Here is a 57,671-nt window from a genome sequence, read left to right as displayed (position 1 = left end):
GAGACCCCGCTCTCGGGGACGGTGACGGACAGGATCTCCACCGCGTCGTTGGCGGCGAACATCACGTCCACGGTCATCAGCTTCGCCCCGGTCTCGGCATCGAGGGCGACCTCACCGGTACGGCGGTCCTTGACCTTGATCTGCGGCTGCTTCGCGACCATCACGGTCGCGGCGGAGGTGTCGACGGGGATCTGACGCACTACGGATCACTCCTCTATAGATGCTGAACTCCGTCACTCATGTACATGAGTGACATGAAGAAGAGTGCCCGACTCCTGTACATGAGTCAACCCGCCTCGACGAAGAAGTCGGGGCGGGCTGAGGAGAGTTGAGCGGGAGTCAGTCCGTAGCGGGGATGCGGTAGCTGAAAACGAACTGGTCAGCGGCCATGAGGGTGTCGCAGACCTCCACCACGCGGCCTTCGGTCGTCAGCGCCTCACGGACGAGATGCACGACGGGGGCACCGGGACTGAGCGCCAGCTCGCTCGCTTCGGCCTTGGTGGCCGACCGGGCCTGCAAGGTCTCGACGAACTCAGCGAACTCATGCCCGTGGTCTTCGAGTCGGGCGTAGATGCCGCCACCGCCGGGGTTCTCGGCGAAGAGCTCGGGGATGTCCTTCACCACGTCCCACGGCAGGTACGAGCTGGCCGTCTCGACCGGAGTGCCGTTACGGAAGTAGAGCCGCCGGCGGGCGAGGACCTGAGTGCCGGGCTCGACCCCGAGCCGCTCGGCCACCTCCTCGGGGACCTCCATGGGCCCGATGTACAGAACGCTGACCTTGGCCGTAGCCCCCGACTGCGCGGACTCCGCCAGATACGCAGCCTTGCCGCCCTGCCGGTGAGAGCGACGGAAGCGGTCGGAGGATCGGTGCCGCACCGGTGGCCGGTCCTTCACGATCGAGCCCTTGCCGTGGCGGGTCTCCACCAGACCGCTCGCACGGACCTCCACCATCGCCTTGCGGATCGTGCCGCCCGAGACGCCGTAGCGCTCGACCAGCTCCGATTCACTCGGCACCATCTCGCCGGGCTTGAGGACCCCAGCCCTGATCTGCTGGAGGACGTCGTCGGCGATCTGCACGTATCGAGGTACGGCTCTGCCCCCTCCTACCGCGGTTCCCATCGTTCTTCCCATCCTCCTATGCTCCTGTATATGAGTAACAGCGCTCCGGAAGCCCAGTCAACGCCACTGCATTCCGTGTCCGTGGCCGGAGTGGTGGTCCGCGAGGACGGCAAGCTGCTAACGATCCGGCGAGCCGACAACGGGGCCTGGGAACTCCCGGGCGGGGTGCTCGAACTCGAAGAGACCCCGGAGGCCGGCGTACGGCGCGAGGTCTGGGAAGAGACGGGCATCCACGTCGAGGTGGACGAGCTCACCGGGGTCTACAAGAACACGACGCGAGGCATCGTGGCTCTGGTCTTCCGGTGCAAGCCGGTCGGCGGCGAGGAGCGCACCTCCAACGAGTCGACGGCAGTCACCTGGCTCACGCCCGACGAGGTGGCCGAGTCCATGTCCGAGGTCTACGCGGTCCGATTCTTGGATGCCCTGGATGGGGCGGGACCTCACGTGCGGAGCCATGACGGCAAGCGACTGACGCCGATGCGATAGAACTTTCCCTACTTCATCAAGCGACTGACGCCGATGCGATAGAACTTTCCCTACTTCATCAAGGCTCGCTCCGCTCGCTACCCGGCCCCGCGGTAGGGACAGTTCAGGAGCACACCACACGTTGGCGCAGGAGCGCTGACGTTCCCGGCCTCCTGGAACTGCAAGCAGTCAGATCACAGATCAGAGGTGCCGCGCACAGCGCGGCGGCGCCGGCCGTCGCCGCCGCACGGCTCCCTCCTCGTCTCCGCCGCCGGGGCCGCGCGGCGTCGACGCCCGCGCCCACAAGGGGCGAAAGACCAGGCCGGGGGTGGGGCGGTCGGCTCCACGGCTTTACCCACCTCCCCGGTTCGGGTCCCGCGTCGAGCAAGACCAGGGGGCCACTCGTTCAAATTCCGGGCAGCTCACAAGCCTGCCCGAGTTGCCAGCCAGCGTATGGCCCCCTGATCATGCTCGACCCCAAACCGGGCAGGCCGCCGGCCAAACCCGCTCCACCGACCTCAGCACCGTATTCGGCTAGGCCTTCTGCCTAGTAGAGCCACACGAATTTAGGGACCCACCTGGACGCCAGCCCATAGTCCAGCAACACCGATAAGCGCAGCGCCGACGATCGCACCGACCAGCCCCGCGATCACCTGTTTACGCGTCTCAGCGCTCAGCCTGCGGGCCGTCCTTTGCCTATGCGGAACCACACGGACAGTACCCGTTTGATAGGCAAGCACAGTGTTTAGAACCCAAGTCGAAGCTGACGCCATCACGGCGATAGTGAGGGAAAATGGCCATCGACTGTGATCTATCACTACTAAAACGATGGCGGCTATAATGCCAGCTCCGAATAGCAGCACTTCACGAAAGTTATCGAAGAAGCAAAAGCCGCCTCGCCAATAGCGCCGGTTATTCACATAATCGCGAATGCTCAGCGCCACGGCCTGACCCTCAGCGTCCGACGATTGCGCCGTAACATCTGCCATGCGGTACCAGAGATCAACGGATATGAGGGGCTTCTTCAAGGCGAGACGGACTCGACGGAGTTCCTCTGATGACGCGTCTTCGAGGTCTTCAGGGAGTTCCGCAACAACCGATTCGCCGGCCGTTTCTACGTTAGCGGAGATTGATACCGGGAAAATCTGACCATCTCCGGTTTTCTTCGCTCGATCCTCAGCGGCGGTCTGGAGGGCCGCATAGATCGCCTCGATATGGTCCAAATATAGCCTGGCAGGCCCGAGGCGGTAGCGTATCAGCCCAGGATCCTGCGGTGGAATTTTGATCGTTCTCCGAAGTGCCGTTTCGCTGCTTCTCTCATAAGCTCAGGATCACGTCAGTCTCGATGCATTTCTAGCGCGATGCCTCCTCATGTGGCATCTTGAATGCAGCAACCGGGTGAATAATGAGCGCTGCGGTAGTGAAAAGCCTCCCGGCCCGGGAGAATTCGGCTGGCTTGGTGCTGATGTGCCCTTCCCCGGAGCGACGTCCGCGGCCGAAGTGACGTACAGCACCGAAGTACCGCAACCTCGGCAACCGGCCCAGTCCGGTAGTGATCCTCTGGCGAAGTGCAACAGCCGATATGACGGTTGCCGACCCACCCGCATAGAGCTATGGATCAGAAGGTCACACAGCGAGGGCCGGGCCGGCGACCCGCGATGTCGGTCCGACCCGTTGCGCGTGCCGATAGCCTCCGAGGGTGACTGCATCATTGCTCTGCCCGCGTTGTGACCAGGACTGGATCCGGCGGTACCGCTTCAAAGACGACGGCACGCCCTTTTCCCTGTGCGCGGAATGCGATTCCTTCTGGTGGCCTGGCGAGGCGAAGGAGGTTCGCACCGCGCGCTACCTCGACGATGTCGTAGCGGAGCGACTCGGCGACGAGAACCCATGGGCCACTCGCATCTGGGCCGATGTCATCGAGCCTGTTCCACAGGGCGGATGACATCCACGGCTGTCATCAACGGCAGCGAACAGCAGAGGCGTTGAACGGTCGAGCACGGCAACGCTGCCCAGAGCTAGACCCCTCATCGTCTCCACCCGGATCGAACTCCTAAAGCAGGTGTCGCGGGATCGGCGCGTCACCCTTCGCCGTACCGAGCGAACACCTCCTGTTGCTCGTCTCGCCAGCTCCAGTGACCCGGCCGGGAGAAGGGGAGGCTTCGAGCAAGACTGGAGAACTGGTCAGACGGCTCTCGGCTTGCCTTGTTCACCACGATCGCCGAGAGCATCGGGGCGCGTCCATCCTCGTTGCCGTAGAGGCAGACATCCTTGAGGAGGTAGGTCATAACCCCGCGGTGAGGTGGGATGGAGGCGAAGCCTTGCGTCACCAGCTCGGCGCTTAGCTCTCCATACGTGATGGCCTCGCCCTGCTGGGCCCGCTTTCGAAGGATCTCTACAGCCGCCTCGACCGCTGCCGGGTACTCTGGATCTTTGATCCTCGCTGCCCCTCCCACATCGCTTCTACGATGCCTAGCCTGAGCATCGTAGCGACTACGTGCCCGCCCGGACTCAACGACCAGCGTCCTAGACCACAATGACCTTGCAGCCGAGAGTTCGGAACGAAGACGTCATTGCTTTGCTCAATGTCTCGCCATCTCGGTTCCGCCGTCGAGGCTTGCTCTGACGGACGTCATCGAGCAGCGTGGCCGAGGCCAGCGGCGGCACAGCGAGACACGCACGCGCCTGATCGGTCAACGCACCCGCCGTCGTGGCTGACTGTCGTCGACTGAGGCTCAGACTTCCAAGACAGAGCTTCCGCCCAGGGTGCTTCGGGACGAACGGGCCGTGCCATTTGCGTGCCAGATCCTGCGGGGAACTACGGGGAATAACGGGGACTGGCCCGGGGGTGACCAAGGCTCCATCACCGTCCCGCCGCAGGTCAGTGCAGCATCTGCCGCCAGAGAACCCAAGCTTTCCAAGTTGATGGAACCGGGGGTGGTGCCGGCGGAAGGTAGTTGACCGACCTTCACGCTCATTGGTTGTCGATCCGTGGCCTCCCCGCTTCTTGGGTATGACAGTCAACATGGACTGGATTACTCCCGTGGGCACCATCGGTGGCGCAATCGTAGGTGTCAGCTCTGCCTTGCTTGCCGAACGCTTGCGGTGGCGCCGGGAACGTGATCAGCACTGGATCCAGCAGCGTCGGGCTGTCTACCAGGAGTTTGTGGTGGCTAGCAGTCGTGCTCACAGCCAGATGAGGGCCTCTGCCCTTAGGGCCGGCCTCTCCGAAAGAGAGCGCTTCAGCGAGATTCACCAGGCCATCGATAGTTCCCAACTGTGGCAACAGCGGCAGGCGTTGTCCCTTACTGCCCCACGCCACATAGTTGCGCTAGCTGCCGAGGTGACACAGGCGTTGGAGGCCATCAGAGACCTACTGATCGAGGATCCCTGCATCACTGGAGATCGTTTTCTTCACTTACGCGCCATGTACTGGCTGAAGAACGCAGACCTACGTGAGGCGATGCGATCAGACCTATGCATGAGCGGGCTTCCGGATCCTGAAGTTGGGCACTACCGAGGACCGAACCCGGTTTCGTAGGCGTTGCGCATCATGATGCCGCTGGCCAAGGAAGCATCCACGTAACTGCCTTGTCTACGACAGTAACGACGACCGCACCGCGCTAACCGCTCTGATCGGGAGACGGCTAACTGAGGCGATCAGCCAGAGCGGTCGACAGCTACGGCTGATCACGAACCCTACACGCGGGCGGCAGTGTTGCGGTACAGCAGCGAAGTACAGTAACCGCGGCGGCCTCAAGCGACTGACAAAGCCCCTGGAATGCCAGTTGATCAGGCCGAACGACCTCAGCGACTTTCCCGCCGGTAGTTCGCAACGAGGAGTCACCGTGCACCAGGCTTCAATGTGTCGGACTGCTGTCGAAACCTGTCTTCACCTACTCATCGCGCCGCGCGCTTGGCGACCAGCCGCCTGATGCCAGAGAAGGGGGACGTCGTGGCTGGGGCGGTCGGTTCCACGGCTTTAGCCAATTTGGCACGAGCTTCCCCCAACGTCGTGCTTTGCCGGGCAGGTCCACAGACTGCCCGACGCGCCGGAAGCTTATGGGGCCATGGTCCCTCGCGCCAAAGCAGGCTCCAGCCCAAAGCCGCTCCGCCGACCTCCGCTGTTCAGTCAGCGCTCCCAATCCTTCACGATGGGATCAAAAAGGACATCGCGCCACGGTCGTGCCCACTCTTGCAAATACATTACGTCGCTAGAGGACGGGGGCGGATGCGCATTTTCCAGCCTTACACGCGAAGGCATAACGGCCGCGTCACCGATGAGCAACGCTTCGCCTGACGACAGCATAGGAAGGGACTCAGTGAGAGGCCCCAGGGAATCAGGAATGAGTCGCTTGACGTAATTCTGATCCTCTGGATTCGTGAGACGCATCGCAAGGAAGTTATTGCACTGGGAGAAAATCGTCTCTGAAATCTCTGCCGGTCGCTGACTAACGATGGCCGCAGTGATTCCGTACTTTCGCCCCTCTTTCGCAATACGCTCGATGGCGTTACGTGAGGAACTGTACTTAGCTAGGCCACTCTTAGGAACGTACTTGTGAGCCTCTTCATAGACGACAAGAAGCGGCGTCTCACTTCGCCCTTCCAGGCTCCCCTTTTTGAAGTAGTAGGCATAGTCAAATAGTAACCGGGAGACCAGGGAAACCGTCAGGCTTAGAACCTCGAACGGCACGCCACTGAGGTCAATGACTGTGACGTTTGCGTGGGCACCCGTTACATATCCAGTGAACTGTCGAAGGACTTGTTCCAACCGAACCGATTTCGATCTCTCGCCAAGGAGGAAGTCGAGTCGTCGATCGTTGCGACGATTCTCTAGCCTGGTGATGAAGTTGTCCAGCTTGCCGAACAAGGGTCCCGCCTTGTCCGATTTCTTACTGGGAGTCGAAGTGTCGATTCTTTCTTCGTTCTTAGCCTTGATCGCAGCAAGGACATCATCGATATCGAAGAAAAGAGGGGAGTCGTAATGGATCAGTTCGCGCTGATCGTCAGGGCCGGTGAAATTGGATCGCTTCCCGTCCGTGATGCTCTTTTTCATAATGGCGATCTGATTGTGTGATTGCTCTTCGTTGCTCTCGATAAATAGGTCCTGGAGCTCTTCCGAACTGAGTAGCCAGTACGGAAGCGTTAAGGATTCGACACCTAAGTGGTTAGCCTTCGGGAACGCCGTTCGATACTCCGAGTGCAGATCGAACACGATCACATGGGTGTTGTTAAGCGTGTAGTCTTCCGTCTCGCCAATATCGCGGACCTCCGTCGCCTTCTGGATGATCCGAGCCATGGCGTGCGACTTTCCTGAACCGGTCGATCCAACTACAGCGATATGGCGACTGAAGAACTTATTCCCATCTACGGGGACATCGACCTCCTCATCTTGCGCTAGCTGCGCAAAATGGAATCGGTGTTGCGGGTCGACGGTGTTGTAGATCTTCTGCACTTCGTCCTTGAAGGCTACCGAAACCGTCTTAGGCGGGATGGCGATACCCCCACCGCCGCGTTCGAAATGTCCCTCGCGGTCGATGATGCCCAACGGAACAGCTTCGATCATGTAGACGCGCTCTAGGTCTCCCTGCTTCGAGGGGCGTAACTCGATCGAGTAATTCTCGATAATCGCAATGATCGCACTCTCGGTGTTGTCATATACCTTGAGGTATGAGCCCACCTCGACAGGTTCACCATCGGCCAATTCGGAGATTTTGTGAACGGCGATCCTGACACGGTTCGGATATACAGCAACTACCTCAGCGCTAGACATTCCACCGCACCTTTCTTCAGAGAACTTGTAGCAGGTCTTCGTAAGAGCGGACGAAAACGTGAGAGGCGGTAGAAGCATTGTGCGGAGTAGTCACGCTTTCGGCTATGTAGAAGTCGTGGAACTCTTTTACGCGCACACTGTCCATCAAGTTCGCGAGGTGATCCCAATCAAGCACCTTGAGTTTGAGATCATTTGCCGGTGGACTGATGAGTTCTTCCATTCGGAAGATGCCGCCATGGTATCCAGTACCGTCGTTGAAACGCGCGCCGGCATCCCACAAGGCTTTCTTGATTTCTAGCGTGTCATAGTCGCCTCTAAATGTGATGTACGGCGGTGGATCTGCCAGCCTGGAACAGTACTTTTTCCGCAGGCGAAGGGCAACTTCGGCCAAAGTATCTACATCCGTGGCAGCGTCGCATTCAAAAGAGAAAATCCGCTCCGCGGCAACATTGACCGTTCTCAGAGTGTAGCGCTTCCTTACAGCCTTCAGGTATTTATCATATCCGCACTGTTCAGCGTAAGCAGATTCAAAGATTGCTGTTCGCGCAGACGAGATAGCCTGGCGCAGTGACCGAAATGCTACTCTGCGGCTCCCAATCGGGTTTGAGAGGATGACATCCTTCAGGTATCCATGGAGGATCGCATGGTAATGAGTAGCCTCTACTTCATCCCGGGCGTTTAGTCGCTCTCTGATCAGCATAAGAACCTGCTGAAATTGCTCCTGATAATTTCCGCAGAAGCTGATCTTGCAGGCGCTCAAGAATTTGCTACACATCGAGCGTTCGAATTCTTCTGGAAAATCCGTCAGGATCCTATCGAGTTCTTCTTGTGTCAGCTCCCTCTCAAGTCCTGGCAGTTGATCTGTGAAGTGGCAGTGCAGAATGAACTGCAAACTGCTGTCGCGATGGAACTGGCGGAACATCAGGTGTACGGCTGAGGTGATTGCTGAGACTGAGAACTTCTCGGATCGATGCTTGACTTGGATGTGATAATTCTCGACAGTGAGGTCTTGCTTGCCTTCAAGCTCCGCCATCGCGCCGGGGTTATCGAATATGCGCAGAAGGGAGGCATCGAACTGATAGGCGAAGCCCTTAATGGCGTGATACCCGCCATCTCTCTCTTTCTTCATGGCGGGGTGATTCACAGATCCGGCTCCATCGGTGGTGCGGTACGAGGGTCACCTTTGAGGTCGAAAGTGCCCAAGTAGCAGATGTGAACTGATAGTAGGTGTTGTTGCGCCGGTTCGGAGGCGGTTCCACAGATGTGAGCGCAGGCACCTCGTCATGGGCGCGGCCAACACCAACGGCTGCGGCACCGGCCAGGCCAGCGAATCCGTCTCGGCTGCAGGGGACTTCGGCGGACCACCAGGCCACTCACCCGAGGTTCGGGCTGTCGCTGGGCCGTCCGAGGTCGGAGTTGAGACTCTTCCAACCCGTATGGCCGGATCACGCTCTTGTGTGCACTTCGCATGCATGTCACACAGTTGAGAGCTGGATGACCGGGGGACGGGAGACGCTGGATGTCTGCACCAGGTGACTATGGGGCCGTGCCTTCGGTCTGGGCTGTCGAGCGGTTTGGGCACCAGGCCGGCAAGCTTGCTGCTGCGGTTCCGGTGCAGTTGGCTCGTGCTCACGCGCAGGCTCACGCCACGCATCTCACAGCCGGGTTGAAGAAGCGGAGTCCTTACGGCTCCACCCTCGCGGAAGCGGTGCGGGAGAAGCTGGCGGATACGGCAAGGGAGCTAGGCGAGCCCGTGCGAGACCTCCGCGGGTTCGAGTATGCCGTGATCAACGATCACGCACTCTTTCCTTTCAGGTACGCAGACAGGCCGAGGCCTCTTGATCTTGCTCGGTTGCCCTCCAATGCTTCGCCTACGCGCCGTCGGCTGTTTCGGGCGCATGGGCCGCAGCCTCCTGAGGGGCTTTTCGATCTCGATGACGACCTGACCACAGAGGAGTACCTGGAGCTGCACGAGGCGTTCGAGGAACTGGGAGTCTCTACGAAGCTTGTCGGTGTGTTCTTTACGGCTGACGTAGATAGCGGCATCCACGTCATCCACTGGGGAGAGGCACACCTCGAACCCGATCGCACATTCGCGTGGCGCTACAGCGAGCAGCTCCCGGTCACTCTCCAACTGCTTGAGTGACCGGCGGAGCCAGGCAGCCAAGTACCTTGGGGTGTTGCTCTAAGCAGACAGTCCTGCTGCTGCCAGCGGGCCGGGGCGAACGGCAGGGGAGCCCAATCCTCAATCTGGGGCTCCCCCGGCGTTGGATGTGTCGCTCTAGCCGAAGGCCGCCGCCGGCAGCTGCGGGCCCTCGTCGCCTCCTTCGCAGGCGGGAGAATCCGTTAACGGCAGGCGGTGACCGCGGCTGATAGCTACGCGACGCACGTCACGCAGGGCTTCAGTCATGTCCATCGCCAGGAGCCGGATCTCGTTCGGCCCCGTCTCCCCGTCACCGAGCACTTCGAGGGCGTGCTCCAGGAGTTCACCTGCCATTTCCAGTTGCACCGCTTCGGTGTTGTCAGCCAGGAGGGACAGGTAGCCGCCGCTGCCCTCGGTACTCAAATAGCAGGGGTTGCCCTCGGGGCCTGACCACGGGAGGAGCCGCAGCTCGTTGTGGGTCGTCATCCTCCGCTTGTCCTCTCGTCGGTCATGTGGTGGGTGGTGAAGAATGCGTCGGCGCGGTCGCCGGGAAGCACCAGGAGCGCCGCCTCGACCACGCGTCCCGTGCTGTCGGCCGCCACGCGTGTGATCGCGAGCACTGACAGGGCCGAGCTGATCCGAAGGGTCGCCGCTTCCTCTCGTGTCGGAGGACGAGCACTGACTCGTTCCCGGACTTCAGCCAGTGGCGGGCGGAGCTCTGCCAGCTTCGCCTCAACGCCCTTGCAGCAGTGCGATTCGGCGGGAACGTCGGTCGGCGACAGGTCGCGCGGTACGTAGATGCGAGCGAGGCTGTGCAGTGACTTTCCCTCGTGGGTGAGGCAGAGGAATTCGGTTAGCGGGCTGCTGGCTGACACGCCCAGCAGGCAGGTCAGTTGTCCGTGCGCCTGGAGGTTGGTGGTGCGGACGCTGACGCGTAACGCCGACTCGGCCGAGCACTCCGTCCTGAGCGTGTGACCACCGCCGACGTACGTGATTCTGCGGAGGGGGTAGCAGACGAAGTTGCCCTTGCCGTGAATCTTCTCGACGAGCCCTTCGCCCTGCAGGATCGAGAGGGCGCTCCGCAGCGTCGCCGTGCTGACCGCGTAGCGGGAAGCGAGCTGCGCCTCGGAAGGGAGACATGCGCCGGCCTTGATCCGGCCGGTCGAGATCTTGTTCCGAATGTCATCCGCGATGACATAACGGCGAGAAGGCACGGCTGCATCACCACCTTCTCAGCGTGCGTAGGGCTACGAGCCGAGACCGGGAGTGCATGGTGAGCAGTTCGCCCGACTCGAAGCACAGACGCTTCGCTCCGCCGGGAAGCTGGAGCAGGTCGGTGACACGACACGAGAGACCGCCGATCTGGATGACGTCACCGCGCTGCACGCTGGCAGAGGTGATCTCGACAGGGGCGGCCGGTGCACCGCTCGGCGCCCAGCCCCTCACTGCGATCCGTCCATTCGGTCACCACGGGCGGCCACTGTGTGGCAGGAGCAACTGCACGCCTCGTAGACCACGGGGATGCCGATCGGCGCGGTAGCGGGGGAAGACTGCGCGCACTCACAGTGCGCACCGATCCGGCAGGAACTCGATCGGTAGGGAACGGCCTTCGTATGGGTCACGCGATGCTGCTGACGAGGAGGCATCAAAGAACCTCCGCCATCGCGGACCAGTTGTGCGTAAAGCGATCGCGAGGCGCGGCGGCTGGCCCGATGGGCACCGGGGAATGGTGGCGCCGAATCATCAGAACGCACTGCTCCTCGGTGTGCGAGACGGTATGGCGGATACGGTTGAACACGCTGATCAGCTCCTATCGCTGACGGCCAGGCCCCCGGACATCGCCCGTCGCGGGGGCCGCTGTGCGTACGGCGGCCCATAAGGTGCGGCCGTTCAAGCTGTTGGCGAGGAGCCCGAATCGATCGGCCTCCGCCACTGCTTCCAAGACCTCCCGCCACGACTCGGCGGAGAGCGATTCCGGTACCTCCGCTTCGATCGACGTGAGTTGGGCGTGGTGCTCCACGCGCGGGGTGAGCCCGACGGCGGACAACCGGGCTGCGATGTCTTCGGCGCTTGGTTCCGAAGCAGGCACAGGGCAGCCTCCGTCGTTCGGCGATCACGTGGAGTAAAGCTAGTTAACTAGATTAGAGCTAGTGGACTAGATTTTCCATATGCCTGAGCAGCCGCCGTATCTCCGCATCGCTGACGAGCTCCGGCGACGGATCGCCGAGCAAGAGTGGACGCCGGGAGACCGGCTCCCCTCGCGCGCCCAGATCGCCGAAGAATGCGGCGTCGGCGAGAACGTGGTTCGTCGCGCTCAAGAGCTACTGATTTCTCAGGGAGCGCTGGAAGGTCGTGCCGGATCCGGTACGTACGTTGCCGCCCCTCGTCAGCGTGTACGCGTGGTCCGCTCCTCGGCGCGCGAGCAGCCTGACGGTTCCCCGTTCCGCGCGGACATGAAGGCCGTGGGCAAGTTGGGGGATTGGGAAAGTCGGACCGAGGCGAAGGTGCCGGCGCCGGCCGAGATCTCGTCGCGCCTCGGTATCGCCGAGGGTGATCTGTGCGTCCGCACCGTGTACGAGTTCCTCGCCGACGGTAAGCCTGTGCAGCTGTCGACGAGCTGGGAGCCGTACGACCTCACCGCCGGCACCGTCGTCGTCCTCCCCGAGGGAGGGCCGCACGCGGGTGCAGGCGTGGTGAACCGCATGGCCGAGATCGGCATCACGGTCAGCCACACTGTGGAGCAGCCGGAGCCGCGGCAAGCGAATGCCGAGGAGGCATCGCTCCTCGGCATCCAGAAGGGCGGCTTCGTCACTCACATTCGACGGACGTACTACAGCGACCAAGGGCGGCCCGTGGAGACGGCGGACATTGTCGTACCCGCCGCGCTCTGCGAGATCGTCTACGAGATCCCAGTCAGTCGTTAGCGGTGCCGGGCCCGACGCTCGCAGCCCGATACGGCCGCACGACTAGCGCACCAGAAGCGCACCAGTTGCAGCGGAGAACCGCGGTCAACGGCGGTTCGATCCAAGGGTTCGCGGCAGCGCCCCGGCGGGCCGTTTCACCTGGTCAGCGCCCATACGCGAGGTAGACCGCCCGTGATTCCCAAGCTCAGAGCGCGGGTTCGATTCCCGTCACCCGCTCCATAGTTGAGGCCCAGGTCGGCGACCTGGGCCTTGTTTGTTGTCTAGACCTCTCACGACCTGCCGTGCCCTCCGCGTGCCCTATCTCGCGAATGCGCCCAGCCTAGAAGGCACGCAGCGCACCACCTCGGTCGACACCCGGGTCCGACGGTGGGACGCATGGCCTGTGATCTGGGCCACTTGCCAACTCCCCGGCGCGCCCATTGATCCAGGAAAGGCCAAGGCTCTCGCCATTGCGCAAAGGAGCGCCGCTGATATCAGGAAACGCCCCTTAGAAAGCGGGACCAGTAGCTAGCGTTTGACCTCATGACTGATGCCGCACCCGCAGGGGCGGAGCTTCTGACGTGCCTGAACCGTCTGGAGTTGCGTTTCGACTCCGCCGCAGCTCTTGTCGCATCGGACGCCCACGACGATCCGGCAACGCTGGAATGGGGCTGCCGTGCCGTCCTGCCCCTGTGGGAGCCGGACGACGAGGAGGCAGTGGCCGACAATGCCCGCCTCCTCGGCCCGGGTATATCGCTAGCCCAGACCTCGCAGGACCAGCGTCAGGAGTTGACGATCCTCTCCATGTCCGGGCTCACGCTGGACCTGTGGCGCATCGGCCACATCTACGCGTCGCTGGACTCGCGCGACGCCGACTACGAGCACTTCGCCCCCCTCTTCGACAAGTCCGGCGAACTCGGCCTCCATGGCGACCTGGAGGACTGCCTGGTGAGCGGCACTCACGTCGTCATCATCGACCGGGCACGGATCGCGCCGGCCTGGCGTGGCCTGGGCGGCGTCGGCCGACTGTTGATCGGCCGCATGCTCCGCTGGGTGGCCAGCCAGGCGGCGCTCGTGGCGACACATCCATACCCGATCGACATCCCCGTCGACGAACGGGACGACAGGACACGGGAGGCACGGGAGAAGGCGGTCACCCAACGCACCTGGCAGTCCTTGGGGTTCGAGCCCTTCCGCGAGGACCTGTGGGTTATGCAGCCGCATTTGAGTGCCCACGACGATGCCGTCGAGCGCTTGGAGACGGCCTTCGGCCGGTACCTCTGAGCCTTCAACACCCACCCGGCCGCCAAACGAGAGGACCACCGGTACCACGATGCGCGAGTTCACCAACCACAGAGCGCAGCACACGCTCGGCATTCTGCGCGCTTTCCACCTGGAGACCTTGAACTTCTCCGGAACGCATCCTGAGGCGACGCTGGCTGACTTCGAGCACCACTTGCGTCAGCGGGTCGACGCCTTGGAGGCGGAACTTGAGGCGGGTGAGAAGGAAGCCCAGGCCGCCGTCGTCACCAAACGCCTGTCTGGCCCCCTCGCCGATCCCGAGCGCCAGCGAGCGTTCCGTCAGCTACAAAACTCGGAGCCATCGGCAACAGGGCCCGAGAGGGAAGCCTGGTGGAAGCAGCGCAGGGCGGTGCTCGACGAGATCAAGGCACAGGGACTGGCGGAAGCCCTTGACTGGGAGTGCCGCAACTGTGGCGCCCCGGTTGGGGTCGCTTGCCGTACGGGCGGCGGCAGGCCCAAGAAGCAGCCTCACTTCCTCCGGGCCACCGACGCCGAAGCGCCTTACAACCACGCGTACGGTCTGCGCTGAAAGCCAGGTCTGAGGCCGGGACGACAAACGGCGTCCCGGCCTTCCGACTTCCCAGGGCGTACGAGCGAAAGCCCTGCAGCAGAGTGCCCGCCCACGGGCTGACCCGCGTCCCTCGGCAAATGGAAGTGGCAGACGAGCTGGCAGCCGCTGGGGGAGCAACGCACGCCCCTTCCCTCAGCGACTCGTCAGACATGCCCGCCCCCGAAGCCCGCGGACACGGACTCGGCACCCAGGCCACCCGCCTGACCCTCGACTACGCCTTCCGCATCACCAACCTGCGCGTGGTCTGGCTCAAGGTCCTCGTCCCGAACACAGCCGGCATCCGGGCCTACGAGAAGGCGGGCTTCCGCCCAGTCGGCCACCTTCGCGAAGCTGCCACGCCACTGAACTTGATCAGTCGATGTCGGCTGATTGCCTGACAGGTGAGGGATGGGTCCGGTAGATGTGTGCGCGTGACTGACTTCACGCCCGAGGACGGCGAGCCCACCTCCTTCGCCGAGAGGACGAAGGCCCTGTACAGGAAGCACAGGGGGAAGATCCTCGCCGTCGGCGGCGCTGTCGGCAGCGTGGCTCTGACCGCCGTTGTCGTGATCGCCAGGAACTCCATGGAACCGAGCGTCCCGGAGGACACCGAGGATCAGGAGCAGACCTCCGTCACTGAAACCACGGGCGAGCCTCGGCAGTCACCCACGCCCCACCTACGGAAGCTCGCCGAGGGTCAGAACGCCAGCGAGGAAAAGCAGGCGCAGTACAAGGCGGAGACAGGGGCCGACCTCGCACCCGGTACTACTTGGGTCCACCCCCCGGAGGACGAGGACCCCGGCGAAGCCGCAGCCTGAGCACCGGAGGCGAAGGACGCCGCGGCCGCTCACTCCTGAGCAGCGCCGACGGGATGCCGGCAGAACGTCTCTCCCGTCTCGATGCCTGAGATCACCCGGGGAGACGCCGGTCGGCGGCTGAGACGCCGCTCCTCCAAAGGGCGGAGGTGGCCGGATGCCGCCCCTCCCTTCGACCTCGGCTGTCACCAGCGAACGTCCTCGTGCCAAAGTCGCTGAACGGACCGGACAAGCAAATATGCGAACGCGAGGAGCAGCACATGCGTGACGGGGGACCGCAGTGGACACTCACCGTGCCCACAGGCGGCGACACACTCCGGCAGGAGCGCCTCACCCGGGATCTGCACGACAGCCTGGAGAGGGCAGACGGTCTCGTCGTCGGCTTTCATGACGCCGAAGGGCCCGCCGAACCGGGCCGTAAGGGTACGGGCGTGGGCGAGGTGGCTCTCTGGGCCGCTACCACTGCCGCTGTCGTTCGCCCGGCGTCCCAGGTCCTGATCACCCTGATCAAGGAGTGGTGCGCCAAGGAACGACACCGCAAGGTCGTGGTCACCATCGCGGGCGACTCCGTCGAGATCACCGGGCGCCCTGACGCCGCACAGGAACGCATGGTCCGCGAATTCCAGGACCGGATCTCCGGCGACGACGGCCCCGGACCGGATGACAGCTCGGCGTGACCCGCTTCCATAAGCGCCGGGCTCTTCTGATCGGCAACGAGCACTACGACGACGGCCGCTTCTCGCCCCTCGCCTCCGTCCGAGCGGACGTATGGGGACTCGCCCAGGTCCTGAAGCACCGCAACATCGGCAACTTCGTCTCCGTCCAGACAGAATCCGATCTCACCGCAGACGACATGCGGGCGGTGATCGGCGAGTTCCTTCAGGATCGCGACGAGGACGAGCTCGCGCTCGTTTACGTCTCCGGGCATGGTGTACGCACGGTGCGTGACGGCGGCGAGTTCCACTTCATCGCCAAGGACACCGACTACGACAGAGTGGCCGCGACCGGTGTCAGCGCCGGGTTCCTCAATGATTCACTGGAAGAGTGCGTCGCACCGCAGAAGATCGTGATGATCGACTGCTGTCGCAGCGGCGGGTTCGCCATGGGTCTGCGTACGTCGGACCGACGGCCTGACAGCTCCGTGGCGAAATCCGGCGAGCAGCCCCCGCTGACCAGCAGGGGGGTGTACGTGCTGTCGTCCTCGCGGGCCGGGGAGGACTCGTTCGCCGACGCGGGCGACGGCGACGACGTGAAGCCGTCGGCGTTCACCGGTGAGGTCATCGAGGCGCTGCGCACGGGGAAGGTCAGCAAGGACGGCGGCAGTGAAGTACAGGTCAGCGACCTGTTCCACTATGTGAACCGGCGTATGCGTGCCCAGGACGGTGGCCGTCAGGTGCCGGTGCACTCCGCGCTCGGCGTCGACGACCGAATCGTCATCGCGGACAGTCCATTCGGCCGGGCCCCCATCCTCGATCCCCTGAGTCCGCGACCCCGCCCCGGCGCCGAGGAGCCGCCGCAGCCGCACGCCGCGAAGTCCGCTCATACGCAACCCGCCTGGGCCGGCTTGCTGGACTACTACCGCGAGTGCGTTCTGGCCGAAGGCGCCGAGACGCCTCTGATGGAGGTGGGCCACCAGAACACGTCGTACGTATGCCTGGACGGCGCAGAGAGGTTCGTCTCCGGCGACGTGGACGACGACGGATGCACCGCGCTCCCCGAAGAAGCGGCCTCGCTGGTGGATTCGGCGGCTGAGGACGACGCGGAGCTCTGGGCGGGTTACCCGGCCGTGGTCCTTACCGGGCCGCGCTCCGGACGCCCCTGGCGGCACCCGAAGTTCGCGCCGCTTCTGGTACGCCGTGTCGAGATCGTCCAAGGCGAGGACGAGGTGAGGCTGAAGCCGTACGGTCCGGTCCTGCCGCATCCTCAGCTGGCTCTCGACTGGCTCGGCGAGGAAGAGGCCACCCAGCTCATCAACACGTTCCAGCCGTCTTGGCATCGAGGGCAGCACGACCGGATGGCGTTGGAGGTACGCAACCTCCTTACGCAGGAGTTCGAGCTGCCGTGCGTGCAGGAGCTCCAGCCCGACCAACTCGCCGACCGCATCGACGTCCGCACACCCGGCCACGGCGCCCGCAACACCGCGGTCCTCTTCGCGGCGCGCCCCCAGACAGGCTTCACCAAGCGCCTGCTCAAAGACTTCGCCGACATCGCCAAGCGAACCGACCAGATCGAGAAGACCGCTCTCGGGGCCCTCGCGCCCGAAACCTCGCAGCGTGACCGAACCCTCGGCCACACGGATCCCGAACCGGCGCGCCTCGTGACTCCACTGCCCTGCAACGAGGCGCAGACCGCGGTGCTCCGGTCCGCAATGACCCGCCGGCTCACGGTGGCCACCGGCCCGCCCGGCACCGGCAAGAGTCAGTTGGTCGCCAATCTCGTCGCCACCGCGATCTCCGCCGGTCAGACCGTACTGGTCGCGTCCACCAACAATGAGGCCGTGGACGAGGTCTGGCGCCGCTGCGACACTCTGGTGCCCGGCAGCATCGTACGGACCGGTTCGGCTCGGAAGAACGCGAAGAGCAACGCGGAGCACGAGGCCGCCGCGCTGCACGCACTGCGCACCGGCCCGGAGCCGTCGTCCACCATGGCCACGGCGTCCATGGAGGCCACCTTGGCCGCCGACCGTCTGACAAAAGTACGGCGGGACCTGGCGCACATCGCGGAGACGGAGCTGGGGCTCCGCCGGGCAGGCGAGGCCCGCGTGCACCACGCGGAACAGCTCGGGATCGCCGTCGCCGAACTCCAGGACCTACTCGGTCGTCTGCCCCGGCCGAGGGAGCTGGAAGACAAGGCTCGCCGCCTCTCTCGCGCGCGCTTCCTCGGGTCGTGGCGCCGGGCCCGGTTCCTGCGCGGGGCAGGTCTGGACGGGTACGACGGCGATTCCGCCGCGGGCTGCCTCGCGCTCGCCGGCTTCGCCGCGGCCGAGATGGAGTGGCGTGACGGGTGCGAGCAAGCGGCCTCCGTGGACGACACTGCGCTCTCGCGCGCACTGCGGGACGCCGAGAACAGCGTTCAGGACGCTTCACGCACTCTCCTCGCCACCACGGTGCAAGCCGCCGCTTGGGCTGGGCGCCGTCGCATCCTCGATCTGCTGACCGCTCAGGAGGACGAGGCTCGCGGCGACTGGCCGCAGATGCGGAGGGTTCTGGGCCGCTCAGATGGCTCGCCGGATACGCCCGCGGTGGCCGGGTGGGCCGTCACCAGCCTCTCTGCCCGGCGTTTCCCTCTGGGCCCGGCCCTGTTCGATCTGGTCGTCATCGACGAGGCCAGCCAGTGCGCGATCCCGCATGTCCTGCCGCTGCTCTTCCGCGCGCGGCGCGCCCTCGTCATCGGCGACCCGATGCAGCTCACGCACATCACGAAGACCAGCCCGCACCGCGAGGCGCTCATTCGCCGCGGCAACGGGCTGCGGTCCGAATGGCTGGAGAAAAACCGCCTTGCCTACCGGCGCCACTCCGCCTTCCACGCCGCCGAACGCTCCGCAGGCGGCACGTTGCTTCTCGACGAACATTTCCGCTGCCACCCGCACATCGCCGCAATCTCCAACGACCTCTTCTACGATGGCGGACTGACCGTCCTCACCGACACCCGCGGCCGCCCCGCTCTGCCGCGTCCCGCCGTCATCTGGACCGACGTGCCCGGACGGGCCACCCGCCCCCAGTTGGGTGGCTCCTGGGTCAACGAAGACGAGATCCAAAAGGCGCACAACAGCGTCAACTACCTCCTGGAACAGCTGCCGCCCGACGCCACCGTCGGCGTCGTCACTCCCTTCGCACCGCAAGCCGAAGCGCTGCGGAGGCGGTTGCGACCGTACGACGAGGAGCGTCTGCGCATCGGAACGGTACACACCTTCCAGGGCGGCGAACGCGATGTCATGGTGTTCACCCTCGTCGCCGGGAACGGAATGCACCCCGGTGCCGTCGAATGGGTCGGCGGGCAGCTGAACCTTTGGAACGTCGCCGTCACCCGAGCGCGAAGTCACCTCATCGTGGTGGGAGACAAGGAGCGCTGGCGGAAACGGGGAGGCGTGGCCGCCGTGCTGCTGGAGAGTGCGGAGCGCGACGGCGTGCCCTCACATGACAGCAGCGAAGACGTGCTGCTCAAGCGCCTGTACCAGGTCCTCTCCCGCGAGGCGGGAGCCACTGTCACGCTGGGCGAGACCGTTCACGGGCATCCGGCGGACGCTCTGGTGGCAGGCGTCGGCGACACCGCCCCTAGAGCTGTACTGCTCGACAGAGGAGTAGAAGAGGGCGCCGACGCGGCGCGCCACCTCCGGCTTATGCTGCACCGGCGGAACCTGCTGGGCAGCGGGAACGGCGAAGTCGAAGCCGCTCGATGGCCGGCCTGGAGGCTGTACGAGACAGACGAGCAGCGGGGGTGAGCCAGGCGCCGCGCCCTGATCCGGCGGGGGCTCTCACTCTCCGTACGCCTGCCTCCAGCGCGTCCGGTGCCGAGGATCCCCCTGTCCGCCACCGTTCACCTCGCCGAGCGACAGCAGCGAGGCTCCGCTGTTCCACGGCCCGAGATGGTCACGGTGCACAGCGAGAATGCCGTGCTGTCCGGCGCCCCCTTCGGAAGGCCGGCTGAACCGCGTGGTCGTCACGAACACCGCCGGGATCGGCCCCGAAGTGCACCTTGGCCCCAGCAGGTCACGCATCTCGCGGCTCGCGATCGTCGTGGTCGGCGCGTAGCGCTTGCACTGAATCACCATCAGCCTGCCGCCACAGGTGGTCCCGCCCGCGGACTCTTCGGTCCGTATGTCAGAGCCACCAGGCGGTGCCACCAATGCCTCCGAGAACCAGCACCCAGACGAGGTAGGGCCAGACCGTGGACCAGAACACCCACCACGAGGACCGTCGCTGCGCCGCCGCCCAACCCGCCGCGACCGGACGGCCGTCCGCCTTCGCGCGACCGCACCTCGTCCACGAACTAGCTTGATCGCATCACCCCGTTGATGCCCCTCGACGACGCGCGGCGTCTCTCGTATCTGCGCCTGTGTCAGCGAAGGTCAGCCATAATGCTGCTGCTTCGCGCCAATTACCCGGACGTGTATGCCGCACTCAGTGCCGACGGCAGGCACGCCCCTACGACAGGCAGCTGCCACATCGCCGCGCCGCGATGAGAGCAGTGTTCCCCTCGGTGGCCTGAATCGGATGAGTCGGGCAAATGGACTCCCACAGCCCCGGCGGCGGTGTCGATATCCACCCCCAGCCAGCCGCTCGGTGACTCTGCTCCGGGTGGTGATTGCACTGGTCCGGAAGGTGAGCCACACCGTGTGGGGAGATGAGAATCATCTCGGGCGGACCAGCCGGACCTCGCACAGCCTGAGAAGCTGCGGCTTGCCAAACTCGCGGAGTGGATCCATCTTCCCGGCAGTCACAGCCCTCCCCGATAAAGAGGTCACAGCGGTCACATCTCTTGGCAGCCATGACTGACATGGTGGCAGCCGCCTACGACAAGCGAGCCCCGCACGCTGACCCGCACCAATGCGCACCGCCGCACCGGGCAGAGTCGGCGAGGGGGAGTACGCGGCGGTGGCGGACACGGGTGCGTGTGCTCAACGCCGTGGAGCCCAATAACTGGTTCGAGCCGCGCTCGACGATCCGAACATCGAAGCGGGGAGGCTCGACGGGCATCCGACAGCCCGTTCGGGCCAACGCCCGGCCGACGGTAACGTGTGGGACGGCGGTGCACAGATACGGGGAACGCCAGGGAGGGCGCATGGGCGGCTATTTCAAGGTCGAGGCAGACAACCTCGGACGCCTGCTGAAGGACCTGCACAACAGCCAGGACAACATGCGCAGGGCGCTGGATGCGCTGAAGGACACCGGCCCGAAGTCGTTGGGAGCGGAGGCTCTGGACAACGCCTGCGACGAGTTCCATGACAGCTGGGACAACGCCATCAAGAAGATCGCCGACGGCACCCAGGCCATCGAGGAGAAGCTGAAGCAGGTCAAGCAGAACTACGAGTCGATTGAGCACGCACTGCGCGACGCCTTTGCGAAGAACGCCAAGTAGGCGCCGTGCAGTGCGCGTTCATCCGAACCGTCCTCTTCTCTCCGACCTACTACAGGTGACTCCATGACCACGCACGACTTCCCCGCCCTCGGCTTCAACCCGGCGCCCGGCAACCTGGGTTCCGTCGACGACCTGACCGGCAAGCTCGACTCGGCCAAGCGCTCCCTGGACTCCGCCCACGCCGTCCTGTCCCGCCTCGGCAAGGGCGGCGGTGACTGGGAGGGCGACGCGGCGAAGGCGTTCGCGGGAAAGGTCGGCGACCTGCCCAAGTACGTGAGTGACAGTCGCGATGCCATGCACGACGCCGTCACCCAGCTCCGCTCCTGGCACACCGCGCTCTCCTCGTACCAGACCAAGGGCCGCCAGCACGAGGCGGATGCCGCCGCGGCCAAGCAGACGGTGGCCACCCGGAAGGCGGAGAACGAGCGCGCGCACAACGCTTACAACGAGGCCGCCGCCAACCCGGACCTGCGCCTGGCCGGCGCCTACTACACCGACCAGGCTGCCCTGGACGCCGCGCAGAAGAAAATCGACGCAGCGAACGACCGCCTGAACAAGGCGGACACCGCCCTCGACTCCGCCCGCAGCCGTCTGGACTCCGCCACCGACGATCTTGAGGCGATCGTCAAGAGGGCTGAGGAACTCCTCGGCAACCACCAGGACAAGGCCCGGGCCATCGCCGACCGCATCCGGCGGGCCACGGAGAACGCGCCGGACCCGGGGTTCTGGGAAAGTCTCGGTGACCTCTTCACCCGCATGGGCCACAGCATCCAAGAGTGGTGCACCAAGCATGCCGACCTGCTCAAGGAGATCGGTGACTGGCTTTCTCTCGCCTCCGGCATCCTGGGTGTCGCCTCGCTGCTGACCTTGTGGTGCCCGCCGCTCTCCGGTGCCCTGGCCCTCGCCAGCGCAGGTGCCTCCCTCGGTGCGCTCGCCACCCATGGGGCGGCGAAGCTCGGTGGGGCGAACGTGAGCGTGATGGACCTGGTGGGCGACGGGATCGGGGTGGTCCCGTTCGGGAAGTTCGGCTCCGTCGCGATGAAGGGGGCCAAGGTGCCCATGAAGCTGGTACAGGTGGAAGGCCGCACCGTCGCCTCCATCGACAAGGTCAACAAGATCCGCGCGTTGCGGGACGCCGGGTTCACCGGAAGGGCTCTGGAGGGTAAGTCACTCTTCGGGAGGGGTGCGGAGTACGTGGGCGGCAGCAAGGTCTTCACCACCACCGGCGTCGGCAACCGCGTGAAGCTGGCGTGGACGAGCCACGTCCAGGACGTTGCGGGGGCGAGCATCAAGGAGGCGGGGCTCAGCAAGGGCCTCACCAAGATCATGGACAGTGGCTTGACCCCCGACGCGGTCAAGACGTCCCTGCGCGGGGCCCTCAGGGCCGACGGCTCCATCGACCCGACCTCGTGGTGGTCCAAGGGCCCGCAGGTGGCCCAGCAGGTGCCGGGCCTCGCCATCGACGGCTACAGCCAGGCCACCAATCCCGGTACACCGGCTGCGGGGCGGCTCTGATGACCACGGTTCCGCAGAACGTGTCACTCGCCCTGGACACCCCGGAGGGTTTCCACGAGCTGCCGCTGCACCTCCCCCCGGACGTCCTCGACGCCGCCCTGTGGGAGCTTGCGGAGAAGATCTGGCCGGGTGGTACGGATTTCCAGCGCGAGACCACCGCCGTCGTCTACTCCGACCTCACGGCCACCCTGGCTGCCGACGACGTTCTTCACGCGTCCGTCGCCTTCTACGAGACGGAGGACGGCGCGGCGAGCACAGCTCACCTCCTGGTACGGGCAGAGGCCGTGGACCCGGAGGCTCCGGAAATCGTCGCCGCCTCGTTCCAGGAGACGCTCTCCTTCGACGAGCATCGCAGCATCGCCCGGGTGGACCTGCCCTGTGGCCCGGCCGTGCTCTCCCTACACGCCACCGAGACGGAGGGCGAGGCCATCCTTCCGGCACTGGAGTTCGCCCACGTCGAGTTGTACGTACCCTCTCCGGTTCGAGGCTGGCTGGTGGTGCTCGCTCTCACGACACCGTGCTTCGCCGACCTGCCGCGGTACACGGGTATCCTGCGGCAGATCGGTGAGTCTCTGGTCGTCCGCCCGGCGGAGCAGGCGGAGGACCTCCCGGAGACGCCGGCGGCCGGCGGCGTGCGCGCGGTGTTCGGTTAGGCGGGAGGCACGGTGATCCCCACTGTGACGGCTGTTTCCGCCGACGAGGAAGAGAAGCTTGCCTGCGACCGCGCACTGCGGTACGTGGCTACCGTGGCAAGGACGCGGCCCATCGCCTCGGTCTCCGGTTCCGCGTCGTTCGACGGGCGACTCTTCGAAGACAGTCCGCGCGTCACCCTCCCCAGCACGCCGGACGGCGAGCCGCTCTCCGTCATCGCCCGCCAGAAGAGGGGTTTCACGGTCTCGGACCCGCACGACCGACAACTCGCGCGCCTCGAGTTCCGCGAGCGGCGGGGAGCCGCCTGCCGTCGTGCGAGGTGTTCCTCCCGGACGGCCGCACGCTGCGCGCCCGCTCGTCGGCCCCCTCGCACTTCTTCACCGCGTCGGCGTGTTTCCCCTGAGCACACTGTGCGGCGCCCAGAACTGACGAGACGAGACACTCCATGACACTCGCCTTCACCCGCCACCTCGACGGCAAGCGCTACGAACTGCGCCCCCGGGGCTCCGCCCCTGTCCACGTCCGCCGTGGGGCCCCCGACGGCCGCCCCCTTCCCGAGGGATGCAAACCACGCTTCGTCCTCGCCGCTGACCCTGCCGGTGGCTCGCCGCTCGCCGTGGTCGTCCGGAAGGACGGTGGTCGCCTCGCCGTGCTCACCCCGGACCACGAGCACTTGGCCGAACTGCGCCTGCCGCCAAAGAAGAAGCGGTGGCGGCCCGTGTACGAAATCCACCTGCCCGACGGAACGGTGCTGCGTGGACGGGAGGGGACGGTGCCGTCACTGCTCCTGTGCCTGGTGATACTGCCGTTCGTCCTGCTGTACCTGGTTGCCCTGGCGCTGTCCGACTCCCCTGCCGACGCCACCACCGCTCCACTGCGGACGGCCTGGAAGCGGCCGGGTGAGCTCTTTGGCCGGGCGGCCCTGACCGAGTCCGCGCGCGGCCGGTTCCGGGTCCCGGATGACAGGCTCGACCACCGGGTGGCATACGCACAGGCGGCGGCGAAGTACTGGGAGCGGTAACCCTCCATCCGCCCCCGCCCTGTCGCGTTTGGCGTCTGATTTCCACCAGTCACTGACACATCGACAACCACGGCGTCGCAACAACCCGCCCTGGGAGTCCGGCCCGATCCGTATCTCTGACGGCCCCCGTGCCAGTGCCGTGCCAGATGCAGCGGTAAACAGCGGTCAACCATGAGCAGAGATGCGTCCGCGTACGGCCCGCTCAGCACACTGTTTGTGCAGGTCAGGGGCGTTTGTAGCCTGCGAAAGCGCCCTGATTCCCAAGCTCAGAGCGCGGGTTCGATTCCCGTCACCCGCTCCATAGTTGAGGCCCAGGTCGGTGACCTGGGCCTTGTTCGTTGCCTGGACCAGTTCAGGCGTCCCGCACCAGATCCGCACCAGAAGGCTTCTGAGCCGTCTTGCTGCGAGCAGCCCGCACAAGGTCGTCCAGCCCGCTCGCGACTTCCTGTTGCCACTCAAGATCCGAGTGCTGGTAGATCAGCGCGGCCTTCTCCGACGACTCGCCGGCATCGGCCGGGGTCAGCGCACCGAACTGCTCACCAGCCAAATGGAGTTGGATGCCGAGGGCTACCTCAAGGTCGACGCACTCTCCACCCGCACCAACCTCCCCGGCCTGGACGGCCGACTCTTCGACGTCAGCGCGACCATCCCTCCCCACCCGCCCGGACGGTCAGGTCTGTGCGCCGCGGTGGTCGGCGGCGGGCGGCCAGGCTCGCGGTGCGAGGATTCCTGTGGTGTAGGCGCGAGCCACCACTGCTGCCCGGTTCGTCGTTCCCCAGCGTTGGGACAGGGTTCGGAAGTGGTAGTTGACCCCGTCGGGGGTCAGGCCCAGCGCCGTGGCGATCTGTGCGGTCGTGGAGCCGCCCGCGGTCAGGGCGAGAATCCGCGCTTCCATGGCGCTTACCTGGGGACGTTCGTCCGGGGCGGGGGCCGGCGGCGCGGCGGGTTGGTCCAGTACGCGCAGCATCAGCAGCAGGTTCGGGGGTGCGTCCGGCAGGTCGCTGACCACGTCGACGATCAGCTCGCCCTGCCGTTCGGCACCGCTCCCGCTGGTCCAGGACACCTCGATCGGAATCCGCGACCTGCGGCGCAGCCGTACCGCTTCGGCGACCGGATCGAATGGGGTACTGGTCCGCGAGTGGAAGAACTCCAAGGCGTTACGCCCGGTCAGGCGCCCGGGGAGGGTGCCCCACTCCGTGGCCATCGCGGGGTTCACCACCCGAATCGTGCCGTCCGCCTCGCAGAAGGCGGACGGCAGCGGTACGTGGTCGAACAGGGTCAGGACGCGGTTGCGCCAGAAGATCGCTCGCTCGCGATCCGACATCGCGGCGTCCTGTGGCAGCCAGCCTGCCTGCTGTTCTTGGGGATCCATCGCGCGTTCTCGTCCCTCGCGTCGTAGCGCCGTTACGCCCCCGAGTTGCCGTACGCAAGTCCGGGACACCCCGGGGCCACTACAAAATTATGTAGGAGGAGGGGCGGGCATGGCGTTGCGGGGGCGCGACGGTGGAGACAGGCGCCGGCACCTTGGCGGCGTCAGCCGGTAAACCCCGATTTCGAAGGGCAGCCGCCATGGCCGATACCTTGCTTCCGCCACAGACGATCAGCGGCGCAGACGTGCCCGTCATCGACCTCTCCGCCTACGATCCGACCGGCACGCCCATCCTGGGGCTGATGAAGGCGGCCCGGCACCTGGGCCCGGTCTTCGCCATGCGTGCGAACGGACAGGACAACCTCTTCGTCTCCGGGCTGGACCTCGCCACCGAGCTCTCCGACGATCAGCGGTTCACCAAGAACGTCGGGCTCGGGGTGGGGCACCTGCGCCAGCTTCTGGGCGACGGGCTGTTCACCGCGTACACCCACGAGCCCAACTGGGCCAAGGCGCACGACATTCTCATGCCCGCCTTCGGCCTCGGGTCGATGCGCACCTACCAGCCGGTGATGCTGAAGGTCGCGCAACGGCTCGTCGAATCCTGGGACCGCCAGGCCACCACAGGGAATCCGGTGATGGTGGCCGACGACATGACACGGATGACGCTGGACACCATCGGGCTCGCCGGCTTCGGCTTCGACTTCGGCTCCTTCGACCGCGACGAGCCGCACCCGTTCGTCAGCTCGATGGTGAGCTGCCTGGAGTGGGCGATGACCAGTGTCGGCCGCACCCCCGGTGTCGACCACAGCGAGCGCGACGCGGCGATGCGCGCCGACGCCGCCTACCTGGCGGGTGTGGTCGACGAGGTCATCGCCGCCCGCACGGCCGCGCCGGCCACTGCCACCGGCCGGCCGCAGGACCTGCTGGGGCTGATGCTCACCGCGACGCATCCTTCCGACGGCACCACCTTGGATCTGGAGAACGTCCGCAACCAGATCATCACCTTCCTGATCGCCGGGCACGAGACCACGTCAGGAGCGCTGGCCTTCGCCCTGTATTACCTGGTCAAGAACCCGGCCGTGCTGCGCCTCGCGCAGCGGGAGGTGGACGAGATGTGGGGCGACGCCCCCACCCCGGAGCCCACGTTCGAGGACGTCGGCCGCCTGCACTACACCCGCCAGGTGCTGAACGAGGCCCTGCGACTGTGGCCCACCGCCCCTGCGTTCGCGCGCGAGGCGCGCCACGACACCGTCCTGGGCGGCCGCATTCCGCTACGGGCCGGGCAGGGCGTCCGCGTCGTGATCCCAACGCTCCACCGCGACCCGGTGTGGGGCGACAACCCCGAGCAGTTCGACCCCTCCCGCTTCGCGCCCGAAGCGGTGGCCGCGCGCTCCCCGCACGCGTACAAGCCGTTCGGAGCCGGTGAACGCGCCTGCATCGGGCGGCAGTTCGCGCTGCACGAGGCGACCATGGTGCTCGCCATGCTCATCCACCGCTACCGGCTGATCGACCACGCCCGCTACCGGTTGAAGGTGAAGCAGTCGCTCACCCTCAAGCCCGACGGGTTCACCCTCACCCTCGTTCCGCGTACCCCCGCCGACCGGGCCGCCAACCGCACCGCACTGCCGACCGCGAGTGCCGCACCGTCCGACAGCGCCCCGGCCGAGACCACCGACCTGCCCACCCGGGTACGCCAGGGCACCGGACTGCTGCTGCTCCACGGCTCCAACTACGGAACCTGCCGCGACTTTGCCGCCCAACTCGCCGACACCGCAAGAGAGCTGGGGTGCGACACCACCGTCGCCCCGCTCGATGCCCACCGTGGCGCACTGCCCACCGACCGGCCCGTCGTGATCACCGCCGCCTCGTACAACGGCCAACCCACCGACGACGCGGCAGAATTCGTCTGCTGGCTCCAGGAAGCCGAACCCGGCGCGGCCGAGGGCGTCAACTACGCCGTCCTCGGCGTCGGTGACCGCAACTGGTCCGCCACCTACCAGCGCATCCCCACCCTCATCGACGACCGGCTCGCCGCCCTCGGCGCCACCCGCCTCCTCGACCGCGCCGAAGCCGACGCCTCCGGCGACCTGTCCGGCAGCGTCACGGCATTCACGGCCGCACTGCGCACCGCGCTGCTGGAGCACCACGGCGACCCCGCCACCGCGGGCGACCCGCCCCGGCGCGAGCCGGCCCCCGCCGCCTACACCGTCACCGAGGTCACCGGTGGCGCGCTCGACGCCCTGGCCGCCCGGCACGGCATGACGGCGATGACCGTCACCGACACCGGCAGCCTCACCCACCCCGACTACCCGCGAGTCAAACGCCTGGTCCGCCTGGCCCTGCCCGAGGGAACGGCCTACCGCACGGCCGACCACCTCACCGTGCTGCCCGCCAACGCCCCCGACCTCGTCGAGCGCGCCGCCCGGCTGCTCCAGGCCGACCTCGACACCGTCCTGAGCATCGCCCCCCACCGCCCCCGCCGCGACGGCATCCCCGTCGACCGGCCACTGACCATCCGCCAGTTGCTCACCCACCACGTCGAGCTGCAGGACCGCCCGACCGCCGAACACCTCGGTACCCTGGCCGCCCTCAACCCCTGCCCGCCCGAACAGGCCGCACTACGCGCCCTCGCCGAGAACACCGACGCGCGCGCCGCCGACCAGCGCACCCTGCTGGACCTCATCGAGGACCACCCCGCCCTGCGCGAGACCCTGACCTGGCCCACGCTGCTGGAACTGCTGCCCTCGATCAGGCCCCGCCACTACTCCGTGTCCTCCTCACCGGCGACCGACCCGCACCATGCCGACCTCATGGTCTCCGTGTTGCAAGCCCCCGCCCGCTCGGGCCGCGGCACCTTCCGCGGCACCGGCTCCGGCTACCTCGGCGCCGTGCGCCCCGGCGACACCGTGCTCGCCCGGATCCAGCCGTGCCGCGAAGCCTTCCGCATCGGCCACGACGCAGACACCCCCGTCATCATGATCGCCGCCGGGACCGGGCTCGCGCCCTTCCGCGGCGTCATCGCCGACCGCCGTGCACTCCTGACGAGCGGCACCTCCCTCGCCCCGGCGCTGTGCTACTTCGGCTGCGACGCCCCCGACGCCGACTACCTGCACGCCGACGAGCTGCACGCCGCCGAAGGGGCCGGCGCGGTCGCCCTGCGCCCTGCCTTCAGCGAGGCCCCCATCGATGGCCGGCGCTTCGTGCAGGACCGCCTCACCGCCGAGGCCGACGAAGTCTGGGAGCTGCTGAACACCGGAGCCCGGGTACACGTCTGCGGCGACGGCGCCCGCATGGCCCCCGGCGTCCGCGACGCCTTCCAGGCCATGTACCTGCGGCGCACCGAAGGCGCCGACCGCGCGGACGCCCAGGACTGGCTCCGGACCCTGATGGATCAGGGCCGGTACATCGAGGACGTCTACAGCGGCTGACCCCACCGCGCCCGCGGCCCACCAAGAAGCGAACAGCAAACTGTCGAGGAGCCTGGAGCAGTTGTGGACCCTGCAGTACACGGCGAAGCCGGTGGTGAGGACGCCATCCGGTCCGCCATGCGCCATCGGCTACGCAATGCAGTGATCAATGTTGTGCCCGTTTTCGGATTCACCCTGAGCTTCGCGCTCACCCACCGGCTTGCCGTCGCGCTGGCACTTGCCCTCGCGGCCGGGGCCGCGGTCTGCGTCTACCGAGCGGCGCGCAGGGAACCCGTGTGGGGCACCCTCGGGGCCCTCGGCCTCGTGTGTGTCGCGGGTGCTCTGGCCGCAGGGACCGGGCAGGCCACCAGCTTCTTCCTGCCGAGTCTGCTGCTGCACGCCGTGATGGCCGTGGTGTCGGCCGTGATGCTGTTGCTCGGATGGCCGCCGATGGGCGTGGTGGTGGGGCTGATCACGAAGGAGGGAACCGGCTGGCGCCGGTGCAGGGTGCGCCGTCGGGCCTTCACCAAAGGCAACTTGGTCGTCTTCGCCGGGAATCTCAAGATGCTGGCGATCCAGATCCCGCTGTTCCTGTCCGGCCGGACCGTCGCCCTCGGCGCGGTCGATGTCCTCGGGCCGGTTGTCATCGCACTCGGCGCACTGCTGGGTTGGCGCGTCTACCGGCGTGTCCTTGGAGGGCATCGCTGCGGCAGTCACGACCGTATGACGGTTGTGGCCGATCCCGCGGTTCGGCGCGAACCCCTGCCCGGCAGGCATCGGCGGGGACGCGGCGCACGATGCGCCGACGCCACCGCCTGCGCCGGGGAAGTTCATCTTGAGGGGCCCGCCGGAGAGCACCTGATTCCGGCGGCTGCTCACCGGCCCGTTCACCGTGCGCCGGATGCGCCAACTCCCGCGGTGGAGTAGCTCGTCGCCGAGCGGTCGGCCTGACGTCGCCGGCTTCCTGACGTCGGGGCGGGGCCTACGGGTATGTGCGAGCGAACCCGCGCCGGTCTCCTTTGTGCCGCCTATACGCAAAAGCGGCTTCTGGTAATGCAAGAACGCAACGACCGCATCGCCGCTGTTTCTGCGATGCGGGGGAGAGAGTAATTGTGGTTGATTCCGACACCGTCGCGCCCTTTGTGCTCGGCGTTTCCGACGAAGCACTGGAGGATGTGCGCGACCGTTTGCGTCGTGTCCGGCTTCCCGAGGGCGAGACGGTCGATGACTGGTCACAGGGGATTCCGCGTTCCTACGTCCAGGAGTTGTGCCGTTACTGGCTGGAGGAGTACGACTGGCGCCGGCTCGAAGCCGAGCTCAATGACCGCGGCCAGTGGCGCACGGTGATCGACGGGCTGGGGATTCATTTCCTGCACGTCCGTTCCCCTCGTGCGGATGCGCGGCCCCTGCTGATGACTCACGGGTGGCCCGGTTCGGTGGTGGAGTTCCTCGATATTCTCGACGAGCTGGCCGATCCGCCGGCCGGTGAGCCCGCATTTCACGTGGTGGCGCCTTCGCTGCCGGGTTTCGGTTTCTCCGACAAGCCGGCCGGGACGGGCTGGGGGATCGAGCGTATTGCCGATGCCTGGGCCGAGCTGATGACCCGGCTCGCCTATCAGCGTTTCCTTGCCCAGGGCGGCGACTGGGGTGCGTTCGTGACGACGGCACTGGGGGTCCGGCACCCTGACCGTGTCGAGGCGCTGCATACGACGATGCCGCCGGTCCAGCCGCCCTCAGGGTTCACCGAGGACGATCTCGGCGACGCCGAGCGCGCGGACCTGGCTGCGACCAGGGAAGTGCTGGCGGCCGAGCGCGGGTACATGACAGTGCAGTCGACGCGCCCCCAGACGCTCGGGTACGGCCTGGCGGATTCCCCGGCCGGGCAACTCGCCTGGATCGTGGAGAAGTTCCAGGGCTGGACCGACTGTGACGGGCACCCGGAGAACGCGGTATCCCGTCAGCGGCTGCTGGACAATGCCGCGATCTACTGGTTCGGCGCGTGCGGCGCGTCGTCGGCGCGGTTGTACTGGGAGAGCCTGCCGGCCCGGAACTGGACTCCGGTGACTGTCCCGTCGGCGGTGTCGGTGTTCCCGAAGGAGCCGTTCCGAGCGCCCCGCGCCTGGGTCGAGGCGCGCTTTGAGGACCTGCGGTACTGGAACGTCCTGGAGCGTGGCGGGCATTTCCCCGCCCTTGAGGTTCCGCACCTCTTCGTCTCCGAACTGCGAGCCGCCTTCGGACGCGAGTTCTGACAAAACGGGTCGCTGTCCTGCCGTGTACGCACGGGCACACAGCGGAGAAAAAGCACTGGTGAGTGGTGACGGAGACGTCATTTTGCCAGCGCAATCGCGAGTTTGCACCCATACAAGAGAGAGGGAATACGGTGTCGGAGCGGGAAACAATAGAGGTTGACTACCTGATCGTCGGGGCTGGAGCCATGGGCATGGCCTTCGCCGACACTCTGTTGACCGAGACGGACGCGACCGTGGCCATCGTCGATCGCTACGGTCGGCCCGGTGGCCACTGGACGGTCGCCTACCCGTTCGTGCGGCTGCATCAGCCTTCGTCGTTCTACGGCGTCAATTCCCGTGAACTGGGAACAGACGAAGTGGACCAGGACGGCTGGAACGCGGGACTCCACGAGCTGGCGTCGTCCGATGAGATCCTCACCTATTTCGACCAGGTGATGCGCAAAACCCTCTTGCCCAGCGGTCGTGTCTCGTACTTCCCCATGTCCCACTACGACGGCGCGGATCCCGCGCGACCGGATGTCCAGCGGTGTCACTCCCTCGTCTCCGGTGGCGAGTTCGACATCCGCGTGCGTCGGCGGACCGTGGACGCCACCTACATGAACGTCACGGTTCCTGCGATGTGCCCGCCGAAGTACGAGGTGGCTTCCGGGGTCCGGCTGATCACCCCCAACCAGCTGCCGGCCCTGGAGCAGCAGGCATCGCACTACACCGTGGTGGGAGCGGGAAAGACGGGCATCGACGCGTGCCTGTGGCTTCTGCAGCATGGCGTCGACCCGTCCGGCATCACCTGGATCATGCCGCGCGACTCGTGGCTGCTCGACCGTGCTCAGATCCAGCCCGGACCGGAGTCCGCCGCGAGCGACGCCGAGTCGTTCACCGCTCGCATCCGCGCGGTGCTGGAATCCCGCACGGTCGAGGAGCTTTTTCAGCGGCTGGAAGCCGGCGGCCTCCTGCTGAGGCTGTCTTCCGACGTCACGCCGACGGCGTATCGCTGCGCGACCGTCAGCCGGACCGAACTCGAACAGCTCCGGCGGATCACCGACATCGTCCGCCACGGCAGGGTCCGGCGCATCGGCGCCGACACGGTGGAACTCGGCGGGGCGACCGTCCCCGCCCGCCCCGGAACCCTCTACATCGACTGCACCGCGGACGGCCTCGAGGCGCGGCCGGTGGTGCCGATGTTCAGTGGCTCCCGCATCACGTTGCAGACGCTCGTCCCGTGCCAGCAGGTGTTCAGCGCCGCCTTCGCCGCCCACGTCGAGGCAACATATGAGGACGACGCCGAGAAGAACCGGATATGCGTCGCCGCGCCTCACCCCAACACCGCCCTGGACTGGCTCCGCAGCAGTGCGCACCTCGATGACCTGCTCCTGCGGTGGTTTGCGGACCGTGGGCTCCTCGAATGGTGCGACGCATCGCGTCTGACGAAATACTCGATCGGCTCGCTCCCCGACGAACTGCGGACCGCGCTCTTCGAGGGCCTGCACGCCGAGAGGAAGCAACTGCAGCAACTGCTGGCACACGAGGACCAGACCGTGGCAGTGGCAGTGGCAGTGGCAGTGGCAGCGAACTGACCACCGTCACCGGGCGGGCCTGCGCGCCGAATTGAAGATCTGACGCAGGCGAGGGGCGACCCACACGGTCCGGTACGGTCGGCCTCGACCAGGTGTGATCTCTGCAGTTGTTCGACCAGCTCAGGAAGTCGCTGCTGGTCCAGCCGTGGATGCGCGATCTGGCCGTCACGGTCAGCTGCTTCGTCTTGTCCACCCCGGTGGCGGCCGCTGGCCGCCGTCGGGGCGGTCCTGTCATCGCACCTACCGCCTCGTGCCCCAACCGTGCCCTCCAGCACGGTCAACAACGGTCATAAACGGTGCTCAAGAGCCCTCCCGAACAGGCGGGCTCAGCATCGTTTTCCCAGGTCAGAGACCATATCGAGCACTCATGCCCCCTTGATTCCCAAGCTCAGAGCGCGGGTTCGATTCCCGTCACCCGCTCCATAGTTGAGGCCCAGGTCGGAGACCTGGGCCTTGTTTTGTTGTCTGGACCAGTTCAGGCGTCCCGCACCAGATCCGCACCGGAAGGCTTCTGATCAGCCTTGCGGCGGGCGGGCCCGCACGAGGTCATGCAGTCCGCTCGCCACCTCATGCTGCCGCTCAAGATCCGAGTGCTGATAGATGAGCGCGGCCTTCTCCGACGGAAAGCACTCGCGCTCGGACGGTGATCAGGTTGCAAGGGGAAGGTCGCCAGTGGGTGCCCGACGGGACCCGGCGGATGATCTCCGACGCTCGTCCCAATGAATCGGGCCGAACCGCAACTCCCCTTGATACGCCGGCATTCACCGCCGCACGGCGATGCACTGGCGCCACAAGCGCGAGACCGCCAGCAGGAGGCGGCAGCCCGGCGGACGAACACGTCCGTGCACGGTCTGCCAGGAGCCGAACGGCGCGACCACCGCCCACGCATCATCACAGATCTCAGGCTCATCCCTCACGACCGGAGCAACGACCCGGTGACCGGCAAGCCACTGCCGCCCCCAGGGGGTCCGCACGAGCAGTTCCAGGCCGCTTGTTTGTGTTGGCCGTGAGTTTGCTCCGCCGTCAAGGCGTGATGTCCACGCATGGTCCGTGGCAGCAGCGGCCCTGGGTAAGCGTTGCGCCATTCGAGCGACATTTGAGTCCTCCCTCTGTTCGGGGCCCGCCGGTGACGCCTTAAATAGCAATAGTGAGTCCGAAGGTCGCCCATCCCTCGCGGGACTCATGTTTTGCCGGTTGGCCGGTAGGGGCCAGCGGCATTGCCTGATGGGCGCTCCTTGGACGGCTGGTCAGTTGCCCCTCCCAGCTGTTGGCTGACTCCAGGTCAGTCTTTGAGGAGCCCTGAACTAGATCCATACAGACCTAGATCGCGAGGGCTCAACATGGGCAAGGGTTTTCAGCCGAAAAGGCATCAACTGCCGTAAGTCGTGGTGAGTGGAAATCAACTCACGCTGCCGAGTCCGCTGAATACGACCGTACCGGAATTGGCGGATCCCATCTCCAACTGGGCTCCACCGACCGCTAGCACGCCCAACTGACCGACTCGGGCGACAACTCCGCCGTTTCCAGGCTCCCCCAGTTCTCTCTCAGTCCTGGATGCCGGACACCCTCGGCGTCCGGCACAGGCGACGATCCGGCATCAGGCGACCTCCGGTGCGGCGCCACCAGGAGCACGCGGTACGAGCGCCGACGGCTGAGTGCGCTCAGGCAGCTGTGGCGAGTGCGCACACCACGCTCGGTCGAAGCCTTCATGTTCATCCGGCGCGCAGCACATGGCACCAGCTCACCCCGTGCCCAAGGCGCCGGTCGCAAGCGGTGCAAGCGCGCCGATCTCCCACAGTTCCAGGGCGGCATCAGGGCTGCCCCGGAAGCCTCAGGAAAGGAAATCCACGATGGCAACACTTGTACCTCTGGGTACCGCCGGCACCTACGGGGTGCTCGCCAACACGGCGATCACCAACACCGGCCTCACCGTGGTCTCCGGCGACCTCGGAGTGAGCCCCGCCGGCGCGGTGACCGGGTTCCCTCCTGGAACGGTCACCGGAACCATCCACGTGAACGACGCTGCCGCGGCGACGGCCCAGGCCGACCTGCTGACCGGGTACGCCAACGCGCTGGTACAGCCGGTCACGGCCACTGTCGCGACGGAACTCGGCGGGACCACCCTGACCCCCGGCGTGTACAACTCCGCCTCCGGCACGTTCGGCCTCAACGGGACATTGACCTTGGACGCGCAGGGTAACCCCAACGCGGTCTTCATCTTCAAGACGAACACCACGCTCATCTCGGGAGCCACCGGCAACGTCAACCTCATCAACCAAGCGAAGTCCGCCAACGTCTTCTGGCAGGTCGGCAGCTCCGCGACGCTCGGCGCCGGCTCCACCCTGAGGGGCAGCATCCTCGCCTTCACCTCGATCACCGCCACCACGGGAGCCATCGTGGACGGCCGGTTGCTGGCTCTCGGCGCCGCCGTCACGCTGGACACAAACACGGTCACCGTCCCGGCCCTGTCTACCTGCTCGGTGGTGGTCCAGCCGGTGGCCGGGCCGGTGGTCGTCGGCCAGCCGACCCCCGTGACCGCCGTGGTGACCTGCAACGGCCTGCCGGTCTCGGGTGCCTCGGTGACCTTCAACGGTGGCGCGGCCCCGGTGCCCGCCACCACCAACGCGGCCGGTATCGCCACCGGAACGCTGACCTTCAACACCGCCGGGCCCGCCACGGTCACCGCCACCGTCACCGCGTCAGGCACCGGATGCGCGTGCACCGGCGTCGTCTCCGCGCCCCTCCCCATCACCGTCACTCCGCAGCCGTCCTGCCTGGTGGTGGTCCAGCCGGTGGCCGGGCCGGTGGTCGTCGGCCAGCCGACCCCCGTGACCGCCGTGGTGACCTGCAACGGCCTGCCGGTCTCGGGTGCCTCGGTGACCTTCAACGGTGGCGCGGCCCCGGTAACCGTCACCACCAATGTGGCGGGTGTCGCCACGGGCTCGCTGACCTTCAACACCGCCGGGCCCGCCACGGTCACCGCCACTGTCACCGCGTCAGGCACCGGATGCGCGTGCACCGGCGTCGTCTCCGCGCCCCTCCCCATCACCGTCACTCCGAAGACGAGCCCGCTGAGTGCGTCGCCCGCCTGCTGGCGGGTCAACCTGCCCTTCCCGTTCCCGAGCCTGTTCACCGCGACGTTGACGGCCACCCTCACGCCGGCGCAAGCGGGAGTCCCGGTCACCTTCTTCGTCTCCGGCCTGCCGGTGGGCACCGCGGTGACCAACGCCAGCGGTGTCGCCACCCTCAACGCCGGCCTGTCCATCCTCCAGATCAGCGCCAGCAGCTACACGGCGGTCGCCACCGTCGGCGGCGTCACGGTCCAGGCGACCGGCTCCCTGGTGCCCTGCTTCCCGCCGGCGTGACCGGCCTGTGCCCGATCGGTCGGGGAAGCGTGACGGGTCCTGCTGCGGTACTCGCGCACAGAACTGGTCACGCAGTGCAGCCCCTGACCTGAAGGCCCTCCGGTAGGCGTCCGGCCCCTCAAGTGGGTGTCCCTCAAGGGCTGTCCCCCGTCGTGGAAGGACGGGGGACAGCCCGGCTCGAACTTACCGGTGAGCCATTCGGCACCACGCCCGTTGGCAGGACGGAGACGGGGAAGCGGACAGCCCCCCCGGTGCCGGTGGTACGTGGACGGCTCACCGGTGAGGACCGGGGCCGGTGTTTCCTCCGGCATCGGCCCCGGACATCCGAGCGGCTCTCACAGCCCCAAGGCCCCGCGTGGAGCTGCCAGGGCCCTCCATGGTTCCAGCTCCCGCGGCTGCCCTGAATCAGCAGTCCAGCGGCGCGGGGTCAGCACACTCAAGATCACCCGGGAGGACGAGGGCCCGTGCTCGCGGCCCCGGCAACCGTCTTCGCCCTAGCTGCCACGTCGAGAACTTCGACTCGTTCGAGACAGGCCGCCTCGGTCCTGCAAGGTGAATATCGGGCGCTGTGAGCCATGCCCGCCGGGATCGCCCGACGCTGCCTGAGGCAACCCCGGCGAACCTTTAAGCGGGGTGGTGAGCACGCTGGCCCTGCACACTTGCACCAGCAATGCCGCCGCCGGTATCCACATGCCCCTCTCTTCCACCTGCCCGCAAGGGAATCTTGACGGCAAGCAGTTGCCTCCCGACGAGGCCCGTGCCCTCCGCATGCCCCAACGAGCGGTAAATCACGGTCAATACGGGTCCCCACCGACCCTCTTCACTCTGCACCACAGCCCACGTTTAAGCAGGTCAGATCCACAATGGCGCGTACACGCCCCATTGATTCCCAAGCTCAGAGCGCGGGTTCGATTCCCGTCACCCGCTCCATAGTTGAGGCCCAGGTCGGGGACCTGGGCCTTGTTTGTTGTATAGACCTTCCGGTGCGGGCGTGCCCTTGGCGTGTCCCAACTTCCCTCTATGGATTGCACAGAGAGGTGGCGCACGACACCTCAGGGGTCACACGGTGGACGGCACCCGAGACGGGACTCCTATGGCTTGCGCCACCAACGCGTCAAGTGGGTGGGGCGGCCTCGGTCGGGCCGCCTGGTGCCCTGGACAGCTGGACCACCGCTCCGGGCCCGACCTGTGGTGCAATGGTTGAGTGAAGTTTGAGCATGACAACATGGTCGGGGTTCGCCTTGCTGTGTCGCTGGTGAATCTTGAGTCGAGTGGTTCCTGGGGGGCTGAGGCTCTGGAACGGGCGTTGCAGGAGCATGCGATCCGGCGTTCGCGTGTCACCGGCTCGGCCGGTGAGGAGATCAGGGCGTGGTCGCGGCTTTTGCGGCCCGTTTTCGAGGCTGCCTCGCAGGGCGAACGGTGCGAGAGGATCAACGCTCTGCTTGCGGACGGCGCGGGAAGCGTGTACCTGACCACGCACGACGACTTGCGGCCGCATCTGCACTTCGCACCGGACGCCCAGGACGTCCAAAGCCGCGTGAAGGCCGTGACCGCGGGAGCTCTGGCCATCTTCACCATGGAGGCCGAGGGGGAACGGCTGGGCGTCTGCGCGCTGGACCCCTGCCGGACTGCCTTCGTCGACACCAGCCGCAACGGTCGCCGCGCCTACTGCTGCGCGCGCTGCGCCAACACCGATGCGGTCCGCCGCCACCGCATGACGCGGCGCTAGCGTTCCGCCCTGGCGCAGGTGCTATGCCGAGACCAGTGCCAGGACGAACGGGACGGCGGCGATGCCCAGAAGTGTCTGCGTCGCGGTGATGCCGGCCATCAGCGGCGCGTCGCCGCCGAGTTGTCTCGCCATGATGTACGAGGACGATGCCGTGGGCAGAGCCTGGAAGAGCACGGCGATGATCAGCGCGTGGGAGCCCAGGCCGACCATCTGAGCCGCCAGGAAGGTCACGGCGGGCATGAGGGCGAACTTGACGGACGACGACGTGAGGATCGGTGCCGCCCACGAGCGTGCCGCACCGAAGCGCAGCGCGGCGCCGATGCACAGCAGCCCCAGCGGCATCGAGGCGGCTCCGAGTGCCTGAAGCGCCGGCTCGATGCCCGGCGGCAGGCGCAGATCGAGTGCCTGAAGGAGGATGCCTCCCGCACAGGCGAGGATGAGCGGGTTGGTCACGAGCTGTTTGACGATGCCCGTAAGGCGCAGGCGTGCGCTCCCGAACCGTGCGAAGACCAGCACGCACAAGACGTTGACCGTGGGCACGATCACCGCGTTGCAGACCGCGGCGGTGGCGACGCCCTGGGTGCCGTACAGACCGGCAGCGATCGTCACGCCGATGTAGTTGTTGAACCTGACGCTGCCCTGGAAGACGGAGGTGAAGCCGTCGTCCTTCAGTCGCATCATGGGCCTGAAGGCGATGACCAGCACGGCGACGATCACCGTGGAGGCGACCAGAGTGCCTGCCAGGGCCGCTACCGGCAGATCGTCGGTGTCGGCCGTCGCCAGGCTGTGCAGGAACAGAGCCGGGAGCAGCACGTGATAGCTCAGGCGCTCGGCTTCGGACCAGAAACGCTCGGCGGTGATCATCGATCGCTTGAGCGCGTAGCCCAGCGCGATCAGCAGGACGACCGGAATCAGCGCCTTGACGGTCAGCGCGATCACGCCGGAATCCCGTCCAGCGTGGCGACGATGATGCGGCAGCCCTCTTCCAGGGTGGCGAGGTCGGTGGCGAAGGAGAGCCGCAGGTGGCCTGGCGCGCCGAAGGCGCTGCCCGGGACGGTCGCGCATCCCGCTTCGAGGAGGGTGTCCGCTGCTGCGAGGTCGTCGCCGCTCGCAAGGCGCGGCAAGAGGTAGAACGCACCGTCTGGTTCGACCATGTCCAGGTGCCGGCTCTGCCGCAGAATCGCCAGCGCCGCATCGCGCCGTCGACGGTATGTTCCACATCGTTCCGCCAGAATCCCCTGAGGCCCCTCCAGGGCGGCGGCCGCGGCGATCTGGCTAACGGTCGCCGTCTGCGTGCAGTTCTGTGTCTGTACGGCGGTGATACGACGGACAAGTTCGGCCGGCCCGAACCCCCAGCCGACCCGCCAGCCGGTCATCGCGTACGCCTTGGAGACGCCGTCCACGAGCAGGATCCGCTCGCGCAGGTCAGGCGCGACCTGCGCGACGCTGAAGTACTCGCCCTCGGCGTAGCCGATGTGGGCGTAGATCTCGTCCGAGAGGATCATCGCCGAGGGGTGCCGTCGCAGGACCTCGGCGAGACCGGTCAGGGTGTCATGGCTGTAGGTGGCGCCCGAGGGGTTTCCGGGAGCGTTGAGCACGACCCAGCGCGTGCGCGCGGTCAGGGCCGCTTCCAGGGCGTCGGGAGCGAGTCTGAACCCCGAGTCGGCCGAGCAGGGAACGATCACGGGCACGGCGCCGCACAGGCGCACCAGGTCCGGGTAACTTGCCCAGTAGGGCGCCGGGATGATCACCTCGTCGCCCGGGCCCAGGGTGGCGAAGAACGCGTTGAAGATGACCTGCTTGGCACCGCATCCCACGGCCACCTCGGCATCCGTGTAACTCAGGGCGCGGTCCCGTTCCACTGCGCGCCGTGCGGCACGGCGCAGTTCCGGTATCCCGTTGGCGGGGGCGTAGCCCAACGGGCGGGCAGCGGCTTCCTGGGCGGCATGAACCGCGTGCGCAGGCGGGGCGAAGTCGGGCTCGCCGAGCGTGAGGTCGATGATCCGACGGCCTTCCGCGCGATACTCGGCCGCGCGGCGGGCCATCTCCAGGATGGGTGAGCCGGAGGGAGTCACCGGGCAGCCGGTCACCGGTCAGCCCTCCCCAAGGCGAACGGAACCTCCGTGGAACCGGTGGCCGTTCTGTCTCGCTGGTGGGTGTGGGAAGAGTCAGTGCCCGGGGCACTGGGCGTCGAAGAGCGCATACCGACAGGCTGATGTAATACCCCAAGGCATGACAACCATTACAGGGATCCTGCGAGAGGACTCAGCAGGCCGGACTCCCCGACGCCACTGCGGCGGCCCGACGGAATACTGACCACGCAGGTCACCCTGTGGCAGAAGCGGTTCCGTACCGTAGCCGGAGGGCCCGTTCGGGCCCCGGCGCGACGGTGCGCCACGGCCGAGGTCAGCTGCTCCTCAAGCCCTCAGACACCCTGGACTCCTCGCCCCTCGACGCCCGAAGCTCGTCGGCGGTGAGGCGAGGTCGTCGATGCCATGTACGGCCGGCGCGACCTCCCGTAAGAGACCCGCAGTAAAGGACGATCGCGTGAACGATCACATAGCACCGCCCGCCCTGCGCCCGGTCCGGGGAGCGGCCGGCTGCGCCGTCGCCACCCTCGTCCTCGCCGGCGCGGCCTGGGCGGCCCGGGCCGTGTGGCAGATCCGGCTCACCGTGGCCGGACAGCCGCCATCCGGACCGCTGGACCAGGGCGAGAACCACTACCACCACCTCGTCATCAACCTGGGAGACGCGGCCATAGTGCTGTGCGCGGTCGCCTTCCTGCTCTGGCTTTGGCGCGTGCGGGACAACGCGGGCACACTCTCGGGACAGCGCCCGCGCTACGCCGGGCCATGGGTCCACGCCGGCTGGATCGTCCCCATCGCCAGCCTGTGGATCCCCCGCGGGATCATCGCGGACATCCACCGCGCCAGCGCGCCCGATAAGCGCTTGCCGCACGCCGTGAACTGGTGGTGGGGCCTGTGGCTGGTCGGTTTCCTGGGCGGGGCGGGCCTGTACGCCGGCACCACGAACACCGTCATCGCCCGCGCCTACACGGACACGCCCCTGCTGCTGGTGACCGACGCGGCCGTCATCGGCGCGGCCGTGGCCGCCATCCTCGTCGTCCGCGCCCTCACCGCGGTACAGCAGAACCACATACACCAGCACCCGCGGCGCGGCGCCGAACCAGCAGTGCACGTCGAGCCGGGGACGTGAACGCGGTCAGCCTTCAGGGGCAGATACCTTGCGATGGCAATGCCACTTCTCCCACCTCATAGGAGACGCGTCACCATCGCGCCCAGCCAGGCCCAAGAGCAGCGCTGAGGCTGCACTGACCAGGCTCGTGCCCCAACCGTGCCCTCCAGCACGGTCAACAACGGTCGAGAACAGTACGTCAGTGCACCACCGAACAGTCAGGTAGAGCGGCGTTTCCCCTGGTCACGGGCCGAATCGAGCTCACTGGTCCCGTTGATTCCCAAGCTCAGAGCGCGGGTTCGATTCCCGTCACCCGCTCCACCGGAAAGCCCCAGGTCGCTGACCTGGGGCTTGATTGTTGCCCAGACCATTTCGGGGTCGCGTGCCATAACGCGCCGATTACCGGACCGAATTGAGCACCACAAGCCCTCCAGTCAGAATCTGGCGCATCGCCGTCTCACACCACGAGGTGTGGCATCTGTGCCCTGCGGCACGCCTCCGGCAAGTGGGACTTGTGTGCGAGCGCGAAGCGGCTTGGGCGCCCCACAGCCGCGCTGCCGTGCCCAACCAGCGGGGACCGGTACGGCAAAGCCGCTACTCCGTCTGCCGCGTAGCGGAATCGCCGGCGTCGCGGGTTCGCGGCACAAAGGGATGGATGGTCGCGAACCAGGCGGCGCGAGCCATGCCGGATCGCGGGCTGGATCAGCGTGCTCGAAGGTGGGCAGCGCGATCTCTCTTGCCCGGCATGGGACTTGGGGCCGCCGATTACCCGGCGGCCTGTGTTCGCTGCGGCTCGGCCCAGTACGGCACCGTGTCGCGCCCGCCCGTTCCTCAGTACCCGGCCCCGGCGCTGGAAGACCACGAGACCGCGCGGCCGGAAAACCATGAGCGAGGGCGGCCGAGTTCCAGCCCGGCTGCCGCCCGGCTCCCCGCCGCCCTCAGTGCCGGTACGGCCGGTTGCCGGCCGGTGATGCCGAGGTCAGCTATGTGATCATCGCCGAGCCCAGCGACGTGCTCACGGCCCCGGCGTGGTCATCCGTGCCGTCGGCGCGCGGTCCGACGCGGCGGGCCGTGGTCGGCCTCGGCAGCGGTGATGTACCCAAGTGGCGCAGAGAGGCCAACGGGATCGCCGACACCCCCGCAGTGCTGAAGGACCTCTTCGCACGCTCCGATCGCCGAGGGCGATGAGGGCACGGGCCGCCTCCGCGGGCGCCTGGTCTCGTGTGGGTTCGGTGGTCCGTCGCCCGGAGTACGGTGAATACATCGGGCACGGCCGGATCATCCCGCCGTCCGTCGGCAACTCGCCGCGGACAGCACGATGAGGGCGGTGAGGAGGCCAACGATCCATGACTGGCGGCGGTAGATGTGAGCTTTCGCCTCGCCCCCTGGGCACCTCGCCTGACAGAGAGGCCGGCATGAGACCGATGGACGAGGTCTGAGGAAGCCGGGCCTCAGATACGCAGCTGCGACCGAGTCGGCTCCTCGACCAGGCGTCCCGGCCCCCTCGGCCGCGATCAGCATGGCGCAATTTCCCCAAAGGTGGCAGTCATGGCATCACTAGCCGACCGGAATGCGTACCGCGAAAAGATCATGCAGGCGCTGTACGAGGCCACTGAAGGCAACCGCCTTCTGGGTGTCACCGGAGCGAAGCTGCTCCAGGAATTCGCGATCTCCGAAGAGGATCTGGCGGCCGCCTGCGCCTATCTGATGGGCGAGGGCTTGATCACGGTCGACTGGGCCTCGGGCAATACGCCGGACATGGTCACGCTGACGCACCAAGGCATTCGACGCATGGAGGCTGAAGAAGAAAAGCACGGGTGACGCAATGCTCAGGCGCCGTCCGGACCGTTCGACTGCCACATCGTCTGTAAAACCAAGGGATGCGGGCGGACGAGGAAGTCACGGTCCCGATCTCACTTGCGGGACCCGGATGAGACGGCACGAGGAATCTGTCCAGTGGACGGGAGCGCGTGCCCTTACCGGCGGAGTTTCGGAGGATCAACCCATCCGGCCGTCAGTGCTCGGGCTGTGCGAGGGGTACCGGTTAACCATGGCTGGCACCTTCACAACCCGCACGATCAACATCACAACCGGCTCCACTGAGACCCTGCACGACCTGACGAACGCATGCTCCGCGTTCCTCCGGGAGGCTGCTCACGGGCGAAACGGACTGCTGAACATCTTCACCCGCCACGCGACGTCCGGCCTGGCCATCATCGAGACCGGCGCGGGCAGCGACGATGACCTTCTGGCGGCCCTCCGCGACATCTTTTCCGCGGACGACCGCTCGCAAGACCGCCCCGGCAGTCCTGGCCTCAGCAGCGCCCCCATGCTCCCGGCTCTGGTCCCACCACACGCCACGTTGCCCGTGGTCGACGGTGAGCTTGAACTGGGGGCCTCGCAGTCCGTCGTGCTGGTGAGCACCGACCGGGTCAGCCCGGAACGCCAAGTCCGGCTGTCATTCCTCAGCTGACCACCCGCCCCTGCACCTGGTCTTCGTTCCCTTTGACGAGGCGATTCTCCGGCCGGCCACCCCAAGATCTCCTGTGCCGTTCGCTCCGTCGCTCCGGATCGGTCCGGCGGGCCCTAACGGGAGTAGGCTGAAGCTACCGAGGGCACTCCGTACACCAGCTTCCATGCTCGTGTCGTTTTCGGCGATTCACGACACCGGGCCGGTTGCGGTCGGCCCGGGGCAGGGTCCGCGTCATGACCACGACCATTCGGTGTCCGCCTGCGGTCGAAGACCGGACCGCCGCTTCGCTGCCCCTCCGACTCATGCTGGCGCCGGCCGGTACAGCTCCAGCTCTGCTGGACGGTGCGTGGTGGCCCCGCTCCCGTGACCTCACGACGGAACTGCCCGCACTGATGGCCGTCCTCGACCCGCTGTGGGGGCGGATCACCCACGTCACGGTGAACCCCACGTTCTGGCCGGTCATCCCACGGAAGGTGCCCGTCGACGGGCATGTGGTGGGTGTCGGCTGGTTCAAGGCCGAGCAAGATCCCCACAAGCTGCTGCTGCTCTCCTACACCGTCGGCCGCTGGGACCTCCTGGTGATCCCGCCGGAGACCAGCCCCGCCACGGCCGCCCGGCTCATGGCCGAGGCCGCCGATCCGCTGGGCGCCCTCACCGCGAGCGCCCTGATGGACGAAGCGGAGCAACGCCGGCTCGCGGAGGAGATGGAACTGTCCCTGGTTTCGGTCTGGGACTCCGAAGGTGGCCATGGCGCAAGGCTGCCGACCTCACGTTCCCCCGCCCAAGCAGTCATTGCTCAGGTACCAGAGGCGACGAAAGGTATCTGAGTATCGTGTCAGTCATCGCGAGTGTGACGTCGATCCTGCAGCCCGCTCCGGAGGAAAACCCCGGACCAACAGCCTGGGGCTTTCTCTTCTCCGGATCTTTCCACCGCATGCCGTTCAGCCAGGTGCCCTGAAGGAGTCTGACACGCCGCCACTGGCTCAATGAGCCCTTTGGCCCGGTTGGCTGGGTCACGCTGTGCGAGTCGATCACGGTGGTTTCAGGAGCCCGTGTGCACAGTCGCATGAGGGGGGCCTGCCGGTGGGTCCTTGCGCGGCCGGCGGCCGCCGAGCAGGGCGTGAACTTGTGCTCCAGATCCTCACCGAGCGGGAGGAGCCGAAGGGCCGCAGCGGACTCGAACACTCCGACCGTGGAGTGCGGCAGGGCCTCGTTGCTTCCCGTCTGCGCTCAGTCATTCGCGGACCGGCTCACCTTCCCCTCGCCTCATCGAGACCCGCACACAGTGCTACCGGAGCCAAGCCACCGAAGTCGAACGCCAGGCCTCCCGGTGACTGACCCATTGGAGACGGCCGGCCCGACGGGTGAAGTCGCAATGAGGCTGCTGGTGAAAGGGCATGGGTATGGCGGCAGGTGAGCAGCAGGCGGGCAAGGGCGCAGTGGACCGCTCGGAAGGGTTCGGCGAGCGACTGCTGGGAGTGCTGCTGGATCGGGCGCACGAGATGCCGCCGCAGTTGATCGCCCCGCTGATCGCGGAAGAGGTGGCCACGGTCGGCGGCCGTCACGTCTCGATCCTCCTCCAGGACTATGCGCAGCTGCTGCTGGCGCCCCTGCCAGGCAGGGGGCTGATCGTCGGCCGGCCCGAGCTGATCGGTGACTCGCACGCGGGCGCGGCCTTCCTGTACGGGGCCCCTGTCGAGGTACCGCAGGACGACGGCGTTCGGATGTATCTGCCGTTGCTGGACGGCAGCGACCAGGTGGGCGTGCTGGCCCTCACCCTGAACACCGTCGATGACGATGACCGGCGCTTGTTGCGCAGGCTCGCCGGCCTCGTCGCCGACATGCTGGTCACCAAGCACAGCTACACCGACCAGTTCTTCCTCGCCCGGCGCCGCGAACCGATGAGCTTGGCCGCGGAGATCCAGTGGTCCCTGCTACCGCCGCTGGCGATGTCCGTCCCGCAGGTCGCGGTGGCGGGAATCCTGGAGCCCGCCTACAACGTCGCCGGCGACAGCTTCGACTACGCCCTCAACGAGGACATCCTGCACGTGTCCATGGTCGATGCGATGGGCCACGGCCTTGATGCCGCCACCATGGCGACCGTCGCCATCGGCGCCTACCGGCACGCCAGACGCGCCGAAGTCGGCCTGTCCGAGATCTACGCGTTCATGGACCGGGCCATCGCCGAGCAATTCGGGCCCGACCACTTCGTCACCGCGCAGATGATGCGCCTCAACATCACAACGGGCCACCTGCAGTGGGTCAACGCGGGCCACCCCGCACCGCTGCTGATCCGCAACGGCCAGGTTGTCCGGCAGCTGGAGAGCCCGACCACCTTGCCGGTCGGCTTCGGTGGTGAAGAGCCCCAGATCAGCGAGCAGTTGCTCCAACGCGGCGACCGGGTGCTGTGCTTCACCGACGGCCTGATCGAGGAGCACGAAGCCGGCGAGGAGCAGTTCGGTGAGGAACAACTCATCCACTGGGTCAACCGCATCGAGCACACAGAGAAGGGAGTGCGGGCGGTGGTGCGCTCGCTCTCCCACACCCTGAAACAGGAGCGGGGCGGGAGCACCAGCGACGATGCGACCCTCTTCCTGATCGAGTGGCGCGGGGGCGCCGCCGATCACCTCGCCGTCCTGGAGTGAGCCGACAGCCACACCACCATGCCGCGGAGCACCGCACATCGCAATCTGCCCTGAACCACGCATAACAGCGTCAAGGCCATGACCGACGACGCCGTGCGGCCAGGCTCCACCACCTGAAAAGCCCTACGCGCAGCCCAGATCGAGCGACACCACAGCCGCCGCGAACGACCGTGCCCCATCCGTGCCCTGCAGCCCGGTCAACACCGGTCACGAGGGGCACGACGGGACACCACCGGACGATGCAGGCAAGCAGCATTTCCCCAGGTCAGCGCCGAATGATCGTCCCGGGCCCTGTTGATTCCCAAGCTCAGAGCGCGGGTTCGATTCCCGTCACCCGCTCCATAGTTGAGGCCCAGGTCAGCGACCTGGGCCTTGTTTGTTGCCTGGACCACTTCAGGCGTCCCGCACCAGATCCGTACCAGAAGGCAGCTGGTCTTCCAGCGGCGCGAGGGTGCTGGCCTCGGTCGGCGCGGCACCGGCCAGCGGGTTGATAAAGACCGCCGCCGCAGCCGGCACGCCGCCCGCAGCCACGCCCAGCAGGCCGAAGCCGCCCAGCGCGCCGCTGACCACTTGGGCGCCTCCCGCCAGGCCACCGCCGCACCTCACCGCCGCGTCGAAGCAGTCTGTCGACGCTCGGCCATCACGGCCTCGCTCCGGCCCATTGGGCCTGGCTTCCCTCAATCGCCAGCGGCGACAGGGCACTTGCCGAGCAGCAGCATCGCCCACCCGCTAACTGCCCCACACCTGGAGGGATGGCGGGAAGCATCCTGGGGCTGCCGCAAGGGCGCGTTGGTGCAGTGCGCGCGCCCCGTGGCAATTCACGCCACTTGGGGGAGGGAGTTTGCGACTAATTACGGTCTGTTACCGTACTATAACCCTAAATGAGCCCATGGCTGGATCGGAGGGGCGCACACACGGGCGACTCCGAGGCAGCGCGGCGCGTTTTCGGCATGATCAAGGCGGGTTCCGCGTGCGCCGGGGGCCGCTGTGCTGCGGGGGTCGACGGTGTCAAGGCCACACTCCACGCCAGGAAGCAGGTCCATGGGAACGTCATTCTGCTCCTCGAAGTGACCCGAGTTCGTACAGCCGCGCCTTCGCCCGGGCGATGTGGAATGGCCGGATACGCAACGGCTGGTTGCGTTGCTCCGGCACCCCCGCCAATCTATGGGCATGTCAGGGACGGCGCGTATTTACGGGATTACCGGCGAAGCCTATTCCGTGGCGGTCAACAGGCCATAAGTACTCTGCTCGTTGATGCATGGACGGTATGCGGAGCTGGTATGTATCACGGCCGCGGCCGTGCTGAGCAGGTCGATCGGTCGGTGTACGGAATGCGGCGCTCTCGTTTCTTGTCTGACCGGTCGGAGTCTTCCCGGTGTGCAGTTCCCGTGCGACGGGGCGAGTCCGCTCGCCGTTGAGCCGCCTCTCGTCCGGGGAACGGGAAGAATTCGTGTTCGAGCCACTCGTCATATATCGCCGTATGCCCGTGGCGGCATGTGGAATTCCGCGGCGAAGCCGCCCACTCACCATTCGCGACAGGGGGCTCTTTTGAGAAGAACGACGAAAGGCGTGTCACGGGCCGGGTTCGGCCTCGGTGCCGCGCTGGCCCTACTGACCTCGTTGGTGCCGGCGCCGGCGTTCGCCGCCGAGCCCGGCACACTGACGGTCAGCGTCATCCGCGACGTCAACGCCGACGGCAGGCACACGGCGGCCCGTGAACCAGGGGTGGCCGGGATCCAGGTCCGGGTCACCGACCCCGACGACAACAGCTTCATTGTCACCACCGGTCCGAACGGCACCATCCAGGTGCCCACTGCGGGGACCGAAGGACAGTTCAAGCTGGAGCTGGTGACCAGCAGCCTCCCGGACTATCTCCAGCCCGCCTTCGGCGGCAGGGACCTGTCCACCGCGCTCACCTTCGTCAACGTGGCCGAGCACTCGCAGACGGTGCGGTTCGGGGTGTGGAACCCGGCGGACTACTGCCAGGTCAATGCCGACCTGACGACCTCCTGTCAGCAGGACATGCTCAAGCCCGACACCTCCCGCGGCCTGGTGACCTTCAAGGACAACTGGCGCGGCAACAGCAACGCCGGTGCACCCCGGCCCACCACCCTCAACACCAAGGGCGACACGGGCGCGACCTACGGCCTGGCGTACGACAAGAAGGAGCGGCGCATCTTCCAGGGCGCCTACGCCAAACGCGCCACCACCTACGGACCGGACGGGCCAGGCGCGATCTACGTGACGCCGCGCGGCGGCGGTGCCACCACCACCTTCGCCACCCTGACCGCCGGCAGCACCCAGCACAACACCAACACCGCCCGCTACGACGGCGACTTCATCGGCGCCGTCGGCAAGGAGGGGCTCGGGGACCTCGACATCTCCGAGAAGGGCGACGAGCTGTACGTCGTCAACATGTACGACCGCACGCTCTCCACCTTCGATGCGACCCAGTCGACCGCGAGCGCGCCGGAGTCGAGCATCGACATCCCCAACCCGGGCTGCAACGGTCCCGCCGACTGGCGCCCGATGGGCCTCGGGGTGCGCGACGGTGTGGTGTACGTCGGCGGGGTGTGCTCGGCGCAGTCCACTCAGGACGCCGACGACCTGCGGGCCGTGGTGTGGACGTACAACCCCACGACACAGACGTTCTCCACCGCGCCGGTGCTGGACCAGAGGCTGGACCAGGCGCGCGGAAACCTGACCACGGGCATCTCCGCCAAGTGGACGCCCTGGACGCTGGACGACCCGAACCAGTACCCGGCGGCCGTCAACGGCACCCCCGCCCGCCCGCAGCCGATGCTCAGTGACATCGTCGTCGAGGCCAACGGCGACCTGGCACTGGGCTTCCGCGACCGTCAGGGCGACCTGGGCGGCTTCCAAATGATCAACCCCAACCCCGCGTATCCCAACCTGGAGACCACCGCCTCGGCCGGCGACATCAACAAGGCGTGCCGCACCGCCGCGGGCACCTTCGTGTGGGAAGGCACCGGCGGCTGCCCGACCAACACGGGCGACGGCGCCAACGAGTTCTACTACGGCGACAACTGGGCCGGCCACGGCGAACGGGCACAGGGCGCGCTGGCCCTCAACCCACAGGACGGCAGGATTGCCAGTACCTACATGGATCCCGCGCACGCGATCAATTCCGGAGGGGTGAACTGGCACGACCGCACCAGCGGCGCCGCCGACAACCAGGGCTACGGCATCCAGTACCTCAATGATCCCGACAGCGGCAGCTTCGCCAAGGCCAACGGCCTGGGCGACCTGGAGTACCTGTGCGACCAGCCGCCGATCCAGATCGGCAACCGCGTCTGGTACGACCCGCAACCCGGCACCCAGAACCCCGATGAATGGGCAGGCATCCCCGGCGTCACCGTCACCCTCCTGTCCGAGGACGGCGACACGCTCGCCACCACCACGACCGACGCCAAGGGCGAGTACTACTTCAGCTCGCTTCACGTGCCCGCGCTGACCGCATACGGCAAGTACAAGCTCCGGTTCGACAAGAGCACCGCGGACCTGACCAACGTGCCCGTCGGACGGCCCAACCCACAGAACAGCAAGCTGCGGTGGTCCAACGCGTGCGAGGACGACAGCAACTGCGACTCGACGATCGACTCCAAGCCGAAGTTCAACCGGAACTCCGACAGCACCGCGGAGACCGATGAGTTCCGCGTCGGTGACTGGGGCTCGGTCAAGCACAACCTCGACGCGGGTATGTACTACTCCCGCTGAGCATGACGCACCCGTTCCGCAGCGGTGCGCCCTCACACCTCGAGGGCGCACCGCCCACGTGTCATCCGGCCAACATGCCTGTCCCCAAGGGGCGTTCGTCCTCAAAGCCTGGCAGGACCAGGAAGGTGCCGGAGGCCGTAGCCGTGGTGAAGGCCATCAAGTCATCGCCCTCGTCGAGCCGCTGCTGGGTGGCGACGAACGTACGGAGTTCGCGTTGGAAGCTGATGAAGACCAGACCGGCGTCGTCCGGTCCGTTGCGGTAGCTGTAGCCGCGGCGCAGCATCAGTCCGCTGCCGGAGGTGAGCGGGTTGGCACGACGGGCGTGTGCCATGGGCGGTACCAGATAGCGGCCATCGGGAGTCTTGGCACCCAGGTCCACCTCGGCCTCGGGGCGGCCACCGCTCAGCGGCGCCCCGTCGGAGCGCCGCCGGCCGATGATCTCCTCCTGACGGTGCACGGGCTGCGCCAGGAAGCGGTCGGCGCCGATGCGCAGCCGGCGCACCACGGCGATCGTGCCGCCGGCCACCGGCGCCGGGCCGTCGAGCCACACCTCGCGCCGCATCTGCCCGGGCCCCTTGGGCACGATGATGCCGTCGGGAAAGCCGAGGAGATTGCGCCCGGCGTGCGGTCCGGCCGGGGGCCGGAACCCCTGCTGCGACCAGCGCACGCGCGCCCCCGCGTCGGTCAGCGCCGCGGTGCAGGCCGCCTCCGCGCAGCTGACCACCAGTGGGTCCGAGCCGCAGATCTGGAGCAGTACGTCGCCTTGGCGGGCCGCCTCGGGGATCTCCTCGCGGGCGAAGGCAGGCAGCCGTGCCGCGCCGGGCAGGTTGCGCCCTGCGCCGGAGACGAGGCGGGGCCCGATGCCGACCGTCACGGTCACATCGCCCGGGGCCAGACCGGCCATACGGGGATGGTTGCCCGTGGTTACCCGCTGCACGGACCGGCCCAGGTCTGCGATGGCCTTGGACACTTCGACGCCCTCGTGGGCCGGGGCGAGGTCGAGCACCACGACACCGAGGTGTTCCTGTGGCGTGCCAGGTCTGTCAACGCCCGCTTGTGTGGGCCCTGTTGGCCTCACCGGCGACAGTGGGTGGGGAGCGTCACCACCGGGCTTCTGTTCAGGGCGAAGGTCCTCGGCCTGGCAGGCCGCCAGAGAGGACACCGCGGCCAGCGCACCCCCCATGAGCAGCCCCCTGCGGGGTACGCCACGTAACTGATCCATTACTCCATCTTGCCAGTATTGAGGGGCAATTGTCAGCAATTCTCCCCATGCTGCCGTTCGAGAAACCGCTGAAGGGGAATCGTGTTCCGAGGCCGCATCACCCTGTTCATCTGCCTGATCGGCATGCTTCTCGCGGCGGGGGGTTGTGCACCGTCCGACGAGGAAGATGGCGCCGCCAAGGCCCCTGCGCCACAGACCATCCGGGTGCCGCAGGACGCCCGTACGATCAGCGCGGCCGTCGGACGCGCCCGGCCCGGTGACCTGGTCCTGGTCTCGCCCGGCGTCTACCACGAGACCGTGCGGATCCCCGCCGACCGCATCGTGCTGCGCGGCACCGACCGCAACCGCGTGATCATCGACGGGCAGGGCCGGCGGCACAACGGCATCGTGGTGACCGGCTCCGGCGTGGCGGTGGAGAACCTCACCGTCCGCGACCACCTGCTCAACGGCGTGCTGGTGACCGGCATGGCTCAGGACGGGCAGGGCCTGGCCCGCGGCAGCAACGGATACGAGCACCTGGACCCCGAGAAGTTCCCGCCGCTGCAAGGCTTCCGGGTCAGCTATGTGACCTCCGCCCACAACGGCCTCTACGGCATCTACGCCTTCAACGCGCAGAACGGGCGGCTGGACCACGATCACACCTCCGGCGGGGCCGATTCGGGCTTGTACGTCGGCCAGTGCAGGCCGTGCAACGTCGTGGTGAGCGACAACGTCGCCGAGTACAACGCCGTCGGCTACGAGGGCACCAACGCCAGCGAGAAGATGTGGGTACTGCGCAACCGCTTCACCCACAACCGCGTGGGAATGACCGTCAACTCCGACTATCTGGAAGCGTTCGTGCCTCAGCACGGCGCCGTCGTGGCGGGCAATCTCGTCGCCGACAACGCCGAGCCGAAGACGCCCCAGCAGGCCGACGGCGGCTTCGGCATCGGCATCGGCATCGCGGGCGGCCAGCGCAACTCCGTGCGCAACAACTGGATCGAGGGGAACCCGCGCGCCGGACTGGTCCTCATGTCCGCCGAGGACGTCCCGCCGACCGGCAACGCGATCACCGCGAACACCTTCCACAGCAATGGAGTCGATGCCGTGTACGCGGCCAGCGATCGCGCCCCCGGCAGGGGCAACTGCCTCACGGACAACGCCCTGTCCACCACGGCCCCCAAGGACCTCGCCACCCAGCCGCAGTGCTCCACCGACGCCCACGGCCCGGTGATGACGTCCGCGGCACCGCTCACGCGGCCGGCCGCACCCGCCGGTATCCCCTTCCGTAGGGTGCCCGAGCCCCCGAACCAGCCTCAGATGCCCGGCGGCGCCACCGCCCCGGTACGCGCCGCCACCGGCCTGCCCGGTCCCGTCGACGCGGACCGCGTCCCCCTGCCGGGTCGCGATCTGCTCGCCGCCCACAGCCGGAGCGGCTCGTGATGCGGCGCCGTGACCTGCTCGCCACGGGCGCGGCCGGACTCGCCCTCGTCCTGACCGCATGCGGCGGAGGCGACGGCCGGGGCGAGCGGGCGGCAGGGGGCCCGCGTCCGCTCACCACATCCGAGGCCGAGCTGCTGTCCACCGTACGATTCCTCAACTACCAGCGCGTACGCGGCCAGATCCGTGCCGCCGTCCCCGCCGCCGGACGCACCGTGCAACTCACCGGCCGCGTCGACTGGAACACACACACCGGCTACGCCCGCGTCCTCGTCCCCGGACAGCGCCAGAACATCCTCGTGCGCTGGGACGTCCGCAGCGCCTGGCTCCACCCCACCGCCAACGGCCGACTGCCTGCCAGGCCACCACGCTCCGGCTGGCAGCACCGCCCCCTCGATCCCCGCACCAACCCCATCGACGCCGTACTGCTGCTGGCTCTCTCCCTGGGCACGGACCGCCCGGAGAACGCCCAACTGCTGCGCCAGGGAGGCGCGAGCCGGCTGCGCAGCGAACGGCTGAACGGCACCCCCGTCACCGTCATCGCCGGCCCCAGGCCGCCCGACTCCCGCGACACCGCCCCGCCCGCACCGGGCACCGCCACCGGATCCGACGAACGCCGCACCCGCTACTGGATCGACGCCGACGGGCGCCTGCACCGCTTCGCCGCCCTGGTCGCCGGCGGCAAGTGGGCCACCCTCGACTTCCCGCAGGGTGACGCCGCGCCGGTCCCCACCGTCCGCTGAGGCAGCCTGTACCCACACGGTGGTCTGATGGGCGTCTCGGACGTCCTCCACGCCGCGTCCGCCGGGCAGTTGGACGCGCATGGTGCAGCGGATGCTGCGCCCGCTGGTGCAGGGAGCGACCAGTGCCCCGATCGTGCCCACAGGAGCGGTAGACCACGGTCCATGATGGTCCGACCGTGCTGCTCCGCCACCGGCACGTCAGATGGGCCCCTCCCCGGCCGCCTGCGTCTCGGCGGTCGTGAAGATCCGGTCCAGGTGGTGATGCAGTACCGCGATGGCCGACTCCGGGCTCCGCTGGCCCACGAGGATGCTGGTGCCCATGGTCGCCGCCATTGCCAGCAGGCTGATCGCCTCCGTGCGCGCGGCGATACCGGGATCGGCCAGACCTGACGCCTGGGCCTGTTCGAGCAGCCCGGTCAGGGCGTTCTCCGCGGCGTCGGGGTTGTCGATGAAGGGCTGGGCGGCCAGCGCCTCGTCGGTCACGGACAGGATCGAGTAGGAGCTGTAGAGGAGGTGGAAGGTGCGGCTCTCCTCGTCGGTCGGGAGAGAGGCCAGCAGCAGCGCCTCGATGGTCGCGCGGGGGCCCGGGTTCGGACCGGCGGCGCGGAGGCGGGCGCCCACCCGCGCGGTGAAGCGGTCGGTCAGGTGCTGGAGCCCGTAGAAGAGCAGCTTCTCCTTGGTCTCGAAGTAGTACTGCACGAGCCGGAGTGACACGCCGGCCTCTGCGGCCACGTCGCGCATGCCGACGGCGTGCAGTCCTCGACGCCCCGCGACCTGGATGAGCGCCTCGGCGATCTGGGCGCGCCGTTCCTCGTGGTTCACGCGCTTCGGCATGTGCTGGTGTCTCCGCCCGTCGGTATGGGGTGTGCGGTCCGGCTCCCCCCGCACCTCTTTATGGTACCGCCGTATCATTGTCATGGTACGGTCGTATCACGACGACCGGATCTTCCCGGAGGTGCCCGTGCCCGAGAACACGAACCGTGTGCGCCGCGACGTCGGCCGCTACGTCAACGACACCCTGCGCGACCGCTACTTCGCCGCCTGCGACGCCGTCTACGCGAAGGGCGCAGCCGCACGTTCCGAGACGGACGTCGAGACCAGCTTCGGCACCACGCACGTCTACCGGTACGGCCCCACGGACCCGGCAGCCGAGTCCCGCACTCCGGTGGTCCTCATCCAAGGCGCGGGCTACTGCTCGGCGATGTGGTACCCCAACACCCCCGCGCTCAGCGCCGAACGGCCCGTCTACGCGCTCGACACCCCCGGCGACGCCGGGCGCAGCGTCCACCGCGAGCCCATGTGGCAGCCCGCGCGTGCCGCGCAGTGGATGGACGAGGCCCTCGAGGCGCTCGGCCTCGACCAGGTCCACCTCGTCGGCTCGTCCTACGGCGGCTGGCTGGTGCTCAACCAGGCGCACCGCCGGCCCGGGCGGCTCGCCTCGGTCACCGCCCTCGACCCGGGCGGCCTGGAGAAGGTGGGCCTGCGCTTCTTCGCCTGGGTCTTCGTGAGCCTCTTCGCCAGCTTCGCCCCCAAAGCGCTGCGCCCGCGCCTCGCCTCCTGGCTGGAGCAGCCGGTCATCGCCGTTCCCGAGGTGCGGAAGTGGATCCAGGCGGGCGCCCGCGCGTTCCGGACCCGCCGCCCCGCACCGCTGCCGCTGACCGAGGACGCACTGCGCTCCATCCGGACCCCGCTCTACCTCATCATGGGCAAGCGCAGCCTGCTGGTACACCCGCAGCGGCAGCTGGAGCGGGTGCCGCGCCTGATCCCCGGGGCCCGCGCCGAGATCATCGCCGCGACCGGCCACGGACCGCAGATCGACCACCCCGACATCGTCAACGCCCGGATGCTGAGCTTCATGGAGGACGTCGACTCCCTCGACCCCGCCGCGGTCGACGCGTAGGGCCTGCGGCGGGGAACACCGGCACCGGCTTGGCGGCTGAGGGCCGCGATGGCCACCGGTGTACTCAGCCTCAGCACCCGGCTGCACGGCCGCACCCAGCAACGGCAGGGGACCTGGGGGCGCCGGCGCGGCGCCGAGACCCACCAACTCGACATCGGCTACCGCGGCGGGCCGCTCTCCGAGGACCGCCGGGAAGACCTGCCGGACGACGCGCTGCGGGCCGGCGACCGCGCCCCCGACGCGCTCTGCACGGAGGCGGACGGGCGGTCGCTCCGGCTCTTCGACGCCTTCCGCGGACCACACTTTGAGCTTCGCGGTGTGCCCGTCAGCACATATAGCCGGACGTGGTCAGAGCCGGCGCACCCGTCCGGCGATCAGGTGTCCGGCGAGCAGATAGAGCGCGGCAGGCAGGGCGTAGTTGAGGACCACGCGCAGGCCCTGGGTGCCCACGGTGAAGATGTCCCGCGCCCACCAGCCGAGCGAATCCGCCATGCCCCTCACGAACTGGACGAAGACATTGCCCTGGTTCGCGTCGAGCAGGTAGAGCAGGATCCAGAGCCCCAGGAACGCGGCGGCCACGTCGGCGATCGTGTGGATGATCAAGGCCGTCCGCTGGGCGGCGGTACCGCCACGGCCGCCCTTGTACCGATCATCTACGGGCAGGGACTGGGGCATGTGGCTCATGGGAGTCGCATTCCGGCTTACGCAGCGCATCGACGACAGGGGAGAGCGATCACGGACAGGGCGGCCACCCCCCACAGGAGTCACCCTGACCGTGATCGCACAGCAGGGCGATCTCGCGCCCGTATCCGGTTCTGCGTCGCAGGACGCTGCCGCGTTACCCGGCCGCGCGGTAGGTCCGGTATGCGGAGTGATGTGCGCTGTGCCAGGCGTCCGGTCGTGTGCGTGTGTGACCGCTGGTCAACGGGTGACGTGTGACGCTTTCGGCCGGCGCGCCGCAGTGGGTGGTGCCGATCCATTTCGGCCGCGCGGTGCCTTGATGTTGCGGTCCCCCCGCTTCAAGTTGCCGCGCGCGGCGCGGGCGGTCCCCCCGGCCGTCCGCGCCCTCGGCCATCAACCGCGAAGTGGCGGCCCGAGGGCAACGATGTGAATGAGCGGTGAAGGGAGTTTCGGAATCATTCAACGGGAAATGCACGGCACCGTGAGTTACCTCAATGACGGCATACCGCAAAATCGCCCATACGGTTCCAGTTCAAACTCTCCCTACCACGGCGGATCAAACTCGCCGAACGGCGGCGATATGACTCCGCTCCCGAATACCGGAGCGCCTGCTCCGCATCCCAGCAATTCGCCCTCGCCGTACCAGCCTGCCCCGGCCGACCCGTACAACGCCGCGCCACCACACACCCCCTACCACACCAGGGAGAGTCGGCGAGGAAACCGGAGAGGAATGGGAGCAGACCGAATCGCCTTGATCATTCACAGCCTCGCGGACGTCGCCGCGGGATTTCTCGGGCTGTGGATCCTGCTGTATCTGCTCGACGCGAATCATGCGAATGTCTTCGTCGACTTCGTCCGCGGTGTGGCCAACTGGCTCGCCGGCTGGTCGCAGGACATCTTCATCATGAAGACGGAAGGGCTGCGTGTGTTCTTCAACTTCGCCCTCCCCGCGCTGGTTTACCTCGCCGTCGGGCACGGAGCAGCTGCCTGGCTGCGACGTCTCTGACCGTGCTTCCGGCGAGCTCAGGGGGCGCAGCCCGTCCCCGTGTCCCCTGAGCACCGAGGCGGATGCGTCCGGCCCGCTTGCCCGAATTCCCGCAATCGGCAGTGGCTGACCGCCCATTCGCCTCTTTGCGCAAGTGCCAGGGCATCGCAGCCGCTTCCCTCGGGCGATGCGCCTCAGCTCGGAAACAGTCCTGCCTGATGCACTTTCAGGCGTGCGTCCGGACCGGCCCCCGCCGGGTTCAGCTCCCTGCCCCCGCTCCCTAGTTGAGGCCCAGGTCGGCGACCTGGGCCTTGTTCGTTGCCCGGGCCGGTCAGCGCGTCCCCCGCTGCTTTCGTCACCGTTCCGCAACAGGCGTGAACCGCCCCGGAAGATGCCCCGTACAGCCCCGTGTGCGCGGCCCCGGTGGCCGCGGCGATACGCAGCGAGGGAAGGAATCGGCATGGCCGGCGGCAACATCCATATCAGCCCGGACGAGATGCGGGAGGCGTCGACCTGGCTTCAGAACCAGAAGGAACTGATGCAGCAGAGCCTCCACGAGGCCAACACCAAGATGGACGAGATGGTCGAGGCGGCCTACGCCACCCCCGGGTCCGAGACCAAGTTCCGCCCGTACTGGGAGGA

At 67.1% G+C, this 57,671-nt stretch carries 48 protein-coding genes and 1 pseudogene (2 of these 49 only partly in view); 31 read left to right on the top strand and 18 right to left on the bottom strand.

Annotated elements, in window-relative coordinates:
• On the bottom strand, window positions 1–200 hold the 5' portion of the coding sequence (locus OIU81_RS19125; RefSeq protein WP_329149505.1) for an SCO3933 family regulatory protein. The gene continues 157 nt to the left of window position 1, outside the view; the window shows 200 of its 357 coding nt (coding positions 1–200); its start codon is at window positions 198–200; its stop codon lies beyond the left edge, outside the window.
• A gap of 139 nt (window positions 201–339) precedes the next feature.
• Complete coding sequence (locus OIU81_RS19120; RefSeq protein ID WP_329149503.1) at window positions 340–1,119, bottom strand: GntR family transcriptional regulator; 780 nt, start codon at window positions 1,117–1,119, stop codon at window positions 340–342.
• Between the two features lie 18 nt (window positions 1,120–1,137).
• On the opposite strand from OIU81_RS19120, the gene OIU81_RS19115 reads away from it, so the two are divergent.
• Complete coding sequence (locus OIU81_RS19115) at window positions 1,138–1,605, top strand: NUDIX hydrolase (RefSeq protein ID WP_329149501.1); 468 nt, start codon at window positions 1,138–1,140, stop codon at window positions 1,603–1,605.
• A 545-nt stretch (window positions 1,606–2,150) separates the two neighbouring features.
• Here OIU81_RS19115 and OIU81_RS19110 read toward each other — a convergent pair.
• Window positions 2,151–2,807 carry a hypothetical protein gene (locus OIU81_RS19110; RefSeq protein ID WP_329149499.1) on the bottom strand — a complete coding sequence of 219 codons (657 nt, stop codon included), beginning with the start codon at window positions 2,805–2,807 and terminating at the stop codon, window positions 2,151–2,153.
• 476 nt (window positions 2,808–3,283) lie between these two features.
• Here OIU81_RS19110 and OIU81_RS19105 point away from each other — a divergent pair, with 476 nt between their 5' ends.
• Entirely contained in the window at window positions 3,284–3,529 is a 246-nt protein-coding gene (locus OIU81_RS19105; RefSeq protein ID WP_329149497.1) for a hypothetical protein, read from the top strand.
• 136 nt (window positions 3,530–3,665) lie between these two features.
• Here the strand turns inward: OIU81_RS19105 and OIU81_RS19100 are convergent, their stop codons facing one another.
• The 3 genes from OIU81_RS19100 to OIU81_RS19090 form a co-directional block, all read right to left on the bottom strand.
• Window positions 3,666–4,040: a hypothetical protein gene (locus tag OIU81_RS19100; protein WP_329149495.1), complete on the bottom strand. Its 375-nt coding sequence runs from the start codon at window positions 4,038–4,040 to the stop codon at window positions 3,666–3,668.
• A gap of 1,676 nt (window positions 4,041–5,716) precedes the next feature.
• On the bottom strand, window positions 5,717–7,357 hold the full coding sequence (locus tag OIU81_RS19095) for an ATP-binding protein (protein ID WP_329149493.1): 1,641 nt from the start codon (window positions 7,355–7,357) through the stop codon (window positions 5,717–5,719).
• A gap of 16 nt (window positions 7,358–7,373) precedes the next feature.
• The gene (locus OIU81_RS19090) at window positions 7,374–8,501 is read right to left on the bottom strand and encodes a hypothetical protein (RefSeq protein ID WP_329149491.1); all 1,128 of its coding nucleotides are present in this window, start codon (window positions 8,499–8,501) and stop codon (window positions 7,374–7,376) included.
• A gap of 402 nt (window positions 8,502–8,903) precedes the next feature.
• Between OIU81_RS19090 and OIU81_RS19085 the strand changes: the two genes are divergently transcribed.
• On the top strand, window positions 8,904–9,503 hold the full coding sequence (locus OIU81_RS19085) for a hypothetical protein (RefSeq protein ID WP_329149489.1): 600 nt from the start codon (window positions 8,904–8,906) through the stop codon (window positions 9,501–9,503).
• 135 nt (window positions 9,504–9,638) lie between these two features.
• On the opposite strand, the gene OIU81_RS19080 is transcribed toward OIU81_RS19085, so the two are convergent.
• The 3 genes from OIU81_RS19080 to OIU81_RS19070 all read right to left on the bottom strand — a co-directional run bounded on the left by OIU81_RS19080 (window position 9,639) and on the right by OIU81_RS19070 (window position 11,589).
• The gene (locus OIU81_RS19080) at window positions 9,639–9,986 is read right to left on the bottom strand and encodes a hypothetical protein (protein ID WP_329149488.1); all 348 of its coding nucleotides are present in this window, start codon (window positions 9,984–9,986) and stop codon (window positions 9,639–9,641) included.
• Window positions 9,983–10,714, bottom strand: a complete 732-nt coding sequence (locus OIU81_RS19075) for a GntR family transcriptional regulator (protein WP_329149486.1) — start codon at window positions 10,712–10,714, stop codon at window positions 9,983–9,985. Before OIU81_RS19075 ends, OIU81_RS19080 begins: the two co-directional genes overlap by 4 nt.
• Window positions 10,715–11,310: 596 nt before the next feature.
• A complete protein-coding gene (locus OIU81_RS19070) occupies window positions 11,311–11,589 on the bottom strand; it encodes a hypothetical protein (RefSeq protein ID WP_329149483.1) in 279 nt (92 codons plus the stop codon).
• A 79-nt stretch (window positions 11,590–11,668) separates the two neighbouring features.
• On the opposite strand from OIU81_RS19070, the gene OIU81_RS19065 reads away from it, so the two are divergent.
• From OIU81_RS19065 to OIU81_RS19035, 7 genes are all read left to right on the top strand, one after another.
• Window positions 11,669–12,424, top strand: coding sequence for a GntR family transcriptional regulator (locus OIU81_RS19065; RefSeq protein WP_329149481.1), 756 nt, complete (start codon window positions 11,669–11,671; stop codon window positions 12,422–12,424).
• A 522-nt stretch (window positions 12,425–12,946) separates the two neighbouring features.
• Window positions 12,947–13,687, top strand: coding sequence for a hypothetical protein (locus tag OIU81_RS19060; protein ID WP_329149479.1), 741 nt, complete (start codon window positions 12,947–12,949; stop codon window positions 13,685–13,687).
• 49 nt (window positions 13,688–13,736) lie between these two features.
• Window positions 13,737–14,234, top strand: a complete 498-nt coding sequence (locus OIU81_RS19055; protein WP_329149477.1) for a zinc finger domain-containing protein — start codon at window positions 13,737–13,739, stop codon at window positions 14,232–14,234.
• Window positions 14,235–14,425: 191 nt separating this feature from the next.
• Window positions 14,426–14,653: a GNAT family N-acetyltransferase gene (locus OIU81_RS19050; protein WP_443074010.1), complete on the top strand. Its 228-nt coding sequence runs from the start codon at window positions 14,426–14,428 to the stop codon at window positions 14,651–14,653.
• 33 nt (window positions 14,654–14,686) lie between these two features.
• Entirely contained in the window at window positions 14,687–15,073 is a 387-nt protein-coding gene (locus OIU81_RS19045) for a hypothetical protein (protein WP_329149476.1), read from the top strand.
• Window positions 15,074–15,330: 257 nt separating this feature from the next.
• Window positions 15,331–15,747, top strand: a complete 417-nt coding sequence (locus OIU81_RS19040; protein ID WP_329149473.1) for a hypothetical protein — start codon at window positions 15,331–15,333, stop codon at window positions 15,745–15,747.
• Window positions 15,744–19,511, top strand: a complete 3,768-nt coding sequence (locus OIU81_RS19035; protein ID WP_329149472.1) for a caspase, EACC1-associated type — start codon at window positions 15,744–15,746, stop codon at window positions 19,509–19,511. The genes OIU81_RS19040 and OIU81_RS19035 overlap by 4 nt, the downstream gene beginning before the upstream one ends.
• A 33-nt stretch (window positions 19,512–19,544) precedes the next feature.
• Here the strand turns inward: OIU81_RS19035 and OIU81_RS19030 are convergent, their stop codons facing one another.
• Window positions 19,545–19,841, bottom strand: coding sequence for a restriction endonuclease (locus OIU81_RS19030; protein ID WP_329149470.1), 297 nt, complete (start codon window positions 19,839–19,841; stop codon window positions 19,545–19,547).
• Window positions 19,842–20,851: 1,010 nt separating this feature from the next.
• On the opposite strand from OIU81_RS19030, the gene OIU81_RS19025 reads away from it, so the two are divergent.
• From OIU81_RS19025 to OIU81_RS19010, 4 genes are all read left to right on the top strand, one after another.
• Window positions 20,852–21,148, top strand: a complete 297-nt coding sequence (locus OIU81_RS19025) for a WXG100 family type VII secretion target (RefSeq protein WP_329149468.1) — start codon at window positions 20,852–20,854, stop codon at window positions 21,146–21,148.
• A gap of 63 nt (window positions 21,149–21,211) precedes the next feature.
• Window positions 21,212–22,663: a putative T7SS-secreted protein gene (locus OIU81_RS19020; protein WP_329149466.1), complete on the top strand. Its 1,452-nt coding sequence runs from the start codon at window positions 21,212–21,214 to the stop codon at window positions 22,661–22,663.
• Entirely contained in the window at window positions 22,663–23,316 is a 654-nt protein-coding gene (locus OIU81_RS19015; protein WP_329149464.1) for a hypothetical protein, read from the top strand. Before OIU81_RS19020 ends, OIU81_RS19015 begins: the two co-directional genes overlap by 1 nt.
• A 443-nt stretch (window positions 23,317–23,759) precedes the next feature.
• Entirely contained in the window at window positions 23,760–24,335 is a 576-nt protein-coding gene (locus OIU81_RS19010) for a hypothetical protein (protein ID WP_329149462.1), read from the top strand.
• A gap of 352 nt (window positions 24,336–24,687) precedes the next feature.
• On the opposite strand, the pseudogene OIU81_RS19005 reads toward OIU81_RS19010, so the two are convergent.
• Window positions 24,688–24,855 (bottom strand): annotated as a pseudogene (locus OIU81_RS19005) (tyrosine-type recombinase/integrase); the annotation flags it as partial.
• A 150-nt stretch (window positions 24,856–25,005) separates the two neighbouring features.
• Window positions 25,006–25,707 (bottom strand): LuxR C-terminal-related transcriptional regulator, encoded by a 702-nt coding sequence (locus OIU81_RS18995; RefSeq protein ID WP_329149460.1) that lies wholly within the window; start codon window positions 25,705–25,707, stop codon window positions 25,006–25,008.
• Between the two features lie 197 nt (window positions 25,708–25,904).
• Between OIU81_RS18995 and OIU81_RS18990 the strand changes: the two genes are divergently transcribed.
• The 6 genes from OIU81_RS18990 (at window position 25,905) to OIU81_RS18965 (ending at window position 38,028) form a co-directional block, all read left to right on the top strand.
• Complete coding sequence (locus tag OIU81_RS18990) at window positions 25,905–29,132, top strand: bifunctional cytochrome P450/NADPH--P450 reductase (RefSeq protein WP_329149458.1); 3,228 nt, start codon at window positions 25,905–25,907, stop codon at window positions 29,130–29,132.
• A 63-nt stretch (window positions 29,133–29,195) separates the two neighbouring features.
• Window positions 29,196–30,038 (top strand): DUF3159 domain-containing protein, encoded by an 843-nt coding sequence (locus OIU81_RS18985; RefSeq protein ID WP_329149456.1) that lies wholly within the window; start codon window positions 29,196–29,198, stop codon window positions 30,036–30,038.
• 185 nt (window positions 30,039–30,223) lie between these two features.
• Entirely contained in the window at window positions 30,224–31,360 is a 1,137-nt protein-coding gene (locus tag OIU81_RS18980; protein ID WP_329149454.1) for an epoxide hydrolase family protein, read from the top strand.
• A 62-nt stretch (window positions 31,361–31,422) separates the two neighbouring features.
• Window positions 31,423–32,934 (top strand): NAD(P)-binding protein, encoded by a 1,512-nt coding sequence (locus OIU81_RS18975; protein ID WP_329331148.1) that lies wholly within the window; start codon window positions 31,423–31,425, stop codon window positions 32,932–32,934.
• Between the two features lie 1,850 nt (window positions 32,935–34,784).
• The gene (locus tag OIU81_RS18970; protein ID WP_329149450.1) at window positions 34,785–36,299 is read left to right on the top strand and encodes an ice-binding family protein; all 1,515 of its coding nucleotides are present in this window, start codon (window positions 34,785–34,787) and stop codon (window positions 36,297–36,299) included.
• 1,204 nt (window positions 36,300–37,503) lie between these two features.
• On the top strand, window positions 37,504–38,028 hold the full coding sequence (locus tag OIU81_RS18965) for a CGNR zinc finger domain-containing protein (RefSeq protein WP_329149448.1): 525 nt from the start codon (window positions 37,504–37,506) through the stop codon (window positions 38,026–38,028).
• A 21-nt stretch (window positions 38,029–38,049) separates the two neighbouring features.
• Here OIU81_RS18965 and OIU81_RS18960 read toward each other — a convergent pair whose 3' ends face one another.
• Complete coding sequence (locus OIU81_RS18960) at window positions 38,050–38,967, bottom strand: AEC family transporter (protein WP_329149446.1); 918 nt, start codon at window positions 38,965–38,967, stop codon at window positions 38,050–38,052.
• On the bottom strand, window positions 38,964–40,118 hold the full coding sequence (locus OIU81_RS18955) for a pyridoxal phosphate-dependent aminotransferase (RefSeq protein WP_329149444.1): 1,155 nt from the start codon (window positions 40,116–40,118) through the stop codon (window positions 38,964–38,966). Before OIU81_RS18955 ends, OIU81_RS18960 begins: the two co-directional genes overlap by 4 nt.
• A gap of 457 nt (window positions 40,119–40,575) precedes the next feature.
• Between OIU81_RS18955 and OIU81_RS18950 the strand changes: the two genes are divergently transcribed.
• The 5 genes from OIU81_RS18950 (at window position 40,576) to OIU81_RS18930 (ending at window position 46,341) form a co-directional block, all read left to right on the top strand.
• Window positions 40,576–41,244 (top strand): DUF4328 domain-containing protein, encoded by a 669-nt coding sequence (locus tag OIU81_RS18950; protein WP_329149443.1) that lies wholly within the window; start codon window positions 40,576–40,578, stop codon window positions 41,242–41,244.
• 1,527 nt (window positions 41,245–42,771) lie between these two features.
• Window positions 42,772–43,044, top strand: coding sequence for a hypothetical protein (locus tag OIU81_RS18945; protein WP_329149441.1), 273 nt, complete (start codon window positions 42,772–42,774; stop codon window positions 43,042–43,044).
• A gap of 229 nt (window positions 43,045–43,273) precedes the next feature.
• Window positions 43,274–43,696, top strand: a complete 423-nt coding sequence (locus OIU81_RS18940; RefSeq protein WP_329149439.1) for a YjbQ family protein — start codon at window positions 43,274–43,276, stop codon at window positions 43,694–43,696.
• 233 nt (window positions 43,697–43,929) lie between these two features.
• Window positions 43,930–44,523, top strand: coding sequence for a DUF5994 family protein (locus OIU81_RS18935; protein WP_329149437.1), 594 nt, complete (start codon window positions 43,930–43,932; stop codon window positions 44,521–44,523).
• A 576-nt stretch (window positions 44,524–45,099) separates the two neighbouring features.
• On the top strand, window positions 45,100–46,341 hold the full coding sequence (locus OIU81_RS18930) for a PP2C family protein-serine/threonine phosphatase (protein ID WP_329155223.1): 1,242 nt from the start codon (window positions 45,100–45,102) through the stop codon (window positions 46,339–46,341).
• A 393-nt stretch (window positions 46,342–46,734) separates the two neighbouring features.
• Here OIU81_RS18930 and OIU81_RS18925 read toward each other — a convergent pair whose 3' ends face one another.
• Window positions 46,735–46,911, bottom strand: coding sequence for a hypothetical protein (locus OIU81_RS18925; RefSeq protein WP_329149436.1), 177 nt, complete (start codon window positions 46,909–46,911; stop codon window positions 46,735–46,737).
• A 999-nt stretch (window positions 46,912–47,910) separates the two neighbouring features.
• On the opposite strand from OIU81_RS18925, the gene OIU81_RS18920 reads away from it, so the two are divergent.
• The gene (locus OIU81_RS18920; RefSeq protein ID WP_329149435.1) at window positions 47,911–50,079 is read left to right on the top strand and encodes an SdrD B-like domain-containing protein; all 2,169 of its coding nucleotides are present in this window, start codon (window positions 47,911–47,913) and stop codon (window positions 50,077–50,079) included.
• Between the two features lie 61 nt (window positions 50,080–50,140).
• Here the strand turns inward: OIU81_RS18920 and OIU81_RS18915 are convergent, their stop codons facing one another.
• Window positions 50,141–51,088, bottom strand: a complete 948-nt coding sequence (locus OIU81_RS18915) for a Dyp-type peroxidase (protein WP_329149432.1) — start codon at window positions 51,086–51,088, stop codon at window positions 50,141–50,143.
• A gap of 294 nt (window positions 51,089–51,382) precedes the next feature.
• Here OIU81_RS18915 and OIU81_RS18910 point away from each other — a divergent pair, with 294 nt between their 5' ends.
• Together OIU81_RS18910 and OIU81_RS18905 are read left to right on the top strand one after the other, a co-directional pair.
• Window positions 51,383–52,723, top strand: a complete 1,341-nt coding sequence (locus tag OIU81_RS18910; RefSeq protein WP_329149430.1) for a right-handed parallel beta-helix repeat-containing protein — start codon at window positions 51,383–51,385, stop codon at window positions 52,721–52,723.
• A complete protein-coding gene (locus OIU81_RS18905; RefSeq protein WP_329149428.1) occupies window positions 52,723–53,463 on the top strand; it encodes a hypothetical protein in 741 nt (246 codons plus the stop codon). The genes OIU81_RS18910 and OIU81_RS18905 overlap by 1 nt, the downstream gene beginning before the upstream one ends.
• 198 nt (window positions 53,464–53,661) lie before the next feature.
• Here OIU81_RS18905 and OIU81_RS18900 read toward each other — a convergent pair whose 3' ends face one another.
• Complete coding sequence (locus tag OIU81_RS18900) at window positions 53,662–54,297, bottom strand: TetR/AcrR family transcriptional regulator (protein WP_329149427.1); 636 nt, start codon at window positions 54,295–54,297, stop codon at window positions 53,662–53,664.
• A 127-nt stretch (window positions 54,298–54,424) separates the two neighbouring features.
• Here OIU81_RS18900 and OIU81_RS18895 point away from each other — a divergent pair, with 127 nt between their 5' ends.
• Window positions 54,425–55,363, top strand: coding sequence for an alpha/beta fold hydrolase (locus OIU81_RS18895; RefSeq protein ID WP_329155221.1), 939 nt, complete (start codon window positions 54,425–54,427; stop codon window positions 55,361–55,363).
• A gap of 348 nt (window positions 55,364–55,711) precedes the next feature.
• Here OIU81_RS18895 and OIU81_RS18890 read toward each other — a convergent pair whose 3' ends face one another.
• A complete protein-coding gene (locus tag OIU81_RS18890) occupies window positions 55,712–56,047 on the bottom strand; it encodes a hypothetical protein (protein ID WP_443074887.1) in 336 nt (111 codons plus the stop codon).
• A gap of 727 nt (window positions 56,048–56,774) precedes the next feature.
• Here OIU81_RS18890 and OIU81_RS18885 point away from each other — a divergent pair.
• Together OIU81_RS18885 and OIU81_RS18880 are read left to right on the top strand one after the other, a co-directional pair.
• On the top strand, window positions 56,775–57,050 hold the full coding sequence (locus OIU81_RS18885) for a hypothetical protein (protein ID WP_329149423.1): 276 nt from the start codon (window positions 56,775–56,777) through the stop codon (window positions 57,048–57,050).
• Window positions 57,051–57,489: 439 nt separating this feature from the next.
• A protein-coding gene (locus tag OIU81_RS18880) for a WXG100 family type VII secretion target (protein ID WP_189096586.1) crosses the window boundary here: on the top strand, window positions 57,490–57,671 show its 5' portion. 118 nt of this gene lie beyond the right edge of the window; the window shows 182 of its 300 coding nt (coding positions 1–182); it begins with the start codon at window positions 57,490–57,492; its stop codon lies beyond the right edge, outside the window.

The sequence above is a fragment of the Streptomyces sp. NBC_01454 genome, assembly GCF_036227565.1.
Classification (GTDB): domain Bacteria; phylum Actinomycetota; class Actinomycetes; order Streptomycetales; family Streptomycetaceae; genus Streptomyces.
The sequence above is the reverse complement of the archived record's forward strand: the minus strand, read 5'-3'. Positions and strand labels throughout refer to the sequence as shown.

Excerpts from the sequence above, each read along its gene's own strand:
- OIU81_RS18885 (WP_329149423.1), top strand. The coding sequence starts at position 56,775 with ATGGGAGCAGACCGAATCGCCTTGATCATTCACAGCCTCGCGGACGTC.
- OIU81_RS19030 (WP_329149470.1), bottom strand. The coding sequence starts at position 19,841 with ATGGTGATTCAGTGCAAGCGCTACGCGCCGACCACGACGATCGCGAGC.
- OIU81_RS18890 (WP_443074887.1), bottom strand. The coding sequence starts at position 56,047 with ATGAGCCACATGCCCCAGTCCCTGCCCGTAGATGATCGGTACAAGGGC.
- OIU81_RS18900 (WP_329149427.1), bottom strand. The coding sequence starts at position 54,297 with ATGCCGAAGCGCGTGAACCACGAGGAACGGCGCGCCCAGATCGCCGAG.
- OIU81_RS18930 (WP_329155223.1), top strand. The coding sequence starts at position 45,100 with ATGGCGGCAGGTGAGCAGCAGGCGGGCAAGGGCGCAGTGGACCGCTCG.
- OIU81_RS18905 (WP_329149428.1), top strand. The coding sequence starts at position 52,723 with ATGCGGCGCCGTGACCTGCTCGCCACGGGCGCGGCCGGACTCGCCCTC.
- OIU81_RS19120 (WP_329149503.1), bottom strand. The coding sequence starts at position 1,119 with ATGGGAACCGCGGTAGGAGGGGGCAGAGCCGTACCTCGATACGTGCAG.
- OIU81_RS19050 (WP_443074010.1), top strand. The coding sequence starts at position 14,426 with ATGCCCGCCCCCGAAGCCCGCGGACACGGACTCGGCACCCAGGCCACC.
- OIU81_RS19095 (WP_329149493.1), bottom strand. The coding sequence starts at position 7,357 with ATGTCTAGCGCTGAGGTAGTTGCTGTATATCCGAACCGTGTCAGGATC.
- OIU81_RS18995 (WP_329149460.1), bottom strand. The coding sequence starts at position 25,707 with ATGGATCCCCAAGAACAGCAGGCAGGCTGGCTGCCACAGGACGCCGCG.
- OIU81_RS18940 (WP_329149439.1), top strand. The coding sequence starts at position 43,274 with ATGGCTGGCACCTTCACAACCCGCACGATCAACATCACAACCGGCTCC.
- OIU81_RS19055 (WP_329149477.1), top strand. The coding sequence starts at position 13,737 with ATGCGCGAGTTCACCAACCACAGAGCGCAGCACACGCTCGGCATTCTG.
- OIU81_RS18970 (WP_329149450.1), top strand. The coding sequence starts at position 34,785 with ATGGCAACACTTGTACCTCTGGGTACCGCCGGCACCTACGGGGTGCTC.
- OIU81_RS18935 (WP_329149437.1), top strand. The coding sequence starts at position 43,930 with ATGACCACGACCATTCGGTGTCCGCCTGCGGTCGAAGACCGGACCGCC.
- OIU81_RS19015 (WP_329149464.1), top strand. The coding sequence starts at position 22,663 with ATGACCACGGTTCCGCAGAACGTGTCACTCGCCCTGGACACCCCGGAG.
- OIU81_RS19025 (WP_329149468.1), top strand. The coding sequence starts at position 20,852 with ATGGGCGGCTATTTCAAGGTCGAGGCAGACAACCTCGGACGCCTGCTG.
- OIU81_RS19080 (WP_329149488.1), bottom strand. The coding sequence starts at position 9,986 with ATGACGACCCACAACGAGCTGCGGCTCCTCCCGTGGTCAGGCCCCGAG.
- OIU81_RS19040 (WP_329149473.1), top strand. The coding sequence starts at position 15,331 with ATGCGTGACGGGGGACCGCAGTGGACACTCACCGTGCCCACAGGCGGC.
- OIU81_RS19115 (WP_329149501.1), top strand. The coding sequence starts at position 1,138 with ATGCTCCTGTATATGAGTAACAGCGCTCCGGAAGCCCAGTCAACGCCA.
- OIU81_RS19020 (WP_329149466.1), top strand. The coding sequence starts at position 21,212 with ATGACCACGCACGACTTCCCCGCCCTCGGCTTCAACCCGGCGCCCGGC.
- OIU81_RS19060 (WP_329149479.1), top strand. The coding sequence starts at position 12,947 with ATGACTGATGCCGCACCCGCAGGGGCGGAGCTTCTGACGTGCCTGAAC.
- OIU81_RS18990 (WP_329149458.1), top strand. The coding sequence starts at position 25,905 with ATGGCCGATACCTTGCTTCCGCCACAGACGATCAGCGGCGCAGACGTG.
- OIU81_RS19010 (WP_329149462.1), top strand. The coding sequence starts at position 23,760 with ATGACACTCGCCTTCACCCGCCACCTCGACGGCAAGCGCTACGAACTG.
- OIU81_RS19065 (WP_329149481.1), top strand. The coding sequence starts at position 11,669 with ATGCCTGAGCAGCCGCCGTATCTCCGCATCGCTGACGAGCTCCGGCGA.
- OIU81_RS18945 (WP_329149441.1), top strand. The coding sequence starts at position 42,772 with ATGGCATCACTAGCCGACCGGAATGCGTACCGCGAAAAGATCATGCAG.